The sequence below is a fragment of the Paenibacillus sp. VT-400 genome, assembly GCF_001029205.1.
In the GTDB taxonomy this organism is placed as follows: domain Bacteria; phylum Bacillota; class Bacilli; order Paenibacillales; family Paenibacillaceae; genus Paenibacillus; species Paenibacillus amylolyticus.
In genome coordinates this window covers 1-57671 of the sequence record NZ_LELF01000069.1, presented here as the reverse complement: position 1 = coordinate 57671, position 57671 = coordinate 1, and the positions used below count along the sequence as shown (strand labels likewise).

General features: G+C 47.4%; 57 protein-coding genes, 1 rRNA gene and 1 riboswitch (1 of these 59 running past the window's edge). Of the genes, 55 read left to right on the top strand and 3 right to left on the bottom strand.

What is annotated here, in order from left to right:
• Window positions 1-116: the final stretch of a tRNA1(Val) (adenine(37)-N6)-methyltransferase gene (locus EL84_RS30295; protein ID WP_047844519.1), read on the top strand. Its footprint begins 664 nt before the window's first position; the window shows 116 of its 780 coding nt (coding positions 665-780); its start codon lies off the left edge, out of view; the stop codon is at window positions 114-116.
• A complete protein-coding gene (gene rsmI / locus EL84_RS30290; RefSeq protein ID WP_036606130.1) occupies window positions 117-1001 on the top strand; it encodes a 16S rRNA (cytidine(1402)-2'-O)-methyltransferase in 885 nt (294 codons plus the stop codon).
• A gap of 284 nt (window positions 1002-1285) precedes the next feature.
• Here the strand turns inward: rsmI and EL84_RS30285 are convergent, their stop codons facing one another.
• Entirely contained in the window at window positions 1286-1540 is a 255-nt protein-coding gene (locus EL84_RS30285) for an AbrB/MazE/SpoVT family DNA-binding domain-containing protein (RefSeq protein ID WP_024633700.1), read from the bottom strand.
• Between the two features lie 317 nt (window positions 1541-1857).
• Here EL84_RS30285 and EL84_RS30280 point away from each other — a divergent pair, with 317 nt between their 5' ends.
• From EL84_RS30280 to EL84_RS30215, 14 genes are all read left to right on the top strand, one after another.
• The gene (locus EL84_RS30280; RefSeq protein WP_036606129.1) at window positions 1858-3135 is read left to right on the top strand and encodes an HD domain-containing protein; all 1278 of its coding nucleotides are present in this window, start codon (window positions 1858-1860) and stop codon (window positions 3133-3135) included.
• Between the two features lie 332 nt (window positions 3136-3467).
• Window positions 3468-4238 carry a TatD family hydrolase gene (locus EL84_RS30275; RefSeq protein ID WP_179087975.1) on the top strand — a complete coding sequence of 257 codons (771 nt, stop codon included), beginning with the start codon at window positions 3468-3470 and terminating at the stop codon, window positions 4236-4238.
• Between the two features lie 241 nt (window positions 4239-4479).
• Window positions 4480-4733, top strand: a riboswitch (cyclic di-AMP (ydaO/yuaA leader).
• Window positions 4734-5006: 273 nt separating this feature from the next.
• Window positions 5007-6191, top strand: a complete 1185-nt coding sequence (locus EL84_RS30270; RefSeq protein WP_047844518.1) for a 3D domain-containing protein — start codon at window positions 5007-5009, stop codon at window positions 6189-6191.
• Between the two features lie 155 nt (window positions 6192-6346).
• On the top strand, window positions 6347-6892 hold the full coding sequence (gene rnmV / locus EL84_RS30265) for a ribonuclease M5 (RefSeq protein ID WP_017691379.1): 546 nt from the start codon (window positions 6347-6349) through the stop codon (window positions 6890-6892).
• A gap of 4 nt (window positions 6893-6896) precedes the next feature.
• Window positions 6897-7799, top strand: a complete 903-nt coding sequence (rsmA, locus tag EL84_RS30260; protein ID WP_100528122.1) for a 16S rRNA (adenine(1518)-N(6)/adenine(1519)-N(6))-dimethyltransferase RsmA — start codon at window positions 6897-6899, stop codon at window positions 7797-7799.
• Between the two features lie 59 nt (window positions 7800-7858).
• Entirely contained in the window at window positions 7859-8755 is an 897-nt protein-coding gene (yabG, locus tag EL84_RS30255; protein WP_017691377.1) for a sporulation peptidase YabG, read from the top strand.
• 153 nt (window positions 8756-8908) lie between these two features.
• On the top strand, window positions 8909-9184 hold the full coding sequence (gene veg, locus EL84_RS30250; RefSeq protein ID WP_017691376.1) for a biofilm formation stimulator Veg: 276 nt from the start codon (window positions 8909-8911) through the stop codon (window positions 9182-9184).
• 257 nt (window positions 9185-9441) lie between these two features.
• The gene (locus EL84_RS30245; protein ID WP_017691375.1) at window positions 9442-9618 is read left to right on the top strand and encodes a small, acid-soluble spore protein, alpha/beta type; all 177 of its coding nucleotides are present in this window, start codon (window positions 9442-9444) and stop codon (window positions 9616-9618) included.
• Between the two features lie 149 nt (window positions 9619-9767).
• Window positions 9768-10622 (top strand): 4-(cytidine 5'-diphospho)-2-C-methyl-D-erythritol kinase, encoded by an 855-nt coding sequence (ispE, locus tag EL84_RS30240; protein WP_026081373.1) that lies wholly within the window; start codon window positions 9768-9770, stop codon window positions 10620-10622.
• A gap of 97 nt (window positions 10623-10719) precedes the next feature.
• Window positions 10720-11547, top strand: a complete 828-nt coding sequence (gene purR, locus EL84_RS30235) for a pur operon repressor (RefSeq protein WP_017691373.1) — start codon at window positions 10720-10722, stop codon at window positions 11545-11547.
• 188 nt (window positions 11548-11735) lie between these two features.
• Window positions 11736-12020 (top strand): septation regulator SpoVG, encoded by a 285-nt coding sequence (gene spoVG, locus EL84_RS30230; RefSeq protein WP_017691372.1) that lies wholly within the window; start codon window positions 11736-11738, stop codon window positions 12018-12020.
• 83 nt (window positions 12021-12103) lie between these two features.
• The gene (locus EL84_RS30225) at window positions 12104-12298 is read left to right on the top strand and encodes a hypothetical protein (RefSeq protein ID WP_124118801.1); all 195 of its coding nucleotides are present in this window, start codon (window positions 12104-12106) and stop codon (window positions 12296-12298) included.
• Between the two features lie 77 nt (window positions 12299-12375).
• The gene (gene glmU / locus EL84_RS30220; RefSeq protein ID WP_260633062.1) at window positions 12376-13767 is read left to right on the top strand and encodes a bifunctional UDP-N-acetylglucosamine diphosphorylase/glucosamine-1-phosphate N-acetyltransferase GlmU; all 1392 of its coding nucleotides are present in this window, start codon (window positions 12376-12378) and stop codon (window positions 13765-13767) included.
• Window positions 13768-13868: 101 nt separating this feature from the next.
• Window positions 13869-14822 carry a ribose-phosphate diphosphokinase gene (locus tag EL84_RS30215; protein WP_017691370.1) on the top strand — a complete coding sequence of 318 codons (954 nt, stop codon included), beginning with the start codon at window positions 13869-13871 and terminating at the stop codon, window positions 14820-14822.
• A 105-nt stretch (window positions 14823-14927) separates the two neighbouring features.
• Here EL84_RS30215 and EL84_RS31565 read toward each other — a convergent pair whose 3' ends face one another.
• Window positions 14928-15128, bottom strand: a complete 201-nt coding sequence (locus tag EL84_RS31565; protein ID WP_024633712.1) for a hypothetical protein — start codon at window positions 15126-15128, stop codon at window positions 14928-14930.
• 139 nt (window positions 15129-15267) lie between these two features.
• On the opposite strand from EL84_RS31565, the gene pth reads away from it, so the two are divergent.
• The 37 genes from pth (at window position 15268) to EL84_RS30025 (ending at window position 55628) form a co-directional block, all read left to right on the top strand.
• Complete coding sequence (gene pth, locus EL84_RS30210; RefSeq protein WP_047844517.1) at window positions 15268-15828, top strand: aminoacyl-tRNA hydrolase; 561 nt, start codon at window positions 15268-15270, stop codon at window positions 15826-15828.
• 97 nt (window positions 15829-15925) lie between these two features.
• On the top strand, window positions 15926-16156 hold the full coding sequence (locus tag EL84_RS30205; protein WP_017691368.1) for an anti-sigma-F factor Fin family protein: 231 nt from the start codon (window positions 15926-15928) through the stop codon (window positions 16154-16156).
• 272 nt (window positions 16157-16428) lie between these two features.
• Entirely contained in the window at window positions 16429-19956 is a 3528-nt protein-coding gene (gene mfd / locus EL84_RS30200; protein WP_047844516.1) for a transcription-repair coupling factor, read from the top strand.
• A complete protein-coding gene (locus EL84_RS30195) occupies window positions 19940-21100 on the top strand; it encodes a peptidylprolyl isomerase (RefSeq protein ID WP_036668467.1) in 1161 nt (386 codons plus the stop codon). Before mfd ends, EL84_RS30195 begins: the two co-directional genes overlap by 17 nt.
• 331 nt (window positions 21101-21431) lie before the next feature.
• Window positions 21432-21974, top strand: coding sequence for a stage V sporulation protein T (gene spoVT, locus EL84_RS30185; protein ID WP_036606123.1), 543 nt, complete (start codon window positions 21432-21434; stop codon window positions 21972-21974).
• Between the two features lie 166 nt (window positions 21975-22140).
• Window positions 22141-23889 carry a polysaccharide biosynthesis protein gene (locus EL84_RS30180; protein WP_047844514.1) on the top strand — a complete coding sequence of 583 codons (1749 nt, stop codon included), beginning with the start codon at window positions 22141-22143 and terminating at the stop codon, window positions 23887-23889.
• Window positions 23890-24037: 148 nt separating this feature from the next.
• On the top strand, window positions 24038-25531 hold the full coding sequence (mazG, locus tag EL84_RS30175; RefSeq protein WP_047844513.1) for a nucleoside triphosphate pyrophosphohydrolase: 1494 nt from the start codon (window positions 24038-24040) through the stop codon (window positions 25529-25531).
• A gap of 309 nt (window positions 25532-25840) precedes the next feature.
• Window positions 25841-26113 (top strand): HU family DNA-binding protein, encoded by a 273-nt coding sequence (locus EL84_RS30170; protein ID WP_017691362.1) that lies wholly within the window; start codon window positions 25841-25843, stop codon window positions 26111-26113.
• Entirely contained in the window at window positions 26113-26391 is a 279-nt protein-coding gene (locus tag EL84_RS30165; RefSeq protein ID WP_036606120.1) for an RNA-binding S4 domain-containing protein, read from the top strand. The genes EL84_RS30170 and EL84_RS30165 overlap by 1 nt, the downstream gene beginning before the upstream one ends.
• A gap of 171 nt (window positions 26392-26562) precedes the next feature.
• Complete coding sequence (yabP, locus tag EL84_RS30160) at window positions 26563-26847, top strand: sporulation protein YabP (RefSeq protein ID WP_036606119.1); 285 nt, start codon at window positions 26563-26565, stop codon at window positions 26845-26847.
• A complete protein-coding gene (gene yabQ / locus EL84_RS30155) occupies window positions 26844-27413 on the top strand; it encodes a spore cortex biosynthesis protein YabQ (protein ID WP_017691359.1) in 570 nt (189 codons plus the stop codon). Before yabP ends, yabQ begins: the two co-directional genes overlap by 4 nt.
• A gap of 11 nt (window positions 27414-27424) precedes the next feature.
• On the top strand, window positions 27425-27760 hold the full coding sequence (locus tag EL84_RS30150; RefSeq protein WP_017691358.1) for an FtsB family cell division protein: 336 nt from the start codon (window positions 27425-27427) through the stop codon (window positions 27758-27760).
• A gap of 198 nt (window positions 27761-27958) precedes the next feature.
• Entirely contained in the window at window positions 27959-28489 is a 531-nt protein-coding gene (locus EL84_RS30145; RefSeq protein WP_017691357.1) for a S1 domain-containing RNA-binding protein, read from the top strand.
• Between the two features lie 472 nt (window positions 28490-28961).
• On the top strand, window positions 28962-31469 hold the full coding sequence (gene spoIIE, locus EL84_RS30140; protein WP_179088724.1) for a stage II sporulation protein E: 2508 nt from the start codon (window positions 28962-28964) through the stop codon (window positions 31467-31469).
• An 85-nt stretch (window positions 31470-31554) separates the two neighbouring features.
• The gene (locus EL84_RS30135; protein ID WP_036668461.1) at window positions 31555-32307 is read left to right on the top strand and encodes a VWA domain-containing protein; all 753 of its coding nucleotides are present in this window, start codon (window positions 31555-31557) and stop codon (window positions 32305-32307) included.
• Complete coding sequence (locus EL84_RS30130) at window positions 32291-33238, top strand: serine/threonine protein kinase (RefSeq protein ID WP_036606117.1); 948 nt, start codon at window positions 32291-32293, stop codon at window positions 33236-33238. The genes EL84_RS30135 and EL84_RS30130 overlap by 17 nt, the downstream gene beginning before the upstream one ends.
• A gap of 44 nt (window positions 33239-33282) precedes the next feature.
• Window positions 33283-34722: a tRNA lysidine(34) synthetase TilS gene (tilS, locus tag EL84_RS30125; RefSeq protein ID WP_047844512.1), complete on the top strand. Its 1440-nt coding sequence runs from the start codon at window positions 33283-33285 to the stop codon at window positions 34720-34722.
• A 52-nt stretch (window positions 34723-34774) separates the two neighbouring features.
• On the top strand, window positions 34775-35314 hold the full coding sequence (hpt, locus tag EL84_RS30120) for a hypoxanthine phosphoribosyltransferase (protein WP_047844511.1): 540 nt from the start codon (window positions 34775-34777) through the stop codon (window positions 35312-35314).
• A 100-nt stretch (window positions 35315-35414) separates the two neighbouring features.
• Complete coding sequence (ftsH, locus tag EL84_RS30115; RefSeq protein WP_036606115.1) at window positions 35415-37460, top strand: ATP-dependent zinc metalloprotease FtsH; 2046 nt, start codon at window positions 35415-35417, stop codon at window positions 37458-37460.
• Between the two features lie 299 nt (window positions 37461-37759).
• Window positions 37760-38698 (top strand): quinolinate synthase NadA, encoded by a 939-nt coding sequence (gene nadA, locus EL84_RS30110; protein ID WP_036606114.1) that lies wholly within the window; start codon window positions 37760-37762, stop codon window positions 38696-38698.
• A 35-nt stretch (window positions 38699-38733) separates the two neighbouring features.
• Window positions 38734-40374 carry an L-aspartate oxidase gene (nadB, locus tag EL84_RS30105; RefSeq protein WP_047844510.1) on the top strand — a complete coding sequence of 547 codons (1641 nt, stop codon included), beginning with the start codon at window positions 38734-38736 and terminating at the stop codon, window positions 40372-40374.
• The gene (gene nadC, locus EL84_RS30100) at window positions 40371-41237 is read left to right on the top strand and encodes a carboxylating nicotinate-nucleotide diphosphorylase (protein WP_047844509.1); all 867 of its coding nucleotides are present in this window, start codon (window positions 40371-40373) and stop codon (window positions 41235-41237) included. The genes nadB and nadC overlap by 4 nt, the downstream gene beginning before the upstream one ends.
• A 6-nt stretch (window positions 41238-41243) precedes the next feature.
• On the top strand, window positions 41244-42014 hold the full coding sequence (locus EL84_RS30095; protein ID WP_036606111.1) for a type III pantothenate kinase: 771 nt from the start codon (window positions 41244-41246) through the stop codon (window positions 42012-42014).
• 103 nt (window positions 42015-42117) lie between these two features.
• Entirely contained in the window at window positions 42118-43008 is an 891-nt protein-coding gene (gene hslO / locus EL84_RS30090) for an Hsp33 family molecular chaperone HslO (RefSeq protein ID WP_036606110.1), read from the top strand.
• Between the two features lie 23 nt (window positions 43009-43031).
• Complete coding sequence (locus tag EL84_RS30085; protein ID WP_047844507.1) at window positions 43032-43982, top strand: peptidyl-prolyl cis-trans isomerase; 951 nt, start codon at window positions 43032-43034, stop codon at window positions 43980-43982.
• A 345-nt stretch (window positions 43983-44327) separates the two neighbouring features.
• A complete protein-coding gene (cysK, locus tag EL84_RS30080; RefSeq protein ID WP_036606108.1) occupies window positions 44328-45266 on the top strand; it encodes a cysteine synthase A in 939 nt (312 codons plus the stop codon).
• A gap of 140 nt (window positions 45267-45406) precedes the next feature.
• On the top strand, window positions 45407-47014 hold the full coding sequence (locus EL84_RS30075) for an anthranilate synthase component I family protein (protein WP_047844506.1): 1608 nt from the start codon (window positions 45407-45409) through the stop codon (window positions 47012-47014).
• A 65-nt stretch (window positions 47015-47079) separates the two neighbouring features.
• On the top strand, window positions 47080-47655 hold the full coding sequence (pabA, locus tag EL84_RS30070; protein WP_036606106.1) for an aminodeoxychorismate/anthranilate synthase component II: 576 nt from the start codon (window positions 47080-47082) through the stop codon (window positions 47653-47655).
• A gap of 1 nt (window position 47656) precedes the next feature.
• The gene (locus tag EL84_RS30065; RefSeq protein WP_047844505.1) at window positions 47657-48541 is read left to right on the top strand and encodes an aminotransferase class IV; all 885 of its coding nucleotides are present in this window, start codon (window positions 47657-47659) and stop codon (window positions 48539-48541) included.
• Window positions 48538-49401, top strand: a complete 864-nt coding sequence (folP, locus tag EL84_RS30060; RefSeq protein WP_047844504.1) for a dihydropteroate synthase — start codon at window positions 48538-48540, stop codon at window positions 49399-49401. Before EL84_RS30065 ends, folP begins: the two co-directional genes overlap by 4 nt.
• Window positions 49402-49536: 135 nt before the next feature.
• On the top strand, window positions 49537-49899 hold the full coding sequence (folB, locus tag EL84_RS30055; RefSeq protein WP_036606103.1) for a dihydroneopterin aldolase: 363 nt from the start codon (window positions 49537-49539) through the stop codon (window positions 49897-49899).
• 9 nt (window positions 49900-49908) lie between these two features.
• Window positions 49909-50457, top strand: a complete 549-nt coding sequence (gene folK, locus EL84_RS30050; RefSeq protein WP_047844503.1) for a 2-amino-4-hydroxy-6-hydroxymethyldihydropteridine diphosphokinase — start codon at window positions 49909-49911, stop codon at window positions 50455-50457.
• Window positions 50418-50612, top strand: coding sequence for a helix-turn-helix domain-containing protein (locus EL84_RS30045; RefSeq protein WP_036668438.1), 195 nt, complete (start codon window positions 50418-50420; stop codon window positions 50610-50612). Before folK ends, EL84_RS30045 begins: the two co-directional genes overlap by 40 nt.
• A gap of 96 nt (window positions 50613-50708) precedes the next feature.
• Window positions 50709-51728, top strand: a complete 1020-nt coding sequence (gene dusB, locus EL84_RS30040) for a tRNA dihydrouridine synthase DusB (protein ID WP_047844501.1) — start codon at window positions 50709-50711, stop codon at window positions 51726-51728.
• A 251-nt stretch (window positions 51729-51979) separates the two neighbouring features.
• A complete protein-coding gene (gene greA / locus EL84_RS30035) occupies window positions 51980-52459 on the top strand; it encodes a transcription elongation factor GreA (RefSeq protein WP_036606099.1) in 480 nt (159 codons plus the stop codon).
• 115 nt (window positions 52460-52574) lie between these two features.
• Entirely contained in the window at window positions 52575-54086 is a 1512-nt protein-coding gene (gene lysS, locus EL84_RS30030) for a lysine--tRNA ligase (RefSeq protein ID WP_047844500.1), read from the top strand.
• A 204-nt stretch (window positions 54087-54290) separates the two neighbouring features.
• Window positions 54291-55628, top strand: a complete 1338-nt coding sequence (locus tag EL84_RS30025) for a TrkH family potassium uptake protein (RefSeq protein WP_036606097.1) — start codon at window positions 54291-54293, stop codon at window positions 55626-55628.
• Between the two features lie 85 nt (window positions 55629-55713).
• Here the strand turns inward: EL84_RS30025 and EL84_RS30020 are convergent, their stop codons facing one another.
• On the bottom strand, window positions 55714-56310 hold the full coding sequence (locus EL84_RS30020; RefSeq protein ID WP_321163462.1) for a TetR/AcrR family transcriptional regulator: 597 nt from the start codon (window positions 56308-56310) through the stop codon (window positions 55714-55716).
• Between the two features lie 80 nt (window positions 56311-56390).
• Here EL84_RS30020 and EL84_RS30015 point away from each other — a divergent pair, with 80 nt between their 5' ends.
• Window positions 56391-56942, top strand: coding sequence for a hypothetical protein (locus EL84_RS30015; protein WP_047844499.1), 552 nt, complete (start codon window positions 56391-56393; stop codon window positions 56940-56942).
• 439 nt (window positions 56943-57381) lie between these two features.
• Window positions 57382-57671 (top strand): 16S ribosomal RNA (locus EL84_RS30010); the annotation flags it as partial.

Genomic DNA, 57671 nt, shown 5'->3' with positions numbered 1-57671 from the left:
TTAGGATGCTTCCTCCACTCATTGTCTACAATGAAGAGGGGAAATACTGCGAAGAGATTATGGATATTTACTATGGTCAGCAATATGCTGAGCGTACTACGAAAGGAGGGCTTTAGATGACTTTGCATATTCAAAAAAGCTATGCGGAGCAGCCTGAAGGATCAGGCAAGCTCTATCTGGTTGGAACACCCATTGGTAATCTGGAGGATATGACCTTCCGTGCCATCAAGACATTGCAGAGTTGTGACATCATTGCAGCAGAAGATACACGCCAGACCCGAAAGCTGCTTACCCATTTTGAAATTACACCTTCGATGCTGTTTAGTTATCATGAGCATAATAAGGGGGCGAGTGGACCTGAACTGATACGCTATATAATAGAAGGAAAAAATTTGGCACTTGTCAGCGATGCCGGTTTGCCAGCCATTTCGGACCCTGGTTCTGACCTTGTACAGCTTGCACTGGAAGCCGGAATAACGGTCATTCCCATCCCGGGGCCCAATGCTGCGTTGTCTGCTCTGATCGTGTCCGGATTACCGACGGAGCGTTTTACATTCGGCGGTTTTTTGCCGCGGGAGAAAAAGGACATGCGAAAAGTGCTGGAGGCTTTTGACGAATCCAACGGGACTTTGTTATTTTATGAATCGCCTCACCGTATTCGGAAAACATTAGTCCACCTCGAAGAAATTCTGGGTGATCGCTCGATTGTCCTGGCACGTGAACTAACCAAGCGTCATGAGGAATTCGCAAGGGGTACTGTGAGGGAATGCATAGACTGGCTTGAAGAACATCCACCTCTTGGCGAGTACTGCTTGCTGGTAGAAGGCATTAAGGAAGAGGAGCGTAAGGCTGAGCGCGAAGCATGGTGGCAGCTCATGTCACTCGCGGATCATGTCAGCCATTATGAGGGTGAAGGACATAACCGCAAAGATGCAATGAAAAAAACGGCTACCGATCGCGGTCTGGCGAAGCGTGATGTATATAATGCATTAATCGAGTAGTAATCTAACCAAATATCTTCTGTTGTGGGGAACATAACCTGAAAAGAAGCTTATATCCAACCTTAGTGGAATATTAAAAAGAGCAGAGTGGCTAAAAAAAATTCCGTACAAATTTCATCGTTCTCTCCCAGTTCGCGTGTGACAGAATCATTTTGGGTAATGGAACCCATAACATGGCAAAAAAAATACCTTCCGCGGTGGGGTTCACACCGGGAAGGTCATTAAGGAATATTAAAAAAGGTTAGAAATAACAATTTAGATAAGTCCAGTATACCTGGTTTTTCTTATTTTGTCACAGGTGCAGGGATTTCGGAAATACATTCGTTACAAACAATTTTACCTTTGAAGTAAGTAACGTTCTCTGCATTACCACAGAAGATACAAGCAGGCTCGTATTTTTTCAACATGATGCGCTCGCCGTCAACGTAGATTTCCAGAGCATCTTTTTCACCAATACCGAGCGTACGGCGCAATTCAATTGGAATAACTACCCGTCCCAGTTCGTCCACTTTTCTTACAATACCTGTTGATTTCATCATTATAATCAGTGCTCCTCTCAGCTAACTATCTTTGTCATTATTCGACATTATTTTATGTTTTATGATACTCATCATACCAACGATTCCCAAATCAGTCAACCTTAAAATTAGCTTAAAATTAAGGCTGTTTTTCACAAGGTTACTGGTGGTAAGGGATTGGAAGCTGTTTTTCGCATTTAAACCTCAATGTCAGCTTTGTCGATTTGGAAAACGACAAAACTACTTCATTCGACAAAATTCGTCATACGGTGTCGAATCTTAGGTGAATCGCAGAGCTCAAAGCGTTAATATAAAAGAAATTAAAGGAGTGAGTCGACATGGAACAACGTTTAACGGAAGAGAAAGTATTCAAAGATCCGGTACATAATTATATCCACGTGCAAGATCCGGTTATATGGCAGTTAATTAACACCCCGGAATTTCAGCGTTTACGCCGGATTCGTCAGCTGGGTACTTCTTACCTTACCTTTCACGGAGCAGAGCATAGTCGGTTCTCACATTCACTAGGTGTTTATGAGATCACACGCAAGATCATCTCTCAATTTGAAAGAAGTCATTATTCGGATTGGCCGAAGGAAGAAAAGATTGTAGCTCTGTGTGCAGCTCTGCTTCATGATCTCGGGCATGGGCCATTCTCTCACTCCATCGAGGAAGCTTTTGACATGAATCACGAAGATTGGACTTGCCGCATTATTACAGGTGATACCGAAGTAGGGGCGATCTTAAGACGGTATGCTCCTGATTTTCCTGAGAAAGTAGCGTCTGTCATTCAAAAAACGTATGAAAAGCCGATTGTGGTGAACTTGGTGACCAGTCCGCTTGATGCAGACCGAATGGATTATTTGCTCAGGGATGCCTATTTTACAGGTGTAAATTATGGCACGATTGACCTTGATCGTATCCTTCGGATGCTGCGTCCTTATCATGGGCGGATTGTAGTCAAGGAGTCAGGCATGCATGCTGTGGAGGATTACCTAATGTCTCGGTATCAGATGTATTGGCAGATTTACTTCCATCCGGTAACTCGTAGTTCTGAAATTATATTGCGGCAAATATTCAAGCGAGCGAAAACACTCCTACAACATGGTTTTCAATTCCGCTTCATGATTGATCCACTCCCTCAATTATTTGAAGGAGAATTATCCGTGGATGAATATTTGCAGTTGGATGAAGCATTAATTCAGACGGCATTTACGCAGTGGCGCAAGGAGGACGATACTGTTCTAAGTGAGTTATGCGAACGTTTTATGGATCGCAAGTTATATAAGTATGTAGAGCTTGAACAGGTCGACTTGACAATGATGGAAGAGATTCGGGAAGCTTTTGTACAGGCTGGCCTCGATCCCGAATATGATCTTGAAATTGATTTTCCTTCGGATAATCCGTATGATGTGTTTCGTCCGGATGAATCCACAGATAAGCAGATTCTTCTTCTGGATCGACAGGACAATTTACGTGAGTTGTCAGAAGTATCTGACATTGTCCGTTCCATCAGTGGGCTTCACCGAGGGAAACATCATTTGTATTACCCTCAAAACAAGGTGGATGCGATTATTCACGAATTACCGTCACATATACGCCCCTATTTCTTGTAATCATGTGGGTATAATCCGATGAAGAATTTCGATATCAAAACACTTTCTAAAAGAGCTATTTTTCATGATACAGTAATCTGCTTTAATGGGGAGTATATGTAGATCGACATAATTTTGTAAATGCAAGTAGGCAGAATGAGCAAAATCAACAATATATAGATCAGAATATCCGTATATCTTCTATATATTGTAGTTGTGAAGAAACAAACGTAATGATGTAATACACAGATACCCAAAATGTTTTATGTATGAGTCATTGAATTATTGAATTTTACAAATTGGATTTTGAAAAAGAAGATAGTCGTTATTTCGACATGAAGGGAGATACAGACATGATGCTGTTCGACACACATACACATCTGGATGCACCACAATTCGACGAGGACCGCGAGGACATGATTCAGCGTGCTGTGGATGCAGGAGTTGGTCGCATGATCAACATTGGCTTTAACCGGGAGACGATTCCAACCACAATGAAACTCGCCGAAACATATGACTTTATATATGCAGCTGTAGGGTGGCATCCCGTAGATGCGATCACAATGCAGGAGGGCGATTTGGAGTGGATTGCATCTTTATGCAAGCATGAAAAAGTGGTTGCGATCGGTGAGATTGGATTGGATTATCACTGGGATACTTCACCAAAAGAAATACAGCATCGCGTATTACGACAACAAATTGCTTTGGCGCGTGAAGTGAACATGCCAATTGTCATCCATAATCGGGATGCACATGAGGATATCATAAGAATTTTGCGTGAAGAGAAGGCGGGCGAAGTTGGTGGTGTGATGCACTCGTTCTCGGGCAGCTGGGAAACAGCAAAAAGTTGCCTCGATATGGGCTTCCATCTCTCCTTCGGAGGACCGATCACATTCAAAAATGCAAAGCAACCCAAAGAGGTGCTGGAGAAGGTTCCTATGGACCGGTTTTTCATTGAAACAGATGCTCCATATTTGACACCGCACCCTTATCGTGGGAAGCGAAATGAGACAGCGCATGTACGTCTGGTTGCAGAGGCAGCTGCGGAAATTAAAGGCATTTCGGTGGAGGAAATTGCTGCAATAACAACCAAAAATGCCATGGAACGATTTGGGATTCGTTAAAAAAACGAGCAAATGAGGTGAAAAAGGCAGGTAAGCGGAGGTAATTTGCCCTTTGATCCAAATAAATCAAGAATATTACAATATTTTAACCAAATATTCAGAAAAACGTACTTGATCAACGCTTTACAACATGCATCAAAACAGGATATCATCTTTTCAGTGAATTGTTGTGCGGAAAATTGGACAGATGTTCGGGGGATGAACAAAGGGACACTTTCCGATGAAACAACATTACTTTCATGAATCAGTCTCGCTGAGTCTCCGTTATCGGAGAGCGGGGGAACCAATAGGGCTTAAACATCGGTGTATTTGGCCGATGCGCAACGTTCGCTGACCCAAAAGCAGCGAAGGGAACTGCGAAGCCGTATTTGATTTCTTCTTTGGGTCTCGGGGTGAATTCAAGGGCGTCCGCCATGAGCGGGTGACCCAAGATAGGGCGGCTCTCTTTCGCCCGAACCCGACAGCTAACCTCGCAAGCGGAAAAAGAGAGGCAACCTCGTGCATGAATTTCCGATATTCAAAATCATTCGGAAGCCACGAAAGAGTTCCTCTTACACTCTTTCTTTGGCTTTTTTGTTTTTGAATAAAAGAAATATTGTCATCATACGGTAGGTATTCAGGAGGATGACATCATGTTGCGAAGATTGATTCATGGTGCAGAACCGGATTATGTTGGTCCAATCTGTGTTCTGTAGAAAATTTGGTATAGTCACGTCAAAGACATCATGCATTACTTTAGACGGCGAGGCTATGAAGGAGGACGGAGAAGTGGGCACATTCCAACCAGAAGAGACCCATGAGTCACGATCATCCAGTAAGTCTTTCGCGTTGCGGTGGAAGCATGAGAACATGCGTCAAATGGCATTGATCGCGATTTTCTCAATTGCGCTTACAATCATGATCTTGTTAGTCGTTTACGGTCAGGCCGGGAAACAAATTTCACTGGTTATTGATGGCAAAGCTCAGGTGGTAGAGACTCGTACAGGAATGCTTCAGGAAATGCTGGAGGAGCAGTCGATCACAGTCAGCCCTCACGATAAGGTATCCATGTCCATGAATGGGGCGTTAACAGATGGAGACCGAATCGTTATTGAGCGGGCCGTTCCAGTTAACATTACGGCAGACGGAGACACCAAGACTCTGTATACAACCGATTCATCGGTAGAAGATGCAATTCAAAAATCAGGTATTCAAGTTGAAAGTAATGATAAAGTGTATCCGGCGCTTGGAACTGCGATCAAACCGGAGATGAAGATCCGTGTAGTGCGCGTAACAAAGCGTACAGTGGACGTAGAGCAACCGATCGCTTACAAAGTCATTAAAACGGCTGACCCTAGCTTGTACAAAGGGGATAACCGTGTCGTTGTGAACGGCAAAGAAGGCACAATTGTGCAGCATATCGAAAAGGTATTTCAGGATGGAGAATTGGTCTCCAAAAAAATGGTCGGCAAATCTGTCGCGAATAATCGTGTAGATAAAGTGATCGCTGTCGGCACCAAAGCAAAACCGGTCGTGAAAGAACCTGAGATTCAGACCGTATCGGCTCAAACGTCAACAACCAAAAAGGCTACAACAACGAACTCGAAGAAAACATCTGCCTCGGGCAGCAAAGTGATTACCGTATCCGGGACTTCTTTTAAATACTCCAAAGTACTTAAAAATGTATCCATGACTGCCTACTCTTCCGAAGAGCCTGGCATTGGAACTAAAACAGCTTCCGGTACTCGTGTAACGGAAGGGCGCACCATTGCGGTTGATCCCAAAGTCATTCCAATTGGCTGGTGGGTATATATCGAAGGTCTGGGATTCCGTCGTGCGGAAGATACAGGCGGTGCCATTAAAGGCAACAAAATTGATGTGTATTATGACAGTGTGAAGCATGCCCTGAATTTTGGACGTAAGAAAGGCAAGACGGTCTACGTGATCGGTCCGGTGAAGCCGGAAGCGAACTAAAATCGTTTTACTTTGAAATGGGAATGCTATAAAATAGTTGCATGAATGATTCATGCGGAATATGCGGCGGAGGAGTCTGAATTCAGTCTCCCCCGCCGTTTGGCAGAGAAGAGGATATTCCTCTTCTTTTTGCGTTAGAAAGGAAGAAATGGAACATGATAAAAGAAGTCATTGTGGTGGAAGGCCGTGACGATACGGTAGCTATCCGTCGGGCCGTGGAAGCCGATACCATAGAAACAGGTGGATCAGCCATCAACCAACGCATTCTGAAGCGGATTGCGCTTGCTCAGGAGAGACGGGGAGTCATTGTACTGACAGATCCGGATCATGCTGGCGAACGCATTCGTAAAATTATTGCGAACAAGGTCCCTGGCTGCAAACATGCCTTCATTCCGGAAGCCGATGCAACGCGCAAAGGGGACATTGGGGTGGAGAATGCCTCACCCGAGGCGATCCGTCATGCGTTGGCGCGCGTACATACTTCATACGAAGGTGCTCCGAGCCTGATCGATTGGGAGGACCTGATCGCGGCAGGACTTATTGTGCATCCGCAGGCTGCTGCACGTCGTATGGAGATGGGCAATCTGCTAGGCATCGGTTATTGTAATGGTAAGCAGTTCCACAAACGTCTCAGTGTATTTCAGATTACACGGGAAGAGTTCTCTACAGCATTAGCGCAAATTGAACGTGAAGGATTGTGAGCATATGAAGAACATGGAAGAGACGATTGAAATTGCAACGCCCAAGCGTACGAAAGAGATTATTCAAAGACACGGATTCTCATTTAAGAAAAGTCTGGGTCAGAACTTTCTGATCGATCAAAATATACTGAACAAAATTGTTAATGCAGCCGATTTGGACGAGTCCAAGGGTGCGTTAGAGATTGGGCCGGGTATTGGAGCCCTCACGGAACGACTGGCTCGGGTAGCCGGTCCCGTCACAGCCGTAGAGATTGATCAGCGCTTGATCCCAATCCTGGGAGAAGTGATGCAGCCTTATTCAAATGTACGTGTTCATCATGGGGATGTGTTGAAGCTTGATCTGGCTGAGTTGTTTAATACGGATTTTGCATCCGTGGACAAAGTCAGTGTTGTGGCTAACCTGCCTTATTATGTAACGACTCCAATCATGATGAAACTTCTGGAAGAGAAACTGCCGGTAGACAGCATTGTTGTCATGATCCAAAAAGAAGTGGCTGAACGCATGGCTGCTGCACCGGGATCAAAAGACTATGGCAGTCTGAGCATCGCAGTTCAGTACTACAGTATGCCGGAACTTGTGTGTATTGTGCCTCCTACGGTCTTCATTCCGCAACCTAATGTGGAATCAGCTGTCATTAAGCTGAAGGTGCGTGAGCAGCCACCAGTGGAGATTCCGGATGAAGCACACTACTTCGAAGTGGTACAGGCTTCTTTTGCTCAGCGGAGAAAAACAATCTCAAACAACTTGAAGGCACGTTTCTTCACAAAGGAGAACCGGGAACAGGCAGACATTCTGCTGGAGCAGGCAGGTATTCAACCGTCCCGGCGTGGAGAGACATTGAGTCTGCAAGAGTATGCCACACTCAGCACCGTAATGTGGGAAGCTGGGGTACGTGCAGCGCTGTAAAATTTGAATGAACCAAACCGGGTCTTTGCCCATACGATGGGGTAGAGGTGATTACGTTGATGAATATCGGAGACTTGGTCGTTCGGAAGTCATACGGCGGCGATGTGACTTTTCGGGTGGAAGGCCTCCAGTTGGATGCTGCGGTCATTAAAGGGACTGAGTTCCGGCTGATTGCCGATTCCCCGGTGGACGATTTGATACAGGTTCCTTATGAACCACAAAGCGCCAAGACCAGACAGGCGCATATTAAAGCACATCAGACCCTGTCCCGTCTGCAGCAGAATCGTATGGAACAGGCTGAGCGGAATCGTGAAGGTCTGGTACAGGATTGGTCTGCCCAGCAGGAACCGGCTTATTTTGAAATGCCTGGAAAGGTGCTTCATCTGGATGGAGATCCGAACTATTTGAAAAAAAGTATGGATCTCTATGAGCAACTTCGTGTGCCCGCAGAGGGACAGTATGTCCATGAATCGGCAATGGCAGATACCTTATACCGCTTATTACCCAAAGTACGTCCGGATATCGTAGTTATTACGGGTCATGATGGGGTGTTAAAAACACGTCAGCCCTATGACTTATATAGTCTTGGTAGCTACAAGAACTCGCAAAATTTTGTGTCGGCCATTCAGGTGGCCAGACAATATGAACGCCATCTAGACGCACTCACTATTGTTGCAGGGGCCTGTCAGTCCCATTTTGAGGCACTGCTGCGCGCTGGAGCGAACTTTGCCAGTTCTCCAGGCAGAATTCTCATTCATGCACTTGATCCGGTCTATGTGGCAGCCAAGGCCTCCTTTACTTCTGTGCGCGATACGGTCAACATGAGTGATGTTCTGCACAATACCATCAGTGGTAGCCAGGGTGTGGGTGGTGTTGAGACACGGGGGAGTTACCGGGTAGGTCTGCCTGGGCTGAATGATTTATCTACGCTAAAAGTGAACCCGTCGGCAGTCTGATGTAGGCCATTTAAAGTCCCAATATGGGGCTTTTTTTGTTTGAAAAAAAATTCATTGACAACAACTTTTTGATGCTGATATAATAATTAGTTTTGATTTGACAATGACTGTAAAATCCGGTATAATGGACAAGAAAAGAGGTGGTCGTCGACAATGGCTAAAAACACGCTGTTGGATATCAAACGCAATCTCGATGCACATATTGGTCAGAAAATTATGTTGCGGGCTAATGGTGGCCGCCGTAAGACCATTGAGCGTACGGGTGTATTGGAAGAAACGTACCCTTCTGTTTTTATTGTTAAGCTTGATGAGGAGCAAGAAACCTTCAAGCGAGTATCTTATAGTTATGCGGATATACTTACGGAATCGGTGGAAGTCATGGTTTATGACCCGGGCAGCCAGACGCATAGTTCCTATATGGAGACGTAAGTATCGATTTACAGGCGATTCGCCCCACAAGGCGGATCGCTTTTTTGTTTTCTTTAAACACCAATTCTCCCTCTAACGTAACCCATACATACTCAGGAATGAGCGAGGAACGGTCGCGGCATACTATATGGACAGGTGAAGGGACAGTTTCTTAAGCAATGCAGGAAACTGAATATGGCCTGGTGACAAGATGTCCAAAACGTGAACGAACAACGAACTCATCACATTATGAAGGATACTTTGGAGGAGGATGGTTCATGAGTCGCAGAAGAAGAAGTGTCATGTCAGAGGATCTGAAGAATGAGCTCGCGAAAGACCTGGGTTTCTATGATACGGTGCAACAGGAAGGTTGGGGCGGAATTAAAGCCAAGGATGCAGGAAACATGGTAAAACGTGCAATTCAACTTGCTGAACAGGCTGCGCGCAAATCTTAAACCGTTTCAAGCAGACTGAAAAGCGGGGAAATCCGTCAGGAATAACCCCGCTTTTTCCCCTTAGATGCGGAATACAAATGACTTGACAGCCCCATTTTGATATAATATGTTAAGTTGTCTTAGGGAAAAGGTGAGGACGGGTGAACGCCTTGAAAATTTACGAAAAAGCGCCTGCTAAAATTAATTTGATGCTGGACGTTTTACATAAAAGAAGCGATGGATTCCATGAAGTTGAAATGATCATGACCATGGTCGATCTGGCTGATCGGCTGGAAATGTCGGAGCTGCCGCGAGATACTATTTTCATCTCCAGTCAGGCGGGTTATATCCCGCTCGACGAGAAGAATCTGGCTTTCCAGGCAGCCAGACTCATTAAGGAGCGCTATAACGTGCGTACGGGCGTCCATATTCATCTGGATAAAAAGATTCCAGTTGCAGCCGGACTTGCCGGCGGCAGCAGCGACGCAGCAGCAGCGCTGCGTGGATTGAACCGTCTGTGGCGATTGAATATACCGGATCACGAACTTCAGGAGCTTGGAGCTGAACTCGGGTCGGATGTTCCATTCTGTATCACAGGAGGGACTGCACTCGCTACAGGCCGTGGTGAGAAGTTAACTCCCATTCCTAATCCGCCGCAATGCTGGGTAATTCTGGCCAAGCCTCCGATTAATGTGTCTACAGCCGATGTGTACGGAAGGTTCCGCAGTGACAAGATTGTTCGTCATCCGAGTGCAGCTAAAATGGAGCAGGCTATACGCAATCAATCATTTACGGAAGTCTGTGACCAGATGGGCAATGTGCTTGAAGATGTGACGTTGAAGCTGTATCCGGAAGTTCAGCATCTGAAGGATGCCATGATTCGATTGGGTGCAGACGGCGTGTTAATGTCTGGTAGCGGTCCAACGGTATTTGGTCTGGTTTCCAAAGAATCCAAGGTTGCCCGGATATATAATGGTCTGCGTGGGTTCTGTAAAGAAGTGTATGCTGTACGTATGTTAACGTAAAATTCGCTTTTATAATGTACAAACACGTATAAAGGTGTTATATTCTTAAATAATTATTCGGATTTGGATGTTTCCGTGATCGTGAGGATGGATCTCTGTGAAGAAGTTAAAACGAAGCGCAAGGCTGGTTGAAATGACGCAATACTTATTGTCCAGACCGCATACGGTTATTCCGTTGACCACATTTGCCGAACGTTATGGTGCCGCAAAGTCTTCAATTAGTGAAGATTTGGCGATTATCAAAGAAGTGTTCGAAGAAGGTGGGTCAGGAGAACTGCATACACTGGCTGGAGCAGCCGGGGGAGTAAGATGGATTCCGAAGGTATCCAGAGAACTGGCACTGGCATTTGCGGAGCGGCTCTCGACCCAGCTCGCGCAACCTGATCGGATCTTGCCTGGAGAATACTTGTACATGTCCGACTTGCTTGGTCAGCCCGCATTGATGAATGAAGCCGGCAAGATTTTTGCAACGGCCTTTGGCAATATGAATATTGATGTGGTTATGACGGTAGAAACCAAAGGAATTCCATTGGCTTATGCAACCGGTGCCCAGCTCAACCTGCCTGTCGTGCTCGTACGCAGGGACCATCAGGCTACAGAAGGATCGGCCGTAAGTATCAATTATGTATCCGGGTCCCATAAAAGTCTGCATACCATGTCCCTGTCCCGCAGGGCGATGCGTGAGCATTCCAGGGTACTTATTGTGGATGACTTCATGAAGGCCGGGGGTACGGTGCAAGGAATGATCGATCTTTTGGCCGAGTTTAATGCTACAGTAGCCGGGGTAGGGGTACTGGTGGAATCTGGTTCTGTAGATTCAGAAGAACGCCTGTTAACAGATTACGTATCTCTGGCGAAACTGACAGCGGTTGATGCCAAGAGCAGACAGATTTCCGTCAAGCCTGGCAACTATTTTGACCTGTAGAAAGATGACGAATGTTATGTCGTTAAAAGGTCTTTTCCATCGACCTGGCACTAACGTTGTCGAATTGTGTATTAAATAAAAAAATTCCTGAAATTAGGAAATTTTTGTGGTTATAAAAAGAAGGAGTTCGTATATGCTGTGTGGAATTATACACCAAGTTCTGATGGAAAAAGGTGGTGAACACACACATGCAAATTACGGATGTCAGACTCCGCCGTGTTAACTCGGAGGGGAGAATGAAGGCTATCGCATCCATTACCATCGATAACGAATTCGTCGTTCATGACATTCGTGTCATTGATGGTAACAACGGAATGTTTGTTGCTATGCCGAGCAAACGTACTCCTGATGGAGAGTTCCGTGATATCGCCCACCCGATCTCTTCCGGTACGCGTGAGAAGATTCAGGCAGCAGTTTTGACTGAATACGATCGTGCGGCAACTGAGGAAGAAGTCATTGAAGAAGGTGCCTGAGAACATTATTGGGGTTCGAAGGAAAAGAGAGCCATGTCTTATGGCTCTCTTTTCTTTTTGACCGGAATAAGATATATTCAGTATTGAGTTTATTAGCAGAGAACAAAAAGCGCATCGTGCGCTTGGTGGCAGGGCGGCATCTTAGGAATCATTGGGATTCGGTTAAGCTCGCAGGTACACGGCGTATACATATAGGTCACGATTCGTTGGTGTCCGCGTTGTTACGTGTGATTACAGAGACAGCAGGCGATGAACAGGACCGGCTTGAAGCCGGCTGAACGATACTCATTGGATATAGATCAGCAATGCATTTCAATGGGATTTTCAGAACAGGAGGTCGTTAATTTTGAAACGAATGGCAATCGTTCTTGCCGCAGGGCAAGGAAAACGAATGAAATCAAAATTGTACAAAGTACTGCATCCCGTATGCGGTAAACCTATGGTTGGACATGTGCTGGATGCAGCACTCAGCGCAGGCGTTGAACGCAGTGTAGTTGTAGTCGGTCATGGTGCCGAAGCGGTGCAGTCATTTTTGGGTTCCAGAGCAGAGTATGCACTTCAGGCGGAACAACTGGGTACAGGTCATGCAGTGAAGCAGGTTAAATCCTTGCTTGGCGGTGAAACAGGCTCTACGATTGTGGTCTGCGGAGATACACCACTTGTGACCAGTGAGACGTTGGAAGGTCTGATGAAGCTGCATGAGAGCAGTGGAGCAGCAGCCACAGTTCTTACGGCTCAGTTGGACAATCCCAAAGGTTATGGCCGCGTCATTCGCGGAGAAGATGGATCTGTACAACGGATTGTGGAACAGAAGGATTGCACGGAGCAGGAAGATGCTGTGAATGAGATTAACACGGGCACATACTGTTTTGATAATGCAAAATTGTTCGCTGCCCTGGAGAAAGTGACGAATCAGAACGCTCAGGGAGAGTATTATCTCACAGACGTAGTTGGCATTTTCCGCAATGATGGAGAAGTTGTTGAAGCTTACATGTCGGATGACATCGCAGAATCCATCGGGGTTAACGACCGACTTGCACTTTCGCAAGCCGAAGCCTTCATGCGTGAACGTCTTGCCGTACGCCATATGTTGAACGGTGTGACAATCATTGATCCGTCATCGACATATATCGGAGCGGATGTTACGATTGGATCAGATACAGTTTTGTATCCGGGGACGATCCTCAAAGGCACAACTTCCATTGGTGAAGCATGTCATATTGGTCCTCAGGCAGATGTGGAAGACAGCGTTATTCAGGACGGAGTTACGATTAAACATTCGGTAGTATCCAATGCCGAGGTTGGTTCTGATGCAACGGTTGGTCCATTTGCTAATTTGCGTCCAGGGACTAAGCTGGGTCGCAACGTAAAAATTGGTGACTTTGTTGAAGTGAAAAATGCTACAATTGATGAAGGTTCCAAAGTATCTCATCTCAGCTATATTGGGGATGCCAAAGTAGGGAAAAACGTAAATGTTGGATGCGGGGCAATAACTGTCAATTATGATGGTTATAATAAAGCTGTGACAACGATTGAAGATGATGCTTTTGTAGGCAGCAACGTCAATCTGATTGCACCGATTACGGTAGGAAAAGGCGCTTATGTGGTTGCTGGCTCCACCGTTACCCATTCCGTTCCCGAGAATGATCTGGCCATTGCTCGTCCACGTCAGGAGAATAAACCTGGTTATGCGGAGAAGATTCGCGGACGTGCCAAAGCCAAGAAACAAAATGCCAAACCCCAATAAGGGGTTTTGATAACAAGATTGCCTCCCGAAGATCGGGGAGGTGCCGACATGTCGCAGACGCTTATTGATTCCAATGAACCAGCACGGAGGGTTTTTATTTTATGACTTATTTTGATTCGAAATTAAAAATATTTACTTGCAATTCTAACCCCAAGCTCGCCCATCAAATTGCTGATTATATCGGGATCCCTATGGGTGAATCTCACACAACCAGCTTTAGTGATGGCGAGATTCAAGTGAAACTCTCCGAGAGTGTTCGGGGTTGTCACGTTTATATCGTGCAGTCCACTTGCTTGCCGGTTAATGATAACCTGATGGAAATGCTCGTTATGATTGATGCACTCAAACGGGCATCTGCCAAGACGATTAACGTCGTTATTCCTTACTATGGCTATGCAAGACAGGATCGCAAGGCACGTTCGCGTGACCCGATTACAGCGAAACTGGTTGCTAACCTGATTGAAAAAGCGGGTGCAACCCGTGTCATCGCGATGGACTTGCATGCAATGCAGATCCAGGGATTCTTCGACATTCCAGTCGACCATTTGCTTGGCGTGCCAATTCTGGCTCAATATTTCCGGTCGAAACAGATCGAAAATCCGGTTGTTGTGTCGCCTGACCACGGTGGCGTAGTGCGCGCACGTAAACTGGCTGATTTCCTGAATGCACCCCTGGCGATTATCGATAAACGTCGTCCTGAGCCAAATGTGAGCGAAGTGATGAATATTATCGGTAACATCGAGGGTAAAACAGCTATCCTGATCGATGACATTATTGACACGGCGGGAACGATTGTACTGGGAGCGAATGCTCTGATGGAAGGCGGCGTAAAAGAAGTATACGCGTGCTGTACTCACCCGGTATTGTCGGGACCTGCGATGGAACGTTTGGAGAATGCACCATTGAAGGAAGTCATCGTAACGGATACCATTCCAATTACGCATGCTAATCCGACAAGCAAACTCAAAGTGTTGTCTGTAGCGCCTTTGCTCGGAGAAGCGATTATCCGGGTTCATGAGGAATTGTCAATCAGCAAGCTGTTTGAAATTGAATAAGGATGTCTGCATAAAGTAGTAGAGGGGTTACGTTTTCCGGTTCAATGGAAAATGTAACCCCTGTCGGCGTGCCGTTTTATTAAAAGTGAAACAGACGCTGGTCAGCTAATACCCCGGGCGGGAGATAAATCGGAAACGACGCCGATGAAAAAGCGTGTCGGCAATTTCGACGAATTGATTATCGAAACGTGTGATTAGACCAATCTCAATATGGGTGTCGCGGTCGTATACCTGTACAGGTACGTGATATTCGAGATGATAGATAAAATCGCTATGTTGAGTCAGTTGTCCATTGTCTTCGCGCAAAACCCGCTCACCTTCCTGGGTCGATAAAATATTAACTGTGAACACTACAGTAAATCGATCTTTACTTTCTTGATATTATATGAAATATAAGATTCGAAGTCTATGCCTCACCTCAGGCTAAACCGAAGGAGGGAACAAGATGAAGTGGATTGTCGGACTTGGAAATCCAGGCTCGAACTATGCCAAAACCCGTCATAATATCGGTTTTATGGCACTGGATCGGTTGGCTGATCGTCATAATATCTCCATTACACAGAATAAATGTAAAGCGCTGATTGGAGAAGGCAATATTGGCGGTGTGAAAACTGTACTGATCAAACCAATGACCTATATGAACTTGTCTGGTGAATCGGTTCGAGCATATATGGACTTTTATAAAGTTAGTCTTGCAGATCTGATTGTAGTGTACGACGACATGGATACAGAGATTGGCAAAGTCAGATTGCGTTACCAAGGTAGTGCAGGCGGACATAATGGAATCAAGTCCATTATTCAGCATACCGGTACACAGCAGTTTAACCGGGTGCGCATGGGAATATCCCGGCCTGAACGAGGACATGCCATTGTTGATTATGTACTGTCGACATTTATGAAGAAAGAAAAGGAAGCCCTTGATCAGACCATTGAGCAAACATGTGATGCCCTGGAGCATAGCTTGACTCATACGTTTGAACAAACAATGGCGAAGTTTAACGGTTAATTTTGTAAGACATACTGGTAAAATGATCATAAAGACGGGTTCGATTCAGCCATACTGGACATACTGGATGTATAAACCATGTTCAGGAGGCATAAACATGTCAGTGAATTACGTATGTAGGCATTGCCGTACCTTTATTGGACGAATCGATTCTGCCCGGATAACGGAAGTAGAGCTCGGCTTTCATTTCTTGACCCCCGACGAGCGGAGGGATATAATAGCGTATAATTCCGGTGGTGACATTACCGTTCGGATTACATGTGATTACTGTAAGGAAGCCCTGGAGCACAATCCGGAGCTTAGCCTGCTCGCGAGTCCGCTTCAGTAGACATCGCCTGTACAGGATCGAATGACAGTTGAGGGCGGTTGCGTAATAACGCTCCACCTTTTATAGCCTTGGCAGCCTGCTGAGGCTTCTTTTCAGTTGGCATGAAAGTCATGGCTATCTCGAAATCAGGCTCAGCCGCATCAACAGATGTGGCAATGTTGCGAGTAATCCGATATGATGAAACAGGACAAAAAGGAATTTGTATCCATTTTAATAGTGATGCTACGCGTATGCGTGAGATAATCAAGTAAGTTATAAGAGAGGTGCCCCTTTTGTTACAAGCACTTATACAGGCTTTTTCCAAAGATCCGGACTTCGGATCCATTACAGCCGGAATCAAGTCCGGCATGAAGGAACAATTGGTTTCGGGTTTATCCGGCTCGGCGCGTCAGATTATGCTGGCTGCCTTGCATCAAGAAATGAACCGACCATTGCTCGTAGTAACACATAATATGTTTTCAGCTCAAAAAATTGCAGAAGATTTACAGGAAGCGCTTTCACCTGATCAGGTGTTGATCTATCCTGCCAACGAACTTGTCGCTGCGGAAGCTGCTGTTTCCAGCCCGGAAACATTGGGTCAGCGTATTGATGTGTTGGTCCGTTGCGCCCAGGGATTCAGGGGCGTTGTTGTTATTCCTTTTTCCGGGGTAAGACGTTATGTTCCGCTTCCGGAAGTGATGGCCAATGCTCGAATTTTGATCAAACAGGGTAACACACTTCAACTGGACTCCTTCCTGCTGGAGATGGTAAAGCTCGGATACGAGCGTGTGGAACGCGTGGAATCTCGTGGTGAGATGAGTGTACGCGGAGGTATCATCGACTTCTATCCGGTTACTTCATCGATCGCATATCGGGTGGAGTTATTTGATGATGAGATCGACTCCATTCGGACATTTGATCCAGCGGATCAGCGTTCGATTGAACGGATTGAAGAAATTACGGTTTTACCATGCAAGGAGTTAATTGCAGATCGTGAACGTATGGAGAAGGCTGCCGATGCGGCTGCTCTTTTGCTGGAGCAACAGCTGGAGAAAATGACGGACAGGCAGGCGAAGCTGCGTCTTCGTGAGGAAATTCACCGGGAGATCGAGCTTTTGCGGGAACACGTGTATTTCTCCGAAATGTATAAATATATTTCTCCGCTCTATCCGGAGAACAAAACGATCTACGACTATATGCCAGAAGATACCCTGCTGGTTCTTGATGAGCCTGCCAGACTATCGGAGACATCGAAACAGCTGGACCGTGATGAATCAGAGTGGAACCTGCATTTGATGCAAAACGGAAAAACACTTCCGGATCTTCCATTATCCGCAGACGGTGATGAACTCTTGTATGAGCGTCCATTCCAGACGCTGTTTATGTCGATCTTTTTGCGCCAAGTTCCACACACTCAACCACAAAACATTCTGAACTTCATCAGTCGTGGCATGCAGGATTTCCATGGACAGATGAACGTACTGAAGGCAGAGATGGAGCGTTGGCAGAAGGCCGGAGTCAAAGTGCTCATGCTGGCGAACGGTGAGGAGCGACTCGAGCGGATGCGCCGGGTACTGATGGACTATGATATTCCAGAGCCAGAGATGATGATCGGTAATTTGCAAACGGGATTTGAAATGCCGTCCATTCATTTGGCTGTTGTGACCGAGGGCGAGATGTTCTCGCAAAAACAGCGTAAAGTACGCAAACCGATTCGGAATGTAGATAATGCTGAACGGATCAAATCCTATAGCGAGCTAAAAGTGGGCGATTATGTCGTTCATCAGAACCACGGGATTGGTAAGTACCTGGGGATCGGCACCCTCGAGGTTGGCGGTATTCATAAGGACTACATGCATATTCTCTACGCGGGTGGAGACAAACTGTCTGTACCTATTGAGCAGATCGATCTGATTCAGAAATATGTTGGTTCCGAAGAGAAAGAACCGAAAATATACAAGCTGGGCGGCAATGAGTGGACACGGGTTAAAAATAAAGTCCGCACATCTGTACAGGATATTGCTGATGATCTGATTAAGCTGTATGCAGAGCGTCAGACCTCCAAAGGGTTTGGATTCGACAAGGATTCTGCGGAGCAGCAGGAATTTGAGGACATGTTCCCTTACGATGAGACACGTGATCAGGTGCGTGCGATCGAAGAAATCAAAAAGGACATGGAACAAAACCGTCCAATGGATCGTTTATTGTGTGGGGATGTTGGTTACGGCAAAACCGAGGTGGCTATTCGGGCTGCATTTAAAGCAGCTATTGAAGGCAAACAGGTGGCTGTACTCGTGCCAACAACCATTTTGGCCCAGCAGCATTTTGAGACATTCCGTGAGCGCTTCTCCGGTTATCCGTTTAACATTCATGTGCTTAGCCGGTTCCGCTCCCGTAAAGAGCAGAATGAAACAGCCAAAGGCATCAAGGCAGGTACAGTGGATATTGTCATCGGGACGCATCGATTGCTGTCGCAGGATCTGGTGTTCAAGGACCTGGGACTGCTCATTGTTGATGAAGAACAGCGCTTCGGTGTAACCCATAAGGAAAAACTGAAGAAGCTGAAAACCAATGTGGACGTGCTGACACTGACGGCAACGCCGATTCCGCGTACGCTTCATATGTCCATGCTGGGTGTGCGTGATCTGTCCGTTATCGAGACTCCACCAGAGAATCGTTTCCCGGTGCAGACCTATGTGGTTGAACACAGCCAGGCGCTTGTTCGTGAAGCCATTGAGCGTGAGCTTGCCCGTGGTGGGCAAGTGTATTACCTCTACAACCGTGTTCAGGGAATCCAGGAGATGGCAGCCGAAATTTCTGAACTTGTGCCTGAAGCCAAAGTTGGTGTAGGACATGGTCAGATGTCGGAAACAGAGCTGGAGAAAACGATTCTGGACTTCCTGGATGGTGAATATGACGTGCTTGTGAGCACAAGTATCATCGAGACCGGGGTAGATATTCCGAACGTAAATACACTGATCGTACATGATGCGGATAAAATGGGGCTTTCCCAGCTGTATCAGCTGCGTGGACGTGTAGGTCGTTCCAACCGTATTGCGTATGCCTATTTTACGTACCAACGGGATAAAGTGCTTACTGAAGTTGCTGAGAAACGTCTGCAATCAATCAAAGAATTTACCGAACTGGGTTCAGGATTCAAAATCGCCATGCGTGACTTGTCGATTCGTGGTGCGGGAAATCTGCTAGGAGCGGAGCAGCATGGTTTCATCGCTTCCGTCGGGTTTGATCTGTATTCCCAGATGCTTGCGGAGGAGATCAACAAACGCAAAGTTACGATGCTTGGCGAGGAGCCGGTACCTTCAGATCAGTGGAATACAACGCTGGATCTCAGTATCGATGCCTACTTGCCGTCCGATTATATCTATGACAGTATTCAGAAGATTGAGATCTACAAAAAAGTGGCGGTCATTGCATCTTTCGACGATGCGATGGAATTGGAAGACGAATTGGTTGACCGATTCGGTGATCTTCCGGAAGCCGTCATTAACTTGCTGGCTGTTGCGCGGATGAAAGTATACGGCAAAATCTACGGTATTGAGTCCATTTCCCAACGTGGTGAGGACATTACCGTGAAGTTCTATGAAGGGCGTGAACATGCCTTTGAACTCTCGAAAATCGCGCAGATTGGAAATCAGTTCGAAAGACGTGTACAATTTGAACAAGGACCCCATATGCTGATTCACGCAAAAGGCAAGGGGCTTGGGGATAAGCAACTGATGGAACTGGTAGAGAAAATTCTGGAGTCCATGAAAACTGCTTTTAAATCAAAGGGGGAACTAAAGGATGTTACCAAAGTATAAAAAAGTAGGAAAAGTACTGTCTGTGAGCATGGTTGCAGTACTATCCTTATCACTGCTTGCTGCATGTGGCAAGAAGGAAGAAGCAAAAACACCTGAATCGACGGATACAAGTGCTGTAGTCGCTACGTATGATGGTGGTACTATTACAGCCAATGAATTCGACATGGAGCAACGTGTCATGAAATTCCTCTATCCGGAGTATGCACAAATGATGGATATGGACGATTTCAAAGAGTATCTGGTAAAACAGGAAGTTGCTTATGAATATCTGAGTGGCAAAGCAAGTGAAGAAGCCAAAACAGCAGGTACAAAAGCGGCAACTGAGCAATTTGATAAAATGAAAGCTTCTGTTCAGGCAGATCAATGGACAGAAATGCTCAAAGCTCAGAAACTGACTGACGACAACATTAAAGACTACATGACTCGGATCATGACAGTAATCAAAGATAAAGAAACAGGCGTTACGGATGATGCAATCAAGGCTGAGTTTGAGAAAAACAAAGATCAGTTCACAACGGCTTCCGTTCGTCACGTGCTGATTAACTTCACAGATCCAAAAACGCAAAAAGAGCGTAAAAAAGAAGATGCACTTAAAATTGCAAAAGAAGTAAAAACCAAGTTGGATGGCGGAGCTGATTTTGCTGAAATTGCAAAAAAATATTCCGAAGATCCAGGTTCTGCTGAAAAGGGTGGACTGTATGAAAATACACCTGTAGGTAGCTGGGTAGAGGCATTTAAGGAAGCTGCAAAAACATTGCCACTGAACAAAATCAGTGATCCAGTAGAGACAGAGTACGGTTACCACGTCATGAAAGTGGAAGCTCGTACAGAAGCTGACTTTGCCAAATTGACGGCTGAACAAAAAGAAAGTCTGAAGAGCCAATTGGCTGCAGCCGAAATTGATACGTTCATGCAAAATGAATTGGACAAAATCGTAAAAGAAGTTAAACTGCCAAAAACAGAAAAAGCTGAAGAAGGTAAGACTGAAGGCACAACTGAAGGCACTACGGGTACAGGAACTGAAGGAGAAAAAACAACCGAACCAAAAACGGATGACTCCACAGGTACGGATACCAAGACTGACCAAGGTACGACTGGAACAGACAAAGATGCAACTACAGATGAAGGTACAAGCAGCAAGTAAGCTGGTAAAATTGCTGTGTTAGCATACGTTCAGGGGTTAAATTCGCCCGAATGAATGCCTTGTACTTCGTAAATATGGACAACCATACAGAGAAGCAAGGGGAGGACTTAGGACCTCCTTCTTGCTTCTTCTTTTATATATTCAAGTCATATGGGTACATGGTCGCCTTCTTCGAAAGTTACACAACTATATTCTCCGAAGCATGTATAAGGAAATGGGAACAGATGAATACTATGGTCAAGATATCACACTAAACGTTCTGGGACTTTCCTCTACCCATTAAGGAACAGTAGTTGAAAAATCTTCTCGAGAAAGTGGGGCAACATGTGAAATGAAAGCTACTGGTATTGTCCGCCGTATAGATGACCTTGGTCGTGTGGTCATTCCAAAAGAAATCCGCCGTACGTTACGTATTCGTGAAGGTGATCCACTGGAAATTTTCGTGGATCGTGATGGAGAAGTTATCCTTAAAAAATATTCGCCAATTGGCGAACTTGGTGATTTTGCCAAAGAATATGCAGAATCCCTGTATGAGAGTACAGGACATGTAACGATGATTTCTGACCGGGATACCATTATCACGGTGGCAGGCGGCTCCAAGAAAGAATATTTGGACAAGCAGGTGGGTCAACTGTTGGAAGGTTGTATGGAAAACAGGAAGACCATTCTGGAAACAAACAATGGTTCTTATGAACTTAGCAAAGATCATGACGAGACGTTATCCTCTTTTGTTATTGCGCCGATTATTTCAGGTGGTGACCCCATCGGAACGGTTATCCTGTTCAATAAGGACGAATCAGTTAAGATGTCTCAGATGGAAGTGAAGATGTCTGAGACGGCTGCTGGTTTCCTTGGCAAGCAAATGGAACAATAGACCGCAGATCAACTCCTGGTGCCCTGTCTTGGGCATACGGGAGTTTTTGCGTTTTAAGGGACAACGAAGTTAATCCGGATGATTGTGATGGGGGAGGGTTAGTCTGTGTGCCTTCAGGCAGTTATAATAGCAAGGTATGCTTAAAAGGATTACGCGGGAGGGACATATGAAACAGCCGTCTACAGGCTCAAGGCTGCTACAGGGTGCATTTATACTTGGGCTTGCTGCCATTATCTCTAAAATCATTGGTGCTTTTCAGAAGATTCCGCTGCAGAATCTGGGGGGAGACGGTGTATTTGGCATCTACAATACGGTGTATCCGTTATATATGCTCATTATCACGCTTGCTACTGCAGGGCTGCCGCTGGCCGTATCCAAATTCGTAGCAGAACAGAACGCACTCGGAAGACCAGACGAGAGCAGAAGAATTATTCGACTATCTTCCCTACTGCTCGGGGGAATTGGAATTATAATGGCGCTCTTGATGTATGCAGGTGCGCCACTGATCGCTGACATGATTGGCAACCGCCATGTGGTTCCATCGATTCGTGCAGCTTCATGGGCGTTATTGTTCGTACCGGTGATGACAGGGCTGCGGGGATATTTTCAGGGATTACAGCAGATGGTTCCAACAGCGGTATCACAAGTGGTGGAGCAGACGATACGTGTCACCGTCATGATTGTTCTGCTTCTGTGGTTGATGAGACGGGACGCTTCGCTTGAGACTATTGCTGCTGGTGCCATGATAGGCTCCGTTGCTGGTGGAATGGTTGGGCTGTTAACCATGTTAGGATACATGGTCCGTCACCGGCGAAAAGGCAGGGAAGTGGTCAACGGGCAATTGAATTCGGAATGGAGCAGTAACAGTGGAGAGGTTGGATCAGATCGTCATGAGCGTCAGGAGAATACACCGGTTACGCCGCTGAAGAAAACGGTGAGTGCTATTAACCCGGCTCTGGCAGAAAGATCACGATCCAATGGGGAGTGGATCAAGACGCTACTCATGTACGCCATTCCCGTCTGTCTCGGGTCGCTGGCTGTGCCACTGATGAATCTGGTGGATACCTTCACTGTACCCCGATTGCTGCGGGGAGAAGGACTGGACGAGCTTCAGTCGATGGTTTCCTTCGGCATCTACAACCGTGGATTGCCGCTGGTTCAATTGGTGACGATGCTGGCTACGTCACTATCTGTGCTCTTTATTCCGGCGATGGCGGAAGCCCGGTTAAAGGGCGGGCCAGAAGCCGTCCGGCAGCAAGCAGGCCTCGCGCTGCGCTGGTTCTGGTTGATCGGCCTGGCGGCATCCGCGGGTCTCGCGGTGCTGGCGGAGCCGATTAACCGCATGCTGTACGGAGATGCCGCAGGCACCGAAGCACTGCGGTACATGGCGCTGACGGCTGCGGGCAGCACCGTCAGCATTATTGCGGCGGCGCTGCTGCAAGGCCTCGGCGCCGTGCGCGCACCCGCGTTCAGCATGCTGGCCGCCGCAGGCGTCAAGGCGCTGCTGAACGTCATGCTTGTGCCGGCGCTGGGCATCAGCGGCGCGGCCCTGGCAGGCGCAGTCGCCTACATGCTGGCGGCTGGCCTGAATGTGGCGCTGCTGGCGCGACTTGTCGCCCTGCGCCCTGCCCCTGGCGCCGTCCTGGCGAAGCCGGCGCTGGTAATCGCCGCCATGAGTCTGGCGGCGGTAGGCACTGCCTGGGCCGCCGAAGCGATGCTCGGCGGCATGGGTATCGCGGCCGACCGCCGGCTGGCCGCGATGGGCGTGAGCCTGCTGGGCATTGCCGCAGGCTCGGCCGTGTTCTTGCTGGCGGCGGCCCGGACAGGGCTACTGACCGCCGCGGAGCTGGCGGCTGTGCCCAAGTTGGGGCCTCGCCTTGCCAAGCTGCTGCGCAGACTGCGTGTGCTGCGCTAGCTCCATGCTCACGGTGCTTCTACCCCAGCACCACCAATATGCAATTATAGGATATCGAATGATTCTGGTATAATACGTGTAATTAGTCCTGTTCAGGCATGATGAATCATTGAGCCTGGATAGGATAGTCCGGATGGAGGTTTACGTAATGAGTGCAGCTTTAACCGTAGTGGGTCTTGGATCTGGAGATGCAGACCAACTGACCGTAGGTATTATCAAAAAAATGAAACATGCAGCTACGCTGTATGTACGTACCCTGGATCATCCCGTATTGAATGATCTGAAGCAAGAGGGGCTGGAGATGACATCATTTGATGCCATCTATGAGGCGAAGTCCTCCTTCCCCGAAGTATATGATGAGATCGCGAACCAACTGATGGAAGCCGCTCGCAAGGGGGAGGCTGGAACTGAGATTGTGTATGCCGTACCTGGTCATCCGATGGTGGCAGAAGCAAGTGTACGCCTGCTCAAAGAACGTTGTCCGCAGATGGGCATTTCACTGCGTGTCATGGGCGGAGAGAGCTTCCTGGACGAAGCCTTTATCCGACTTGGATTCGACCCGATTGAAGGGTTTCAACTTCTGGATGCCAGCAGCCTGAACACGGAATTGGTACAACCACAGCTACATACGTTGATCGGACAAGTCTACGATGTGTTCACTGCTTCGGATGTGAAGCTATGCCTGATGGAGGTTTACCCGGATGATTATCCGGTATTTGTGGGTCATGCGTTGGGTGTGCAGGGTCAGGAGGTCATTCACAAAATTCCGCTACACGAACTGGACCGAATCGAAGGATATGGCAATCTGTCACTGATCTATGTACCGAAGAACACTGATGATGCCCTGCGTCGCCGTTCCTTTGCGCGTTTGCATGAGATCGTCAATATTCTTCGCAGTCCGGGTGGCTGTCCATGGGATCAGGAGCAGACACATCAGTCCATTCGCAAAAACCTGATTGAAGAGACCTATGAGGTCATTGAGACGATCGATGAGGATGACCCCGACCATATGAAAGAAGAGCTGGGTGATCTGCTGCTGCAGATTTTATTGCATTCCCAGATGGAAGAAGAAGTGGGCACATTTAATGTGTATGATGTCATCGAAGGTTTGAATGATAAGCTGATCTTCCGCCATCCACATGTGTTTGGCGATAATCAGGCAGAAGATGCGAATGAAGCTCTTCAGAACTGGGAACAGATGAAGGCAGAGGAGAAGAAGCGCAAAGGCCAGGATCAGCAGAAGGTTTCCGTGCTGGATGGTATACCGCGTGACTTGCCTGCATTGATGAAGGGATACAAGTTACAGAAGAAAGCAGCCAAAGTAGGCTTTGACTGGGATGATGTTGAAGGCGTGTTTGCCAAGATCGAGGAAGAACTGGCGGAGTTGAAAGAAGCGGTGCAACAAGGCCAGTCTGCGGAAGAACGGAAGCTCGAACTGGGTGATTTATTATTCGCAGCCGCGAACGTTGCAAGATTCATCGATACGGACCCGGAAGAGGCACTTGCTGCGACCAACCGCAAGTTCATCGGGCGGTTCCAGTACATCGAAGAGCGTCTTCGCGAACAGGGAAGAACACCAGCAGAAAGCAATGTAGAAGAGATGGAGCAATTCTGGCAGGATGCGAAGAAGGCAGGATTATAACAGGTTCAATTTTCTGGGAAAAGCCAGATAACCTTATTCCATTCATGCTATGCAGTGTGTTATGATAATACGAACATGTGTTCATCTGTGTAAACTGGGGTTGGTGTTTAGCGACGGATGGTTTCGGGTACTGGTCTTAGACTGTTGCCTGCGGACCATCGACAAAAAGCTAAAAAAAGTCGCGGACCAAGGCAGGATTTCAGATGCCAAGCCAGAATACATGTGTAGTAACCTAACGCGAATCAGTGGCAATCGATGTATTGTCAGGAATCGCAGATACTTTTTTTTCAATTTGGGAGGCTTTTAAAAATGAACAAAACAGATCTGATTAACAACATTTCAACCAAAAGTGGTTTGACTAAAAAAGACGTTGAGTCCGTATTGAACGGCTTTTTGGGAGAAATTACAGATGCACTTGCCAGCGGAGACAAAGTACAATTGATCGGCTTTGGCACTTTTGAGACCCGCAAACGTTCCGGTCGTACCGGACGTAACCCACAAACAGGGAATGAAATCGTGATTCCTGAGTCCACTGTTCCTGCATTCAAAGCAGGCAACAAACTTAAAGAAGCCGTAAAATAATGCGTCTTGATAAATTCCTGAAGGTCTCCCGGCTAATCAAACGCCGCACTGTGGCCAAGGACGTCTCTGAACAGGGACGTGTTCTGGTGAACGGACGTGAAGCTAAGCCCAGCGCCGCTGTCAAAGTGGGCGATGAGCTGACGGTTCAGTTCGGTCAGAAACTGGTCACTGTGAAGGTGGAACGAATTGCCGAGAGTACCAAGAAGGATGAGGCGAGCAGCCTCTACACCTTGGTGAAGGAAGAGCCGATCGCCAAGGATAACGGAATGAACTGGTAACAGTACATCTGGTATAAATATTCATTCAATGCAAGTTGAATCGAAACGTCCTCCTGTAACAGGGAAGGGCGTTTTTGTTTTTACTGGATGCCGGGTTATTTGTTCAACAACGCTGGTTCTATTCCAACCTCCATGCCCATAAGCTAGGTGTAAGAAGGAGGGGTACATGCCATGGTTGAGCACGGTAAGGCCAAACAGCATCATCTGAGCATGCAGAATCGGAAACTGCTGGATCTGACGGGTGTCTCCAACGTGGAGAGCTTCGACAGTGAGGAATTTTTGCTGCAGACTGAACTTGGGCATCTGACCATCCGGGGGCACAATTTACATATCAAAAACCTGAGCCTGGAGGAAGGTCTGTTATCCATTGAAGGCACAGTCAGTTCGCTCCAATATCTGGACCCCGGTTCCCAGTCCAAAAATGGTAAAGGCCTGTTTGGCAAGATGTTCCGATGAGTCCGGATACTCAATGGATCACATTGATGTGGATGCTTACCTCGGGGGTCGTGATGGGAATGGCCTACGACAGTTACCGGGTACTGTCCGGACAGCTGCGGTTTCCGAGATGGAGTATACACACGCTCGATCTGTTGTACTGGGTTGCTTCCGCGCTGTTCGTTTTTCGGATGCTATACGCCGGAAACCACGGACAGTTGCGGTTTTATGTCTTTTTGGGGCTGATTATAGGGGTTTGCTTCTATTTTTGGCTTTTAAGTGTTACAACCCAGCGTTTTGTGGTAATGTTAATTAAACTCGCAAGAACGCTGATTCATTGGTGTGGACATATCCTTAACATCCTGATCGTTATGCCGGCTAAAGGAATTTATAAGTTAATTCGCGTATTATTCGGTTTTGTAATTGCGATACTATTATTCCTGGGCAGGCTGGTGCTGCAGTGTTTGGTACCTTTCGGCAAGTTGTTCCGCTGGATGTTTAGGCCGCTCCTGAAACATTGGGTAACGCCACGCTTCATGATCCGTGTGGGTACAAGAATTGCAGCGATGTGGAAACGCTGGTTTTAAGGAGGTCCGTAATGGGTAAAACACCTGTGGGCAGATCAAAGGCTCCAACTAACCAAGGAAAATCTGCCGGTGCAAAAAGGCGCCTCATGCTTTGGATGACGTTTATGATTGTATTTGTAATATGGGCAGGATATACATTCCTTGTGCAGACTGCACAAATTTCGGACAAGAGTTCTCATCTGGCCACGCAGCAAGCTTCAAAGGAAGATACGTTGAAGAAGCTGGAACAGTTGAAGTACGAAGTCAGCCGGTTGAATGACCCTGAATACATAGGACAGCTGGCACGGAAAAAAGGATATTATCTTCCTGAGGAAACGCCGATCCAGGTTGAAGAGTCAGGGAACTGATGGAATTCGGTCTATTACCGAGCTAGGTTTGTTATCCGTGTGTCTGAAGCCGTTAAACCGGAAAAAATAGGCTCTCTGATGGGGTAGTGTTCAGTTGACCTTGGTTTATGGCATAAGGTATAATTACATTAGCGCAGCATTGATTTTGGCATTCAAAAAATCGGGTTGTATATTTTTAAGGGAGGATCATTTTATTCTATGGCAATTGAAGTGGGCACCAAGTTAGAGGGCAAGGTGACAGGAATCACGCATTTTGGAGCATTTGTGGATCTGTCAGGAGGTGTCACGGGTCTCGTTCACATCTCGGAAATCGCCGACAATTATGTCAAAGATGTCAACGACCACCTGAAGCTGAATGACCTCGTTACAGTGAAGGTTATCAACGTTGACAAGGATGGCAAGATCGGACTTTCCATTAAGCAAGCTGTTGACAAACCGGTTGAGCAACAAACCCAATCTAGACCCCCGAGAGCTCCTAGACCGGAACGCAGTGGAGGAGATCGCGAACGATTCAGCGGCGGAGGCCCAAGTGGTGGCCAAGGTCGTGGTGGTGGCGGCGGTGGATTTAACCGTGGTGACCGCGGAGGCCGTTCTTTCAAGCCCGCAGCAGGCAAACCTTCATTTGAGGATAAAATGTCACGCTTCCTGAAAGATAGTGAAGAGCGGATCTCTTCGCTTAAGAAGAACACAGAAGGCAAACGCGGAGGCCGTGGAGCCAAGCGTGTGTAATCTGTCACAACCTGATCTAAACATATAAGTAAAACCGTTAGCCCATGGGCTAACGGTTTTTTTGCGTTTCTTTCACAGATAAGTAGTTGAATAGCTTTTTTTGTAAGGTGAAGCTCCATATCCCCAGTTTTTCTGCACGGCAAAATGAAACCATAAGAACATTTGTCGTCTACCATTTTTTACCGACAGGTTTCCGTGGCATTCCACAGTTATCCTGCTCAAATGGTGGCGAGACCAAACCATCTCCGGTTCAAAATCAGACATTCCGATTGTCGGAATCAAGTAGGAGAATGAATGAAACCACAATAAGGCCGGGGTTTCGCTCCACCGCGCCAGGCTTGTTTCTTTTGTCGTAAACTTTTTGGACCCTGCCCACCTATTCTGACAAACTACGTCTTCTAATCTATCTATAATCAGAACCATCGAGAACGAAACACGAAAATTCAAATTAATCGAATGGGGTGCCTTGAGGATGATGGAAAAGTGGAATGTCATTCAATTTCCGGGAATGAAAGCAGGTAAAGGAGGTACGGAAGCTCGGGAGGAGCTGTCGGTACGTCTGAAACAATGGCTTGGCTCCCGCAAGGCTGTCCAGATGGTTGCTTCCCGCAAATGGGTACTGTTGCTTACGTTTATGGGGTTCCTGCTCGGAAAGGCAATGATCCTGAATGAGTTATCTCCCTTTGCCATTGCTTACTTCGCTGTAATTGCTTTCATGCGCAGGGATTACATCATTCCGGTAGGCGCTGCACTTCTCGCAGGCAGTCTCTTTGCACCGTTTCCAGTACCACTCATTGTTGCATCGGAGATCGCCATCTTTTATCTGCTCTTCCGGGGTCTGGAGTCATATGATCGTGCTGAATTATCTTATGCACCAACGATGGTGTTTACGACTACATTTATGGTCAAGTTATTCGCGGTTGTGATCGGACCATCCTTCAGCTGGTACGCGATGCTGATGCTCACGATGGATTCGGTATTAAGTTTCGTGCTCACCCTTGTTTTTATACAAGCCATACCGATCTTCACCTACCGCAAAAAAAAGTTCAGCCTAAAGAACGAGGAGATCCTCTGCCTGATCATATTGCTCGCTTCCGTTATGACGGGAGCCGTAGGGTGGACCATTCAGTCTTTATCCGTCGAGCATATGCTCTCCCGTTATCTCATATTAATCTTTGCGCTGGTGGGCGGAGCCCCCCTTGGAGCCTCAGTTGGGGTCATTACCGGCTTGATTCTGAGTCTGGCTGACATGTCAGCGGTGTATCAGATGAGCCTGCTTGCTTTTGCCGGGATGCTGGCGGGTATGCTTCGAGAAGGCAAACGTGCGGCGGTTGCACTGGGCATGCTACTGGGTTCGTCCATTTTATCCATATATCTGGGCGGACCGGGCGATGTGATGAACTCATTATGGGAGACGTGTGCAGCTATCGTACTATTCATGTTAACACCTAAAAGCCTGATGACGGCGATATCCAAATATGTACCGGGTACGCAGGATCATACCAAATCGCAGCATGAGTATGCCAAACGGATACGGGATATCACTGCAGAACGGGTAACCCGGTTCTCACAGGTATTCCGTCAATTGTCACGTAGCTTTGATCAGATGTCCGGTGCAGGGGAGCAGGTACAGAAAGAAGGTGGAATGGACCATTTCATGAATGCGGTTGCCGAGGGCACATGTGCAAGCTGCTTCAAGCGTACACAATGCTGGGATGCGAAGTTTATTCAAACCTACAAATATATGACGGACGTGATGAGTACGATTGAAGGAAACCCGGAGATCTCAGGCAAGCAGATTCCAGTGGACTGGAACAGGGTATGTGCGAAACCGGAAGAGGTTCTTGAAGTCATGCGTGCCCAGTATGGACTGCATCAACATAACATGCAGTGGAAGCGTCAAATTATCGATAGCCGGCAGCTGGTTGCAGAGCAATTGTCCGGTGTATCTCAGGTCATGGAGGACCTGGCCAAAGAAATTCAGCGGGAAAGTGATGAGATGGTACAGCAGGAGGAGCAGATTCGGGACGCACTGGAGTCACTGGGCTTGTCCATTCACTCCATTGAGATCATCAATCTGGAAGCGGGCAATGTAGAGATTGAGATTGTACATGCATATACACGTGGATTCGATGAGTGCCGGAAAATGATTGCTCCGCTGATCTCGGATGTACTGGACGAGCATATTGCCGTCTTGCATGAGACCATGACCGATCCTCGTCAGGGACTGGCAACCGTCACGTTTGGTTCGGCCAAAACCTTCGAGGTTACCACGGGTGTTGCTGCCGCCGCAAAAGGGGGAGATGTGATGTCAGGCGACAGCTTCAGTACGGTTGAGTTAGGCAACGGTACATTCGCGGTGGCGCTCAGTGATGGAATGGGCAATGGAGAACGGGCACGCATGGAGAGCAGCGCGGCGCTGAACATACTGGAACAGTTGCTACAGTCCGGCATGGACGAGAAACTGGCGATCAAATCCGTGAACTCCGTTCTGATGTTGCGCTCCCCTGAAGAGATGTATGCCACAGTGGATATGGCGCTAATTGATGAATATACGGCAGAGACCACGTTTATGAAAATCGGATCGACGCCAAGTTTTATCAAACGAGGCCAGGAGGTTATTCAGGTTTCGGCCAGCAATTTGCCAATCGGTATTATTAAGGATATTGAAGTGGATCTGGTGACGGTACAGCTTCAGCCGGGGGATATCCTCATTATGATGACGGATGGCATCTATGATGCACCGGGGTATGCGGTGAACAAAGAGTTATGGATGAAACGGCTCATTCAAGAGATTGATACAGATGATCCACAAGATTTGGCCGATTGCCTGCTTGAAAGTGTCATAAGATATCAGCAGCATGAGATTTTGGATGATATGACCGTCGTTGTTGGAAAAGTAGAGCATTTCCGCCCTGAATGGGCCACACTGCGTGTGCCTGGCATCAACCGGATGGAGCGTCCACGGACCGTCAGTTAATTGCATATTCTTCTGTTTGAAGTCTCTTCATTCTGGCAATGCTAGTCATAGAGTTGGAGAGTAACGAATAACGGAGGGATATCGGATGAAGCAAATCTTATTGATCACCGACGGTTGTTCCAATGTAGGACCAAGTCCGGTGCTGGCAGCGGCCGAAGCGCTGGAAGAGGGGATTACGGTTAATGTGGTTGGCGTGATTGATTATGGAACCATTGGTGAGCTGGGTAGCCGGGAGATTGAGGATATTGCCAGAGCCGGAGGTGGAATCAGCCAAATTGTAGGTACACGTCAGCTTGCCCATACGATGCAGATGATGACAAGGAAAACGGTGGTTCAGACCATTCAGCAGGCGGTTAATAGAGAGTTAACACAAATTTTGGGAGAGAAGGAGCCCAAAACGGTAACCGATCTGGAGCCTGCACAACGCGCCCGGGTCGTGGAAGTGATGGATGATATGGCTGAAACTACAGCCTTACAGGTTATATTGCTAATCGACGTCAGTGCCAGCATGAAGCCCAAACTGGCTGCGGTAGAAGAAGGCATTCGCGATTTAATGTTGAGTTTGCAGGCGCGTATAGGTCAAAGCAAGCTTTCCGTATTTCATTTTCCGGGACGACACAGTGGAGAAGATGCGGTAATGGATATTGACTGGACAACGGATCCAGGCCGTGTTCGGTCCTTGTTTGGAAGGTTGCAGATGAAGGGTGCAACGCCGACAGGTCCTGCAATTCAGAAGGTGATTGATTTTTACCGTTATGGTACACTGGAGAAACAGCAGGAAATAGAAGGGAACTATCGCATTGAAAGAGAAGGGATGCTCGGTGACAACGTTGTCTGACGCCTCTTTCCCGCCAGGAACAGTGGTTACAGGGAAATGGAATCGCAGTCGTTACACGATTCGGAAGCTACTGGGCAAAGGAGCTAATGGCATCGTTTTTCTTGTCCAACGGGGTGAAAATGGCAAACACTACGCGTTAAAAATGGGATTTGATCCGGTTGATCTGCAATCGGAAGTCAATGTGCTCAAATCTTTTCAACTACAGCGTAATCATGAGGCCCTTCGGCAGAGCGGCATTCCTTCCTATCTTAAAGATGTGGATGATTATGCCGTTCGTGGCCGGGATATTCCCTTTTATGTGATGCGTTACGTTAGAGGTGAGGCACTTCATCACTTTATTCGGCGTCAGGGGACAGACTGGACACTTCTGGTGGGACTTAGACTCTTGCAGAAGCTGGCACAATTGCATCAGGCGGGATGGGTGTTTGGTGATCTCAAACCTCAGAATGTGTTGGTATCCGACTATGGGCAGGTGGAATTGATCGACTACGGCGGAGTTACGTCGATTGGTCGAAGCGTCAAACAGTTCACCGAATGGTATGATCGGGGCTTCTGGAATGCAGGCAGCCGTACGGCAGATGGTACCTATGATGTATTTGCATTTGCATTATTATTGATTCATGTACTTGAAGCAGACGCGCTCAAGGCACTGGCGGCCGAAGGATTACCGCAACTGCGAAGTGTGAATCAGCTCGTAGCGCTGGTGGAGCGCAGTGAACGACTGGGTCCTTTTCGCAATTGGACAACTCAGGCATTACGAGGTCAGTTTCGTGATGCAGGTCATGCTGCACAAGGGTGGAAGGAAATGATGGCACGCCCCACGCCTCTCCGCCGTCGTTCCAAAAGTACAACACCGCGCTGGCTTATGAACGCATTCGCTGTATCTGTGATATTACTTATTGGAGTGCTCATCTATGCACTACTTTTCTGATCTGTGAGAGTGCATATACATAACGCAAGGAATGAGGAACAGGTATGGAGGCTTTACGCTGGAACATGCTGGTGAAGAACGTACTGGATGCAGCGGAAGAGCATCAGTTATGGGTTCCCGGGGATCGGATTGTCGTCGCAGTATCGGGCGGGCCGGACTCGGTAGCTTTTTTGCATATCATGCACGAGATTAGCAAGCGGCATGTGCCACTTGAATTGATCTGTGCCCACGTGCATCATGGCTTCCGGAGTGAATCTGATGATGAAGCGGAGAAAATGATGGAACTGGCACAACAGCTTGGTATTACATTTGAATGGACCAAGGCCGATGTACCTTCATATATGGAGCTTACGGGTCAGGGACCACAGGAAGCAGCCCGCAACAAGCGATATGCCTTTCTTCATGAAGTGGCTTCCAAATATAATGCGGCAAGCATCGCTTTGGCACATCATGCCGATGATCAGGCGGAGACAGTCATGCTTCATTTGCTTCGTGGAACCGGCTTGTCGGGACTCTCAGGAATGAAGTTTAAAAGACGAGAAAAAAATGTGGAACTTATTCGTCCATGCCTTCGTATAAACAAGACAGACCTTGTAGAAGCTTGTAATACCCAGGGTTTTATGTATTTCAATGATGAGAGCAACGCCCTGCGTAAATATCGGCGTAATGCCATTCGCTTGGATGTGCTTCCTTTTTTGGGGCAGTATAATGGACAACTCACGCCGTCATTGAATCGGCTTGCCGAAATTGTGGGTGATGAAGACGATTTCATGGAGCAGAGTGCATATGACACATACAGGTGTCTAGTGCAGGTGAACGGCGGAAGGCAAACCTTTGAGGTGCCTTCCTTCTTGAAGTTACATGTCGCTTTACAACGAAGGTTGATTAAACTAATATTGAATTATCTGCCTTTGGACAGTGATTTTGTCGACTTTACCCGTATAGAAACCATTCGACGCAAGGTCATGGAGACCCATGTGACGACCTGGAGCCTGGATATAGGACAGACACTCGCCTGCACTCGGGAGTATAATCTGATTTCTTTTGGCATACGGACGGACGTACAGGATCAATCTTACGAGTATCGTCTTGCGCAATGGAGTGGAACTTATGAGCTTTCACTCACCCCAATTAACCGGTATATTCGGTTGATGACGGTGAGTCCCGAGGACTATCATGTACCGGAATCGGCGGATCAAGCCGCGTTTGATGCGGATCAACTGCTTATGCCGCTGGTTGTGCGTTCACGGTTACCTGGAGATACCATGAAAGTGATGGGATTAAACGGAAGCAAAAAGGTGAAAAATATTTTCATCGATGAGAAAATCCCCCCATCTGTCCGTCCACGTATTCCTGTGGTATGTGATGGAGCAGGTCATATCATCTGGTTACCGGGTGTTCGACGGTCCAGTGTGGCTCCTGTCAGGGAGGGCACTTCCGCAATCCTGTACATGACTGTAGGCGATTCAGCGATTCAGGGGTAGTGGTTATGGTTCAGGTAAGGCTTTCATAGTATAACTTAGGAGGTTCGCACAGTTGCAGAACGACATTCAGGAAGTATTGATCAGTGAAGAAGAAATTCAGAGTAAAGTCAAGGAATTAGGCGCAACACTAAGTGCCGAATATGCAAATCGCAATCCTTTGGTCATTTGTGTGCTCAAGGGTGCGTTTATATTTATGGCTGATTTGGTTAAAAACATAACGGTACCTGTTGAAATGGATTTTATGGCGGTATCCAGTTACGGCGCTTCCACCAAGTCATCAGGTGTTGTCAAAATCATTAAGGATCTGGATGTATCCGTTGAAGGACGGGAAGTTCTGATTGTCGAAGATATTATCGACAGCGGACTTACACTCAGCTATCTGATTGAACTGCTAGAAAACCGCGGTGCCGAGTCGGTGCGAGTGGTTACGCTGTTCGACAAGCCTTCAGGCCGTAAAGTTGAGTTGGAAGCTCATTACACAGGCTTTGACATTCCTGACGCGTTCATCGTTGGTTACGGTTTGGATTTTGCGGAGAAGTACCGGAACCTGCCCTATATCGGGATTTTGAAGCCGGAAGTCTATAGTAACTAATATCCTGCCCGACCCAAGCCTTGAGCTGTTCTTGGCTTCTGTTGAGAAGCCATGTCGGGCTATGTTAAAATAATTAAAGTGTCTCGAGAGGAGGTAGGGGATGAATCGGTTCATCCGGAATTCTGGTTTTTATTTGATTCTTTTTTTAGTTGTGGTGGGGATAGTCCAGTTCGTCAGCAATGGCGGCGAAGCCACCGATAATCCTAGATATGATCAGTTGCGTGCAGCGATCAAAGCCAACAATGTCTCTGAATTGACGGTTCAATTCAACGGTCAAACGTATCTCGTGACCGGTCAATACAAGAAGGCACCTGATGGCGCCAAATCAGAAAATTTCTCAACGTATATTCCTCCTACGGATGAGGCAATTAGTGAGCTTGTAGCTGCAAGTGAAACTAACAATTTCCAATATCATCAGGAGCCAATGAAAGGTGACAGCATCTGGTTGACGTTGCTGACTTCCTTTATTCCTTTGATCATTATGTTCCTGCTGTTCTTCTTCCTGTTTAATCAGGCTCAAGGCGGCGGCGGTAAAGTAATGAACTTTGGTAAAAGCCGTGCTCGTCTCTACAACGAAGAGAAGAAGCGGGTTACATTTGAAGATGTTGCGGGTGCTGACGAAGAGAAACAGGAACTTGTTGAGGTTGTAGACTTCCTCAAGGACCCTCGTAAATTCGCAGCAGTAGGTGCGCGGATTCCTAAGGGCGTATTGCTCGTAGGGCCTCCAGGTACCGGTAAAACATTGCTCGCTCGTGCCGTAGCCGGTGAAGCGGGTGTACCATTCTTCACTATTTCAGGTTCCGACTTCGTGGAAATGTTTGTCGGTGTCGGTGCATCACGTGTACGTGATTTGTTTGAAAATGCGAAGAAAAATGCCCCATGTATCATCTTTATCGATGAGATTGATGCTGTAGGACGTCAGCGTGGTGCTGGTCTTGGTGGTGGTCACGATGAACGTGAACAGACACTCAACCAGTTGCTCGTTGAGATGGACGGATTCGGAGTTAATGAAGGTATTATCATCATTGCCGCAACGAACCGTGCAGATATTTTGGACCCTGCCTTGCTGCGTCCAGGACGTTTTGACCGTCAAATTACGGTTGACCGCCCTGATGTAAGAGGTCGTGAAGCTGTCCTGAAAGTACATTCCCGTAATAAACCACTGACCAAAGATGTGAAGATGGATATTATCGCGAAGCGTACAACAGGTTTCTCTGGTGCGGATTTGGAGAATCTCTTGAACGAAGCGGCATTGCTTGCAGCGCGTCGTAACCGTAAAGATATTTCCATGAAGGAAGTTGACGAAGCGATTGACCGTGTCATCGTTGGTACGGAGAAGAAAAGCCGTGTCATCAGTGATCGCGAGAAACGAATCGTTGCTTATCACGAAGCAGGTCATACCATTGTTGGATACTTCCTCGAACATGCTGATATGGTACATAAAGTGACCATTATTCCGCGCGGACGTGCGGGTGGATATGTAATCATGTTGCCAAAAGAAGACCGTATGCTGGTTACCAAGCAGGAATTGCTGGATAAAGTAACCGGACTTCTCGGGGGTCGTGTAGCTGAAGAATTGTTCATCGGAGAAATTGGTACTGGTGCATACAGTGACTTCCAGCAAGCGACAGGTATTGTTCGCAGCATGGTTATGGAATACGGTATGAGTGAGAAATTGGGACCTATGCAATTCGGAAGTTCACAAGGACAGGTATTCCTTGGTCGGGATATCGGTCATGAACAGAATTACTCGGATTCCATTGCTTACGAGATTGATCAGGAAATGCAACGCTTTATCAATGACTGTTATGAGAAGTGTAAGGACTTGCTTGTTAAACATTCAAAAGAGATGCACCTGATCGCTCAAACTTTGCTTGAGGTTGAGACTTTGGAAATGGATCAGATCAAGCAATTGATCGAAACAGGTTCTTTGACTCCAAAAGCAGAGAATGACAATGATGGTGAAGGCACACCAACTGAAGGCGGAGAGCCAATCATCGACACCATCGGTGATGTGCGTGTTCGTATTCAAGGTAAAGATGAAACGCCTGAGCCACCAGCCGGAGATATTCCAAACGAAGCTCCGAATCTGGAAAAGGGTAATAACAATAACCCGGATGATGGCGGAACTAAGCCAACGTCTTAATACACAATACATCTGGCTATGATAGCAGGTGAAATCAAGAGAGCCCTCGAGGCTCTCTTTTTTTATCCATTATTTTAAAAGAGGATAGATAAAGATAAACGGGAGTTAGATGGCGAACCAGTTAGCAAACAGGTGGTTACAGCGCTGTCCCGGGCCTTTTTCATTTATTGACAGAGTCGTGAACGTTGTGTAAATTAGTTGTTAAACCGCTTGTGATTCGTTTCTCAAGCGAAGATAACGACTTAGGTTAGCCCACGAAACAGCGCATGACGCTGTCCCGATAAAGGAGAGGATCACAGGTGGAAGCTCTGGCTTTAGAGCGCAAGGCTGAGATGAACCGCGAGCTGCGTGAGCGGCTTATGGTGTTGAAGAAGGAACGTAATGCCATTATTCTTGCCCATTATTATCAACGTGACGAAGTACAGGAGGTTGCCGACTTCCGTGGAGATTCGTTTCTGTTAGCCCAGAAGGCAGCACAGACAGATGCGGATGTGATCGTTTTCTGTGGTGTTCATTTTATGGGTGAAAGCGCTAAAATTCTTGCGCCAAATAAAACAGTTATTATCCCGGACGAACGTGCGGGCTGCCCAATGGCAGATATGGTGAATGTGGATGGACTACGCAAATTGAAAGCACAACATCCTAATGCCAAGGTGGTTACGTATATCAATTCCTCGGCTGAGATCAAAGCAGAGACTGACATCTGTTGTACATCGGCGAACGCAGTCCGGGTTATTCAATCGGTGGATTCCGACGAAATTATCTGGGTACCGGATAAAAACCTGGGACATTATGTGCAGCAGCATACAGACAAGAAAATGATTATCTGGGAAGGCTACTGCAACACTCACGATATGCTTACAGTCAAAGATGTGGTGGAGATGAGAGCCAAGCATCCCAATGCGGAGTTTGTTGTCCATCCAGAGTGTCGCCCTGAGGTTGTAGAAATGGGTGATTTTGTAGGCAGCACAACAGCTATTCTGGAGTATTGCAAAAATTCATCAGCGAAGGAATTTATCGTAGGTACCGAAGATGGTACAGGATATCAGCTTCGTCTGGATAGTCCGGATAAACAGTTCCACTTTGCTACCAAGTTCCTCGTATGTCCCAACATGAAGGTGAACAACTTGAAGAAACTGGTGAAATGCCTGGAAACGATGAAGCCGCAAATCTACGTGCCACCGGCCGTTGCCGACAAAGCCAGAGAATCACTAGAGCGCATGTTGTTGGTAAAGTAGGATGCGCTACTCTTGCTCCAAGACAGGTGAATAACATGATACCGCAATATTTAGTTGATTTTGATCTGTCTGCGCTACCCATGGTAGAGACGGATGTACTGGTTATAGGCTCAGGGATTGCTGGTTTGTTTACTGCCATTAAGGCAAGTGGACAACAACGTGTATTAATGATCACGAAGAAGTCATTACTTGAAAGTAACACCAGATATGCGCAGGGAGGCATCGCTGCGGTTATTGCTGAGGATGATTCACCTGCTTACCACTTGCAGGATACACTTGTAGCAGGAGCGGGCTTATGCCGCTCCGAAGCGGTAGAGGTATTGGTGAATGAGGGGCCGGACGGAGTGAAGGAACTGATTCGTTTGGGTACTTTATTTGATCTGGAGAACGGCGAGTTGGCGTTGACGCAGGAAGGTGCGCATAGCCACCGCCGTATTTTGCATGCCAACGGAGATGCAACAGGATATGAGATTGTACGTGCGCTTGCTGTTGAAGTGAATGAGCATCCCGGGATTGAAGTTTGGGATGAGCATTTTGTTGTTGACCTGATTACGGATCGAGATCGAGGGGAATGCATTGGCGCTCTGGTTCAGAAGGATGACGGATCGCAAGTGTTCGTGAAGGCACAGGCAACCGTTCTTTGTTCTGGTGGGGCAGGACAACTGTACCGATACACGACGAATCCGGATGTAGCTACTGCCGATGGTGTAGCCATGGCTTATCGGGCTGGGGCTATTGTTCGTGACATGGAATTTATCCAATTCCACCCCACCTCTCTATGTTACCCTGGGGCCCCGCGTTTCCTTGTGTCAGAAGCCGTACGCGGCGAAGGAGCATATTTGCGCAATGTGAAGGGTGAGCGCTTCATGGATCGTTATCATGCCCAGCTTGAACTGGCCCCACGAGATATCGTGGCACGAGCGATTGTTAGTGAGATGGAGTCCACCAACAGTACCTTTGTGTACTTGGACATTACACATGAACAGCCAGAGATGATCAAGCATCGGTTCCCTACCATATATGAGACTTGTATGCGTTATGGATTAGACATGACAACGGACTGGATTCCCGTTGCACCTGCTGCCCATTACATGATGGGTGGAGTGAAAACGGATTTAAGTGGAGAGAGCAGCATCTCCCGATTATTTGCTTGTGGCGAGGTGTCTTCTACAGGAGTGCATGGAGCCAACCGCCTGGCAAGCAATTCTTTATCAGAAGCGATTGTATTTGGGCGGAGAATTGTTGATCGTATTCAATCTCTCCCTCCGCTTGGTTTATTACAAGTAAGAGGGGCTGCGCATTCATCTGTGGACATGAATAACAAGGTCAATAAGATCACGGAAGAGCAAAAGCCGGTATCCGAAAGACGTTTACGATTACAGAAAATGATGGTTCGTCAGGTAGGCCTGCGCCGGAATGGTGAGGACCTGCAGAAGGCCATGGACAAGCTGCAACAGGAATTGCAATTTTTTGATCAGACACTCACTCATAAGGAAGAGCTGGAGTATGCCAACCTTCTGACCTGTGCCTGGTTAGTTACCAGCGGGGCATTACACCGCGAGGAGAGTCGGGGGGCTCACTATCGTGAGGATTTCCCGGCGCGTGATGATATCGTGTGGCAGAAGCATAGTCTGCAACAGCGAGAACAAGCGATTGTGGAGGAATTGATGTCATGATACTGAATGGATATAATGAAGGGCTTATCGAATCGATCAAAAACTGGCTTCGTGAAGATGTTGGTGCAGGTGACGTTACAACAAGTGTGACGATCCCGGCAGGCAACCAATCCAAGGCCATTATACACGCCAAAGACAATGGTATTATTGCAGGCATGATCGTAGCTGAACTTGTATTTCAAGTCGTTGATCCTGATCTTGTATTTACACCGAAGGTAACAGACGGAGACCAGGTCACCCATGGCACGATTTTGGCCGAGGTAGAGGGAAGTACACATTCACTGCTTACGGGGGAACGACTGGCACTTAACTTGCTGCAACGTATGTCCGGAATAGCTACGCGTACGCGTGCCTACGTGGATGTGCTGGATGGTCTTGAGACCAGGCTCGTGGATACACGTAAGACAACGCCGGGCCACCGACTACTTGAGAAATACGCGGTGCGCGTGGGTGGCGGAGCGAATCATCGATTTGGACTGTACGATGCCGTTATGATTAAGGATAACCACATCAAGGGTGCAGGCGGAATCACCGAGGCGGTACAGCGTGCGCGAACCGTTATCCCACATACGATGACGATTGAAGTGGAGACTGAAAATCTGGAGCAGGTGAGAGAAGCCTTGCAAGCCGGGGCAGATATCATTATGCTGGATAACATGCATCCAGAGCGGATGCGTGAAGCGGTTGAACTTATTCGTGAACAGGCTCCTCATGTGAAGGTTGAAGCATCCGGTAACGTGTCTCTTCAGACCATTCGTGGTATTGCAGAGAGTGGTGTGGATGTAATTTCGGTTGGCAGGTTAACCTATTCCTTTGAGAGCCTGGATATTAGTCTGGATTTAAATGAAAAGAAAGAGGGGTGAACCTCTTTGATTCTAGTTGTAGACGTGGGGAACAGCAATATGGTGCTCGGCGTATATCAAGGCCGGGAATTGCTGCACCACTTTCGTCTGAGTACATCACGTCAGTCAACAGTGGATGAATACGGCGTATTGATTTATAATTTATTTCATATGTCCGGCATCAGGGCAAGTGACATCGAAGGTGTCATCATCTCATCTGTGGTTCCGCCACTGGTGAATGTAATTGAAGCGATGTGTGAGAAGTATGTAGGCAAAAAAGCTTTGCTCGTTGGGCCTGGTATCAAAACTGGCTTGAATCTGCGATACGAGAACCCTCGTGAAGTGGGTGCAGATCGTATTGTTAATGCAGTGGCAGCCGTTGAGAAGTATGGCGGCCCTCTCGTCGTGGTCGATTTCGGTACCGCAACGACTTTTGACTGTATTGACGAGAAAGGCCACTATCTGGGGGGAGCTATTGTACCTGGCATTCAGATCGCCACTGAAGCGCTCTATGAGCGGGCATCCAAGTTGCCTCGTATAGAGCTGGAGAAACCTAAAAAGGTTATTGGCCGTAATACTATTCATGCCATGCAAGCAGGTATTATATATGGCTATGCAGGGCAGGTAGATGGTATTGTAGAACGTATTCGCGAGGAGATGGGAGCGAAGCCCCGAGTTATCGCGACGGGTGGTCTCGCTACACTTATCGCAGAAGAAACCCGTAGTATAGAGGAAGTTGATCCGCTGCTTACGCTTGAAGGGCTGCGTATTATATATGAGCGGAACCGGGAAAGGTGAGCATAGTGACGGCATACAGCGGGCTGAGATTACAGCTTAAGTGTTGTGCCGTTTTTTCTGTGTTACGACTATTATGGCGATACGCCAAAGGAGGCTGAATGACTTGGAAAACAACAACAAGCATGACCGGTTAATTCGTGGTACAGCAATGAATGGAAAGGTAAGAGCCTTTGCTATCCAGACTACGGAACTGGTTGAGGAACTACGCAGAAGACACGATACGTTTCCCACGGCTACAGCTGCCATGGGGCGTACGGTTACAACAGCAGCCATTATGGGTGCAATGCTTAAAGGTGAAGAGAAGTTAACGGTACAAGTCAACGGTGATGGGCCCATTGGACAGATTGTAGCTGATGCCAATGCGAAAGGCGAAGTACGAGGATATGTTTCTAATCCGCATGTACATTTGCCAAGCAATAGTGTGGGGAAACTGGACGTTGCAGGCGCGGTTGGAACGGAAGGTTTCATCAACATAACGAAGGATTTGGGACTGAAAGAACCATATCGTGGCAGTGTGCCTATTATTTCAGGAGAACTGGGCGAAGACTTCACGTACTACTTTGCGCAATCGGAGCAAACACCTTCTGCTGTAGGCGTTGGTGTGCTCGTTGATACGGATAATTCCGTTATTGTCTCAGGTGGATTCATTATGCAGCTGTTGCCGGGATTGACAGATCCAGAGATCACGGCGATCGAAAACGCCATTAGTACGTTGCCGCCAGTGACGACGTTGCTGGAGCAGGGACTTGAATTGGAAGAGTTGCTTCGCCGATTGTTGCCAGATGTACAAGTGATGGAAGGATTGGATATTCATTTTAGCTGTGAGTGTTCACGTGAGCGGGTAGAGAAGACATTAATCAGCCTGGGCCAAACGGAGATGGAGCAATTAATTGAAGAAGAGGGCCAGGCTGAAGTGGTCTGCCAATTCTGTAATGAAGCCTATGACTTTAACAAAGAACAACTTGAGACCATCCTAGAGCAAGCCAAGAACTGATCTATGCGGGGACGGGATGCGGAATGACAAGACAGGAAAAAGGGTTGTGGACGGCTGTAATTGTCTTGACGCTAGGTATGCTGGTCATGGGTAGTGTGATGGCTATGCATGGTCTCAGACAGGGCAAAGACGAGGCAGATGCATCCCATGATGCTAATACGGAAGAAGGAAGCACCGTAGCGACGATCAACGGAGAAGTTATCACGGACAAAGAGTGGACCGATGCGCTGAAACGACGTTACGGCAGTGAGTTATTACTCCAGATGTTAAACCGTAAAGCAGTATATGCCGAAGCAATCGAACGCAAGCTGATCGTCACTCCCCAAGAGATTGCAAGAGAACTTGCCGCCGCGATGGATGGGTATGATTCAGAGAAATCATATTTTGACGAAATGAAGTCTCAATTGGGTCTGTCGAAACAGGAACTTGAGTTGGAAGCCGGCTACAGGCTGCTGCTTGAGAAAATCGCAACGATCGGCATACAGATCAAGGATGCAGATATTGAGCATTACTGGACTGAACACCGTGAGGATTACGTTTCCCCCGAGAAATATGACTTGTCCATCATCGTAGTGAAGGAAGAAGATGAAGCCAATTCCTTACTGGATGCGTTGGAGAAGGGGGAGGACTTTGAAGAAGCTGCTCGCAAGCAATCGACAGACAGCTTCTCTCGTGACGCTGGTGGGAGGCTGGGGTGGATTGAGCGGAATGATCCATTCCAGTCAGAAGAAATCCTTCAACTTGCTGCCGGGCTGGATGTAGGCGATATTGCCGGACCGGTTCGAGTGGAAGAAGGTTATGTTATTATCAGACTTAATGATAAAGAAGAACGCCAGGTGCAATCGGCCGAAGAAGTCCGTGAGGAGATTCGAATGCAACTGGCTCTGAGTCAGGCTGATCCGTTGCCGCAGGTAGAGCAAATGCTGCGTAACAAGTATGAAGCCGTAATCCTGTCCGAGATTCCTGCCTCCTGAATGCAATGGAAAAGATTGTCTCGTACTGCTGCATCTTGATAAAAATACTCTGTCTGCGGTCTTAGGGCCAAAGGCAGAGTATTTTTTTTTGAGTACTCATATTGACAATAAGGGTTAACGTTGATAAGATGAAAATAATAAATACCTACTCGTTTACTCGGATATAAAAGATTTATTTATGAACAAAGAAACTTTCGGAAACCTCCGCCCTGCTAGAAATCTTGGCAGTAAGGGATAGGATCAACAGGATTTCCGCAGTTCTTCTATAACAGCTAGAGGCTACCGGCCGCACAGTATAGGTTAACAGGACTCAAGTTTTATTCATCCACTAAGGAGGGCATTCATATGGCTAAAGTAGTTAATAACGTAACAGAACTCATCGGAGGTACTCCGCTTGTTCGTCTGAACCGTATCGTACCTGAAGGCAGTGCTGAAGTATTCGTGAAGCTGGAGTACCAGAATCCAGGTTCAAGCGTGAAAGACCGTATCGCAATTAGCATTGTGGAAGAAGCGGAAAAAGAAGGCAAGCTAAAACCAGGTGATACCATTATTGAAGCAACAAGTGGTAACACGGGAATTGGACTCGCGATGGTGGCTGCAGCCAAAGGCTACAAGTCCGTTATTGTAATGCCTGAGACGATGAGCTTGGAGCGTCGCAACTTGCTTCGTGCGTATGGTGCTGAGCTTGTGCTTACACCTGGAGCTGAAGGCATGAATGGTGCTGTTAAAAAAGCCGAAGAACTGCTGAAAGAAAACCCTTCCTATTTCATGGCTGAGCAATTTAAAAATAAAGCCAACGTGAAGATCCACCGTGAAACGACTGGCCCTGAGATTGTTGAAGCAATTCAATCTGTAGGCGGTACGTTGGATGCTTTCGTTGCAGGAATCGGTACAGGTGGAACAATTACAGGTGTAGGGGAAGTGCTGAAAGAAGCTTTCTCTGGTATTAAAATTGTTGCAGTTGAGCCAGCAGCTTCGCCAATTCTGGCGGGCGGCAAACCAGGACCACATAAGATCCAGGGGATTGGCGCCAACTTTATCCCTGAGATTCTGGATCAGGAAATCTATGATGAGATCATTCACATTGAGAATGATGATGCATTCGAGACGGCTCGTCAGGTAGCGAAGGAAGAGGGCATCCTGTCCGGTATTTCTTCCGGTGCGGCGATCCGTGCAGGTCTTCAGGTTGCGAAACAGTTGGGTGAAGGTAAGCGCGTGGTCGTAATCGTGCCAAGTAACGGCGAACGTTACCTCAGCACACCTCTTTACAACTTCGAAGGCTAAGTCTACAAATGACAAAACCAATCCTCCTTGCCCGTATGACGGGTATGGAGGATTTTTGGCGTAATGCTTTTAAAAGGGGCGGCGCTTTAGTATACTATCAGACAATAGAACTAGCGACAGATGGAGGGCGGCACACCGCAATGACACACCTGATGACAACATACGCCGACTGGATGGAGTGGGCTGAACAAGGCTGGACCATGATGCCCTATATCACGAAGTCGGATGAGGGACCGTATCATGGCGGTTTACCGTTATCGTGGGAGGCAGCCTGGAAGCAGGCGTCACCATACGCAATTGTGCTGGAGAATGGCAAAGGCGGGAGATATACATTTCTGGGGTTAGACCCCGTATCCGTTATTTCCGGCAAGGGTCAAGAAGCGGTTATTCATGATGTGACGCAAGGAGCCACCTCGACGGACAGCGGCAAGCCGCTTGATGTATTGAAGAGATGGACTGCCCCGTATAGTGCACCCAAGGTTAATGGGGCTCCAGACTTTGGGGGTGGATACGCAGGTTATCTCAGCTACGATGTAGCAAGATCATTGGAGAAGCTCCCAGATTTGGCTGAGGATAACCCGGCTCTGCCGGATTATTGGTGGATGCGCTTTGAAGAAATATGGGCGTATGACCATGAGCAGCAGGCACTTTTCTGCATGGTTCATCTGGCTATAGAGCCTAACCGGAACGAAACTGATATCCGTAGTCTATATTCAGCGGCAGAAGCACGAGCGACAGCGATGCAGAAACGTTGGCTTCATATTATGGGGGCTGCTCAGGCTGAGGAACAACAACAGGCACTGGAACGCCGCAACAAGCAGGTCAATCGTACCCCGCAGCCTGAAGATGCGGAAAGGGAATCGGAAGGATGGGAAACCTCCTTTCCCCAGGAGGACTTTGAACAAGCTGTGCGTACGGTACAGGAATATATCAGGCAGGGCGATGTGTTCCAGGTGAACCTGTCCTTGAGACAGGAAAAGCGGCTTCATTCGAGCGCTGAGCATATTTATGAATGGCTGCGCCTTGTGAATCCATCACCGTATATGGGAATGCTGCGTAGTCCAGACTTTCAACTGGTAAGCGGATCTCCCGAGCTTCTGGTCAAAGTGGAGAATGGCAAAGTCAGTGCACGTCCCATCGCAGGGACCCGAAGAAGGGGCCGGGATGAAGCAGAGGACAAAGCTATGGCGGATGAACTGCTCAGCAGTGAGAAGGAACGGGCGGAGCATATTATGCTCGTTGATCTGGAACGGAATGATATCGGACGGATTGCAGCCTACGGTTCGGTTCATGTGCCTGAATTGATGACCATCGAGAAGTATTCCCATGTCATGCATCTCGTTTCCCAGGTGGAAGGCAGGCTGGCAGAAGGGTTATCCGTATTTGATGTGATCGCTGCGACATTCCCGGGTGGAACGATTACAGGAGCCCCAAAAGTCCGCACCATGGAGATTATCGAGGAACTTGAGCCTGTGCGGCGTGGGCCTTATACGGGTTCCATCGGGTGGATGGATTACAGTGGGAATATGGAATTGAACATTGTCATTCGTACACTTGCCATTAAGGACGGTATTGGTTATGTACAGGCCGGGGCAGGGATTGTTATTGATTCCGATCCATATCGGGAATACAAGGAATGCCGCAACAAGGCAAGAGCCATGATGAGAGCTGTGAATTACAGCGAAGAGGCGGAAGCAAGCAGAGCTATTGAACAAGAACAAGCGAAAAGAACAGAAGCTGTTAACTAAAATAAAATAAAATAAAACGAAGCAACCGTCACTTGCATTGACGGAAGATGAGGAGGAGCAGGCATATGATACTGGTTATCGATAATTACGATTCTTTCACGTATAACCTGGTTCAATATCTGGGTGAACTGGGCGAGACGGTGGAAGTTCGCCGCAACGACGAGATTGATCTGGCAGGCATAGAGGCACTGGCACCTGATCATATTCTGATCTCTCCGGGCCCGTGTACACCGAATGAAGCAGGCATTAGCTTGGCAGTCATTGATCATTTCAAGGGAAGCATTCCGATCTTTGGTGTGTGCCTGGGGCATCAGTCCATTGGACAAGCGTTTGGTGGCAATGTCATTCGTGCGGAGCGTATGATGCACGGCAAAACATCCGAGATGCACCATAACGGGACTTCGGTCTTTGCCGGATTGCCATCTCCATTCACAGCTACCCGTTACCACTCCCTGATTGTCGAGCGCAGCAGCTTGCCTGACTGCCTGGAGATTACAGCGGAGACAGCTGAAGGTGAGATTATGGGTTTGCGCCACAAAGAATATGCGATTGAAGGGGTTCAATTCCACCCGGAATCCATTATTACAGACCATGGTCATCAGATGCTTCGTAACTTTTTGTCCCAACAAGTGAAGGTATAACATGCAATATGCCGCGATAAATGGAGAGTTGGTCAATATGGCGGCGGCCGTGGTTCCTGTAACGGATCACGGCTTTTTGTACGGACTTGGACTGTTTGAGACGTTCCGGACGTATCAAGGTGTCCCATATCTTTTGGAACGGCATCTGGAGCGCATGGCCTCGGGGTGTAAGGAACTTGGCATTCCTTTTACAACGACCGCGGCAGAGGTGACAGATTGGATTCAACGTTTGATGGATGCGAACGGACTTCGGGATGCGTATGTGCGATACACGGTATCAGCCGGTGAAGCACCGCTAGGCTTACCTTCTGGTGATTATTCAAAGCCAAATCATATCGTACTGGCAAAAGCATTACCTGAACCTTCTCCCTCTTTATATGAAAGCGGCAAAATGCTCCAACGGTTGTCTACACCTCGCAACACGCCCGAAGGAGAAGTTCGGTTCAAGTCGCTGCATTATATGAACAGCATTCTGGCGAAACGGGAGCTTAATGGATACGGGCAGTATGTGCAGGGTGCAGAAGGGCTACAATTAACCCGGGATGGTCATATAGCGGAAGGGATCGTCAGCAATGTGTTTTGGGTACGGGAAAATGTTCTCTACACGCCAGCACTCTCAACCGGCATTCTGCCGGGTATCACGAGAGCTGTGGTAATGGAGATTGCCTCGCAGCAAGGAATCCCCTGCATAGAAACGTTAGCTTCCTGGGAGGATCTCCTGCAAGCAGATGAAATATTTCTAACCGGCTCGGTGGCCGAACTGGTTCCGGTGACAACTCTGCGGGATCAGGACGGAGCCGAAACGATAATTAGCAATGGACATATTGGCCCGGTTACAGCAGTCCTTCTGGGTATGTACCGGCAGAAAGCGGGGTATACTTCATGACACTTACACCTGTCATCTATGAACGGAACTATGCATGGGGGCCAGCTGAATTGAAGCTGGGTACAAGAACACAGATTATGGGCATTCTTAACGTCACGCCTGACTCGTTCTCGGATGGTGGACGTTATACCAACGTGGAGCGGGCGGTTGCCCATGCCAAGAAGATGATGGAGGATGGGGCGGACCTGATTGATATCGGCGGGGAGTCCACCCGGCCAGGTTCAGATATTGTGGGCGCCGATGAAGAGCTTAGCCGAATTATTCCGGTTATTGAAGCATTGCATCAGCAAGCCCCGCACATTCCGATATCGGTAGACACGTATAAGGCCGATGTTGCACGTCAGGCTATTCTGGCCGGTGCTCATATTATTAATGATGTGTGGGGTGCCAAGACAGATCCAGATATGGCCCGCACGGTAGCCGAACTGGGGTGTCCCATCATTTTGATGCATAATCGGCAGGATCGGAATTACACCGATTATCTGGGTGATGTCGTCAGTGATTTGCAGGAGAGTATACAAATTGCGTTAACAGCCGGCGTGAAAGCAGATCAAATTATCCTGGACCCGGGCATTGGTTTTGTGAAGGATCTCGGAGAAAATCTGAAGCTCATGTCATCGCTCGGTTTGCTCAATGAAATGGGGTATCCCGTTCTGCTAGCCACCTCACGCAAAAGATTCATCCAGAACACTCTGGATGTCGGGGCGGATGATGCGCTGGAAGGAACCGCTGCGACCGTTGCATTTGGCATTGCCCAAGGCTGCCAGATGGTTCGGGTTCATGATGTGAAGCCGATTCGGCGGACGGCAGACATGTGTGATGCCATGTTGTATGCTTCTCCGGGTATACGGAGGAAATAATGCTGGCGGGTCCCTGGTGACCCGTCCAGTGGAAGCGCAGCGTTTTTCAAAGGCGAAGCTAAGGCATAACTTCAAATAGATTAAAATTTCAATATATATAGAGGGTAGGCGGATCGTATGGATCGTATGGATCGTATGGATAGAATGGTATTGCATCGTATGGAGTATTACGGCTATCATGGTGTTTTTGCAGAAGAACGGAAGCTTGGGCAGCGGTACTATATTGATCTGGAGATTGATATGGACCTGGGTGAGGCCGGACGTAACGATGATCTGACCAAAACGATTAATTATGCGGAGATCCATGAGCTGGTAAAACAGATTGTAGAGAATAAGTCATTCCAGTTAATTGAAGCTTTGGGCGAACATATTGCATCTTCCTTACTAGACACTTATACTATTATCAATGCATTGACAGTCAAGGTGACGAAGCCACATCCGCCATTCGATATTCATTTTGAGGGCGTAACGGTAGAGCTTCGCCGCACAAGAAAGTGAGAACCGATCATGATTGCACATTCGACCTCTGAATCTTCAGAGGCTTATATTGCTTTAGGGGCCAATTTGGGTGACCGGGAACAGACGCTGTTTGAAGCATTGTCTTTGCTGGATGAACACCCTCATATATCCGTTCTGCGTTGTTCTGCACTATATGAGACGGAGCCTGTAGGATATGTAGATCAGCCTGCATTTCTGAATATGGCAGTCGCCGTACAGGCGATGCTGACACCTGAGCAGTTGCTCACGGAATTATTGGATATCGAGAACCGTCTCGGTCGTGTTCGTGATATTCGCTGGGGACCGCGCACCGTTGATCTGGATCTGCTCTGGATGCACGGTGAGACGCGAGATACCGAATTGCTTCAATTGCCTCATCCCCGCATGGGAGAACGGGCTTTTGTACTGGTACCACTGTCGGATATCGTACCGGAGGGCGAGATTTCAGGTTTGTATACCTTTGTACACTCATCGTTGTCTGTACTGGATGGAAAGGATGGAATACAGCTTTGGAAAACATGCAATTGGCCAACCGAATCCGGGCATTCCGGAAGCTGAAAGGTTTAACACAACATGAACTTGCGGCCGAGACCGGCATCTCGCTGGCCATTCTGGGAACCATTGAACGGGGAAACCGTAAGGTATCACAGCAAGAACTCGATCGAATTGCTGGTGTGCTGGCAATCAGTATCGAGGAGTTGCGGGGCAACTAGGACCGTTTCGGTTTCGCCATGTTACAACAACCAAGACACTGATCGAACTTTATATCGTGATATATACAGAATTAAAAAAGGAGTGGAACGACTACCGTGCTTAACATTGGTGGCATTGAAATGAAAAACCAGGTCGTACTTGCGCCGATGGCTGGCGTATGTAATCCGGCTTTTCGTTTGATCGCAAAAGAATTCGGAACAGGTCTCGTATGCGCGGAGATGGTGAGTGGCAAAGCCATTGTCCATGGCAACCAGCGTACACGTGAGATGTTGTTTGTAGATGAGCGTGAGAAACCGCTGAGCCTTCAGATTTTTGGGGGAGATCGTGATTCCCTTGTAGAAGCAGCCAAAATCGTGGACAAAGAAACCAATGCAGACATCATCGATATTAACATGGGATGCCCTGTGCCAAAGGTAACGAAATGTGATGCCGGTGCACGTTGGTTGCTTGATCCGAACAAAATCTATGAGATGGTATCCGCTGTTGTGGACGCGGTGGAGAAGCCGGTGACGGTCAAGATGCGTATCGGCTGGGATAACGAGCATATCTTCGCGGTGGAGAATGCGCTCGCGGTTGAACGTGCTGGCGGACAGGCGGTAAGTGTACACGGCCGTACGCGTGAGCAACTCTATACAGGCACAGCTGACTGGTCACACATCAAAGATGTAAAAGAAGCTGTCTCTATCCCAGTGATCGGCAATGGTGATGTCCATACACCAGAGGATGCACGCCGTATGCTGGATGAAACGGGTTGTGACGGAGTTATGATCGGTCGTGCCGCCCTGGGTAACCCATGGATGCTGTATCGTACCATTCAATACTTAAGCACGGGGGAATTGCTTCCTGACCCGAATGGCGAAGAGAAGATCCGTGTTGCCATCCTGCATATGGATCGCCTGATCGCATTGAAGAATGAGACAGTTGCCGTACGCGAGATGCGTAAACATCTGGCTTGGTATTTGAAAGGCCTGAAAGGATCTGCCCGCATCAAGGATGTTATTATGGAAGGAACCAAGCGGGACGAGATGGTACAGATTCTGGAGAACTTTGTGAGTCAGCTGAAAAGCGAAGGTAATTTGGAGTCAGAACCGGTAATCACCGGAAATGCATCTTAATTATAAACGCATCTGTAAAACGTTTACACCTATAGGGGACGTAACATTGACTTTTCGAGATCGTTCCCCTATAATTTCTCAGTATAAATTCGCCATGTGCGTTAATAAGGCTATAGCATCAGGAGGAATATTCTATTTCTCTGGAGAACTTCATATAGTTTTGAAGATGTATGCGAGCGGAGCTCTGTAACAAGCACTGATTCCGTTGCCGTACAATCAAATTTATTCCCATGACAGGAGAATCGGTTGAGATGAGCGACAAGGAAGTTATCCTTACACCAGAAGGACTCAAGAAGCTGGAAGAAGAATTGGAAACATTGAAATCAGTGAAGCGCCGCGAAGTGGCTGAACGGATTAAAGTAGCCATCGGGTATGGAGATATCAGTGAAAACTCTGAATACGAAGACGCGAAGAATGAGCAAGCTTTCATTGAAGGACGTGTAATCACGTTGGAGAAATTGCTTCGTAACGCGCGGATTATTAACAGCGACGAGATCGATACCGATGCCGTAAGCGTGGGTGCAACCGTCACTGTAGAAGATCTGGAGTTTGGCGACATCACGGAATATACGATTGTAGGTACTGCGGAGGCAGACCCCCTTCAGAACAAGATATCGAATGAGAGCCCTGTAGGTAAAGCGATTCTGGGCAAGAAAAAAGGTACAGTTGTTGATGTAAGTGTGCCTGCTGGCGTAATTCAATATAAAATTATGGACATTAAAAAGCTATAGCAACGAAGCAGTTGGGCACGGTAAACAAAAGCTTCCTTAGGGAAGCTTTTTCAACATTAGAGGAAAACGTCCTCTCGCGATGCCTGCAATGTAAATAAGGAGATGAATACAGATCATGACGGATGAAGTCTTGAATCAGGAAACCGAACTTAGTGAGCTTTTACAAATTCGCCGTGACAAATTGGACGAGCTCCGCAAATTGGGAATCGACCCTTTTGGCCAAAAATACGTACGTACCGAAGAAGCCGGCTCCATTCTGAAGAAGTATGAAGAACTGACCAAGGAAGAGCTGGAAGAGAAGCACATCGAAGTCAGTATTGCCGGACGGATTATGGCGAAGCGGGGAATGGGTAAAGCAAGCTTCGCACATATTCAGGACCTGAGCGGCAGAATCCAGATCTATGTTCGTCAGGATAGCGTGCCTGAAGACAAGTATGCGGCATTTAGCCTGCTGGACCTTGGCGATATCGTTGGGGTAACGGGTGTGATCTTTAAGACCAAAACAGGTGAAACTTCTGTCAAAGTGAAAGATCTTGAAGTGCTGTCCAAATCGCTCTATCCGCTTCCGGATAAATTCCATGGTCTCACCGATGTAGAGCTGCGTTACCGCCAGCGTTATGTTGACCTGATTATGAGCCCGGACGTACAACAGACCTTTATCGCACGTTCCAAAATCATTCAATCGATGCGTCGTTATCTGGATTCCCTTGGATATCTGGAAGTGGAAACACCTACGTTGCATACGATCGCAGGAGGAGCGGCAGCACGTCCGTTCATCACACATCACAATGCGCTAGATATGGAACTGTACATGCGGATTGCGATTGAACTTCACCTGAAACGTCTGATTGTTGGCGGACTGGAGAAGGTATATGAGATCGGCCGTGTATATCGGAATGAAGGTATGTCCACACGTCACAATCCCGAGTTCACCATGATTGAATTGTATGAGGCATATGCCGACTACAAGGATATTATGCAATTGACGGAGAACCTGGTTGCTCATATTGCACAGGAAGTACTGGGTACACAAGTGATCCAGTATGGAGATTATGAAGTAGATCTTACACCGCAGTGGCGCCGTGTTACGATGGTGGATGCAGTTAAGGAAGTTGTGGGCGTTGACTTCTCCGTACACATGACGGATGAGGAAGCACATAACTTGGCGAAGGAACATAAGGTTCCGGTTGAGAAACATATGACATTTGGTCATATTCTGAACGCGTTCTTTGAAGAATTTGTAGAAGAGACGTTGATTCAACCGACATTCATTATGGGACATCCTCTTGAAATCTCACCACTAGCGAAGAAAAATGATGTAGATCCGCGCTTCACGGATCGCTTCGAATTGTTCATCGTTGGACGCGAGCATGCCAATGCCTTCACAGAGCTGAATGATCCAATCGATCAGCGTCAGCGCTTTGAAGCACAGATGCTGGAGAAAGAACATGGGAACGACGAAGCTCATGAGATGGATGACGACTTCATCCGTGCGCTCGAATATGGTATGCCACCAACAGGCGGATTGGGAATCGGGGTTGATCGTCTGATCATGCTGCTTACCAACTCCCCATCGATTCGTGACGTACTGCTCTTCCCGCACATGCGTCCTCGTACGCAAGATTAAATAAGGAACGTAGGATACGTTCATAATAGAAGAGGAACCTGCCGTTCAGTATCATGCTGGGGCAAGTTCCTCTTTAGGTTTACATAGACGCTAAAAATAAAGTTTGTCAGAAGGCCCTTGCTCACAGCACACCATTAGGGTAACACCGCGTCTTGAAATTGTTAGATTAACCTGTTCGTATTTTTGTTAAAAGAGGTGCCCTTCATGAAGTTCAGGCTTCACTTTGCCAAATTCTTATCTCCTCCGTTAATTCTGGTCGGTGGTTTTCTGCTTATCATTGCGATTGGAACGGTGCTTCTCATGTTGCCAATCTCCAACCAAAGCGGTATGCATTTGGCGTTTATTGACGCGCTCTTTACATCAACCTCTGCCGCATGTGTAACTGGACTTGTCGTTGTGGATGTAGGGACGACGTTTAATTTGTTTGGTCAGATCGTCATTATGGTATTGATGCAGCTTGGTGGACTCGGATTCATGACCATGGCTACTCTCTTTGCACTTGTATTGGGCAAGCGAATCTCACTCAAGGACAGGTTATTACTCAAAGAAGCCATTAATGCAGACAGTATGGAAGGGATAGTACGCATTATTCGCAAGGTGTTGATTTTCTCCTTTACCATTGAAGGGGTGGCGGCTGTCATACTAGCGCTGCGCTGGGCGACGGAGATGCCATTGGGTCAGGCCGTATACTATGGAATATTCCACTCTGTTTCATTGTTTAATAATGGTGGATTTGATCTGTTTGGTAACAGCTTCCAATACTACACTGGAGATTGGATATTCAATGTGACCGCTTCTGTGCTCGTTGTCTCTGGTGGACTGGGTTTTGTTGTATTGAATGACCTGTTTGAGTATCGCAAACGCCGCCGTTTATCTCTTCAGTCCAAACTGGTGCTGTCTGTATCCGGAGCGCTGATCGGTATAGGAGCGATTGTGTTGTTTGTTTTCGAATTCACCAATGGACATACACTGGCTTCACTCACATGGAGCGAGAAGATCTATGCGTCCTTCTTCCAGTCTGTCTCTACACGTTCGTCGGGAACGAGCACAATCGATATCACGGAGATGAGGCAGGCTACCCAATTCTTCTTCATTCTGCTGATGTTTATCGGCGCTTCCCCAGGATCGACCGGGGGCGGAATCAAGACGACTACATTCCTGATCATGATTGGTGCGGTGTATGCCATGATTCGGGGAAATAAGGATATTGTGTTTTTCCGCCAGCGTGTTCCGAAAGAACTGCTGATGAGGGCGTTGACCATTATTATGGTTTCTCTGATCATATTCATGATCGTGGTGATGCTTCTGCTTACGACAGAGGATGCGCCATTCCTTTCACTGATGTTTGAAGCTGCGTCCGCAATCGGTACCGTGGGTCTTTCTGTGGGAGTGACTGATGAGTTGACCAATTGGGGAAAAATCATCATTACCTTTACCATGTTTGTAGGTCGGATCGGGCCATTAACCATCGCGTATGCCCTTCGTCCGCGCAAAGAGAAGAAACTGTATCGTCATCCGGAGGGCCGGATCATTATCGGATAAAAAGAAAAACCGTCAGACATTCAGAACTAACTCCTGTTATCGTAACGGGTCTTAGTCACAACGAATGTGCTGCGGTTTTTTTGGTTTAACGGCACAAGGAAGCAAGATGCAAAGTGAGAACATCGTCCATGAGCTTGGCATTCATCTGATCCGGTCTAAGCACGGTATGTATGCCTAAGCCATCCACCAGTGCATACAATCTCTCGATCTCCAGTTCTTTGTCCAGATCGGGTCTGGAGAGGTCGTGCTTTATCAGGTAGTTGATAACAGAACCTACAGCTTGTCTAAGTTCATCATATACGGTATCAGCAAGTTCTTTGAGTGTAGGATCGGTTTTCGATCTGGCTGTAAAAGCGTACCACACCTCCATTTCGGCCAGCTTTTCTTCCGTGTTTGGTAAGAATTCGAGCAATAGGCATTTCATATTGTCCATGGGAGAGCCGGTAAAGGACATTTTTTGGACTCGATGAGACACCCGTTCAGATACCAAATTCATGGCATATCGTAGTAGTTCCGATTGAGTAGAAAAGTAGTGACGCATCGAACCGACCGAAACTCCAGCTTCTTCAGCAATATTTCGAACAGAGGCCTGTTCCATGCCATCTCTTCGTATAATACGCCAAGCTGCCTCGGCCACGAGCACGCGCTGTTTATCGTGATCAACAATTTTAGGCATAGGCATATTATATCACTGTTGATTATTATAGTACACACGTGCTAAATTATATTTAATACATCTGTATCATAAAAGGAGAGGCTGAAATGATTGGTTATTTCATTATAGGATGTGAGATTGCCTTTTGGGTTTTTGTGTTCGCGGGTCTGAGTGTCAGGTATCTCCTTGGCATGAAGCGAATAGGCATCGGTTTGTTAATGGCGACGCCGGTTATCGATCTGTTATTGCTGGTAGCTACAGTTATGGATCTACAGCGAGGAGCTACAGCAAGTATGATTCATGGTATAGCTGCGGTGTATATAGGAGTAAGCATTGCCTATGGTCACCAGATGATCGCTTGGGCGGATCGATATTTCCTATACTGGTTCAAGGGTGGAGAAAACCCTCGTAGCAACAAGTTGTATGGTAGAGAACATGCGAGTCGTGAGCGTAGTGGATGGTTTAGACATCTATTGGCTTGGGCTATAGGAAGTGCTTTTTTATTAGCCATGATATGGTGGATTGGAGATGCTGAACGTACAGCTGTCTTCAATAATCTGATCAGAGTGTGGGGAATGATACTGGGAATCGATTTTCTGATAAGCTTTAGTTACAGTTTATGGCCAAGAAAGGTTCCTGCTAGGAATGTTAAACATTAAAAAGTTAGGTGGACGTGCGTATGAACTTGCTAAGTTGGGAGAATAACATATGTACGTCCGTATTAGATCAAACCGATTGTTAATATAGTTTCAAAAAAAGACTTGCATTCAATATCTCTACATGGTATATTCTAATTCCGGCCAAGAAAACACGGTTTACACGGTGCGGCAAGCAAATGAAATAAGCTTCGAAAGAAACTTAAAAAAAGAGCTTGCAAAGTTGGTTCGGATGTGATAAGATATAAAAGTTGCTGAAGAGAACGACATTCGGTAACGAAATAAGTTTGATCTTTGAAAACTGAACAACGAGTGAGTAAACATTCTGCTTGCAGAATGAACGCGAAAGTTTGAGACAAGCCTTGGCTTGGATCGGCTGGAGCACAAATGAGATTTTTAATCTCGTCAGATTCAAAATGAGCTTATCGCTCTTTTCAATACTTTATTGGAGAGTTTGATCCTGGCTCAGGACGAACGCTGGCGGCATGCCTAATACATGCAAGTCGAGCGGACTTGAAGAGAAGCTTGCTTCTCTGAAGGTTAGCGGCGGACGGGTGAGTAACACGTAGGCAACCTGCCCTCAAGTTTGGGACAACTACCGGAAACGGTAGCTAATACCGAATAATTGTTTTCTTCGCCTGAAGGAAACTGGAAAGACGGAGTAATCTGTCACTTGGGGATGGGCCTGCGGCGCATTAGCTAGTTGGTGAGGTAACGGCTCACCAAGGCGAC

Excerpts from the sequence above, each read along its gene's own strand:
- rsmI (WP_036606130.1), top strand. The coding sequence starts at position 117 with ATGACTTTGCATATTCAAAAAAGCTATGCGGAGCAGCCTGAAGGATCA.
- EL84_RS30285 (WP_024633700.1), bottom strand. The coding sequence starts at position 1,540 with ATGATGAAATCAACAGGTATTGTAAGAAAAGTGGACGAACTGGGACGG.
- EL84_RS30280 (WP_036606129.1), top strand. The coding sequence starts at position 1,858 with ATGGAACAACGTTTAACGGAAGAGAAAGTATTCAAAGATCCGGTACAT.
- EL84_RS30275 (WP_179087975.1), top strand. The coding sequence starts at position 3,468 with ATGATGCTGTTCGACACACATACACATCTGGATGCACCACAATTCGAC.
- rnmV (WP_017691379.1), top strand. The coding sequence starts at position 6,347 with ATGATAAAAGAAGTCATTGTGGTGGAAGGCCGTGACGATACGGTAGCT.
- rsmA (WP_100528122.1), top strand. The coding sequence starts at position 6,897 with ATGAAGAACATGGAAGAGACGATTGAAATTGCAACGCCCAAGCGTACG.
- yabG (WP_017691377.1), top strand. The coding sequence starts at position 7,859 with ATGAATATCGGAGACTTGGTCGTTCGGAAGTCATACGGCGGCGATGTG.
- veg (WP_017691376.1), top strand. The coding sequence starts at position 8,909 with ATGGCTAAAAACACGCTGTTGGATATCAAACGCAATCTCGATGCACAT.
- EL84_RS30245 (WP_017691375.1), top strand. The coding sequence starts at position 9,442 with ATGAGTCGCAGAAGAAGAAGTGTCATGTCAGAGGATCTGAAGAATGAG.
- spoVG (WP_017691372.1), top strand. The coding sequence starts at position 11,736 with ATGCAAATTACGGATGTCAGACTCCGCCGTGTTAACTCGGAGGGGAGA.
- glmU (WP_260633062.1), top strand. The coding sequence starts at position 12,376 with ATGGCAATCGTTCTTGCCGCAGGGCAAGGAAAACGAATGAAATCAAAA.
- EL84_RS30215 (WP_017691370.1), top strand. The coding sequence starts at position 13,869 with ATGACTTATTTTGATTCGAAATTAAAAATATTTACTTGCAATTCTAAC.
- pth (WP_047844517.1), top strand. The coding sequence starts at position 15,268 with ATGAAGTGGATTGTCGGACTTGGAAATCCAGGCTCGAACTATGCCAAA.
- EL84_RS30205 (WP_017691368.1), top strand. The coding sequence starts at position 15,926 with ATGTCAGTGAATTACGTATGTAGGCATTGCCGTACCTTTATTGGACGA.
- EL84_RS30195 (WP_036668467.1), top strand. The coding sequence starts at position 19,940 with ATGTTACCAAAGTATAAAAAAGTAGGAAAAGTACTGTCTGTGAGCATG.
- spoVT (WP_036606123.1), top strand. The coding sequence starts at position 21,432 with ATGAAAGCTACTGGTATTGTCCGCCGTATAGATGACCTTGGTCGTGTG.
- EL84_RS30180 (WP_047844514.1), top strand. The coding sequence starts at position 22,141 with ATGAAACAGCCGTCTACAGGCTCAAGGCTGCTACAGGGTGCATTTATA.
- mazG (WP_047844513.1), top strand. The coding sequence starts at position 24,038 with ATGAGTGCAGCTTTAACCGTAGTGGGTCTTGGATCTGGAGATGCAGAC.
- EL84_RS30170 (WP_017691362.1), top strand. The coding sequence starts at position 25,841 with ATGAACAAAACAGATCTGATTAACAACATTTCAACCAAAAGTGGTTTG.
- EL84_RS30165 (WP_036606120.1), top strand. The coding sequence starts at position 26,113 with ATGCGTCTTGATAAATTCCTGAAGGTCTCCCGGCTAATCAAACGCCGC.
- yabP (WP_036606119.1), top strand. The coding sequence starts at position 26,563 with ATGGTTGAGCACGGTAAGGCCAAACAGCATCATCTGAGCATGCAGAAT.
- yabQ (WP_017691359.1), top strand. The coding sequence starts at position 26,844 with ATGAGTCCGGATACTCAATGGATCACATTGATGTGGATGCTTACCTCG.
- EL84_RS30150 (WP_017691358.1), top strand. The coding sequence starts at position 27,425 with ATGGGTAAAACACCTGTGGGCAGATCAAAGGCTCCAACTAACCAAGGA.
- EL84_RS30145 (WP_017691357.1), top strand. The coding sequence starts at position 27,959 with ATGGCAATTGAAGTGGGCACCAAGTTAGAGGGCAAGGTGACAGGAATC.
- spoIIE (WP_179088724.1), top strand. The coding sequence starts at position 28,962 with ATGATGGAAAAGTGGAATGTCATTCAATTTCCGGGAATGAAAGCAGGT.
- EL84_RS30135 (WP_036668461.1), top strand. The coding sequence starts at position 31,555 with ATGAAGCAAATCTTATTGATCACCGACGGTTGTTCCAATGTAGGACCA.
- tilS (WP_047844512.1), top strand. The coding sequence starts at position 33,283 with ATGGAGGCTTTACGCTGGAACATGCTGGTGAAGAACGTACTGGATGCA.
- ftsH (WP_036606115.1), top strand. The coding sequence starts at position 35,415 with ATGAATCGGTTCATCCGGAATTCTGGTTTTTATTTGATTCTTTTTTTA.
- nadB (WP_047844510.1), top strand. The coding sequence starts at position 38,734 with ATGATACCGCAATATTTAGTTGATTTTGATCTGTCTGCGCTACCCATG.
- nadC (WP_047844509.1), top strand. The coding sequence starts at position 40,371 with ATGATACTGAATGGATATAATGAAGGGCTTATCGAATCGATCAAAAAC.
- EL84_RS30085 (WP_047844507.1), top strand. The coding sequence starts at position 43,032 with ATGACAAGACAGGAAAAAGGGTTGTGGACGGCTGTAATTGTCTTGACG.
- cysK (WP_036606108.1), top strand. The coding sequence starts at position 44,328 with ATGGCTAAAGTAGTTAATAACGTAACAGAACTCATCGGAGGTACTCCG.
- EL84_RS30075 (WP_047844506.1), top strand. The coding sequence starts at position 45,407 with ATGACACACCTGATGACAACATACGCCGACTGGATGGAGTGGGCTGAA.
- pabA (WP_036606106.1), top strand. The coding sequence starts at position 47,080 with ATGATACTGGTTATCGATAATTACGATTCTTTCACGTATAACCTGGTT.
- EL84_RS30065 (WP_047844505.1), top strand. The coding sequence starts at position 47,657 with ATGCAATATGCCGCGATAAATGGAGAGTTGGTCAATATGGCGGCGGCC.
- folP (WP_047844504.1), top strand. The coding sequence starts at position 48,538 with ATGACACTTACACCTGTCATCTATGAACGGAACTATGCATGGGGGCCA.
- folB (WP_036606103.1), top strand. The coding sequence starts at position 49,537 with ATGGATAGAATGGTATTGCATCGTATGGAGTATTACGGCTATCATGGT.
- folK (WP_047844503.1), top strand. The coding sequence starts at position 49,909 with ATGATTGCACATTCGACCTCTGAATCTTCAGAGGCTTATATTGCTTTA.
- EL84_RS30045 (WP_036668438.1), top strand. The coding sequence starts at position 50,418 with ATGCAATTGGCCAACCGAATCCGGGCATTCCGGAAGCTGAAAGGTTTA.
- greA (WP_036606099.1), top strand. The coding sequence starts at position 51,980 with ATGAGCGACAAGGAAGTTATCCTTACACCAGAAGGACTCAAGAAGCTG.
- lysS (WP_047844500.1), top strand. The coding sequence starts at position 52,575 with ATGACGGATGAAGTCTTGAATCAGGAAACCGAACTTAGTGAGCTTTTA.
- EL84_RS30025 (WP_036606097.1), top strand. The coding sequence starts at position 54,291 with ATGAAGTTCAGGCTTCACTTTGCCAAATTCTTATCTCCTCCGTTAATT.
- EL84_RS30020 (WP_321163462.1), bottom strand. The coding sequence starts at position 56,310 with ATGCCTATGCCTAAAATTGTTGATCACGATAAACAGCGCGTGCTCGTG.
- EL84_RS30015 (WP_047844499.1), top strand. The coding sequence starts at position 56,391 with ATGATTGGTTATTTCATTATAGGATGTGAGATTGCCTTTTGGGTTTTT.